This window comes from Roseburia sp. AF22-2LB (assembly GCF_003461125.1).
GTDB lineage: Bacteria > Bacillota > Clostridia > Lachnospirales > Lachnospiraceae > Roseburia_C > Roseburia_C amylophila.
Genome location: NZ_QTWM01000007.1, coordinates 1 through 57671 on the forward strand (window position 1 = coordinate 1; position 57671 = coordinate 57671).

The window sequence follows — 57671 nt, forward strand, 5'->3', positions numbered from 1 at the left end:
TAAATCTTTTACAGAATGGGATTAGCCATCAACACGTTTTGTCCTATAACCCTTTTTTTACGCGAGTAGCGAGAAAAATCGCATGCTTGCATGCGGATTTGGCGAGCACCGCGATAACTCGAGAAACTCGCAAAGCGTGTTTCTCGTAGTTACAGGAAATTGCTTTCCTGTAAAGTAAAAACGCTCCGTGAGAAACTCTTAAAGTATGTTTCTCATATCTGTCAGGCATTTGTAAGAAGCTGGCAGTGAGGCATCTTATTCGCCCGGATGAAAATTCTGGTAGAAATCAATAAATAATTCCAAGGATTTCGAAGGCTTTAGGGTGTTTTTATAAGCGAAGCCAATTTCACGCTTGTGAATTGGAAAACCAAGTGGAATCTCTAATAACTCTTTATTTGCAAGTTCGTTCTGGACAAATTGGCGGATGACGCAGGCAACACCCAGGTTGGTTTTTGCAAAGTCAATTAAGAGGTCCATCGTAGAGACTTCGATTAAATCTCTGGTCTCAATTTTATTTTCCTGTAAATAATCATCAATATACTGACGGGTCATGTTATGCTTATCGAGAAGCATCAGCGTAGAATTCTGTAAGATTTCATCGGAAGAAATGCCCCTTGCATTCAATACGTTTAAGTAAGCTTCCGTTGCAACAAAAATATCTTCAATTTCAGCCACATTGCTGAAATTTAAAGTTTTCTGGTTTTCCGGCCTTGCAATCAGACCGATATCAATTTTGTTTTCTTCTAACATCTGTAAGGATTCGTTGGTAGACTGGCATACGATAGAAATATTAATATGCGGATAGCGTTTTGTGAAATCCTTTAAATAAGGCAGAAGCATGTATTTGCAGAGTGTGGAACTGACACCGATTTTTAAGTGGCCAACACCAAGCTCTAAGGAGTTCTTTAATTTATCTTCCCCTAAAGTCAGGGTTTCGAAAGCGGAACTGACATGAGTAAAAAGAAGTTCGCCTTCTTCGGTCAGCAATACGCCGCGGGAACTTCGGCGGAATAGTTCGCAGCCCAGGCTTTCCTCTAGTTTCTGTATGGATTTACTGATGGCAGGCTGGCTGATATAAAGCTCTTTGGCTGCCTTTGATATATTCTGTGTTTTTGCTACGGTATAGAAAATACGGTAACTGGATAAACTCTGCAACATTTATAGATCCCTCCGTGTTTATAACTAAAAATCATAATAAATATGTTTAATATGTATTTCCATTATACCACTAGCTGTGCTATAATAGCAACAGTATAGAAAAAATGATTTAATTTCAGGAGGAATTTCAAATGGGAATGACAATGACACAGAAGATTCTTGCGGCACATGCGGGACTTGATTCTGTTCAGGCTGGCCAGTTGATTGAAGCAGATTTAGACTTGGTATTGGGAAATGACATTACTTCACCGGTGGCTATCCATGAGATAGAGAAAATGAAAGTAGACGGAGTGTTCCATAAGGATAAAATCGCACTGGTTATGGACCACTTTGTACCAAATAAAGACATCAAATCTGCACAGCATTGTAAATGTGTCAGAGAGTTTGCATGCAAAAACGAAATCACCAACTACTTTGATGTAGGAGAAATGGGTATCGAACATGCACTTCTTCCGGAAAAAGGACTGACTGTTGCAGGAGATGTTATTATCGGAGCAGATTCACATACCTGTACATATGGAGCATTGGGAGCATTTTCCACCGGTGTTGGAAGTACTGATATGGCGGCAGGAATGGCAACCGGAAAAGCATGGTTTAAAGTACCATCCGCGATTAAATTCATTATCACAGGAAAACCAGCACCATGGATTAGCGGTAAAGATGTTATTTTACATATCATCGGAATGATTGGTGTGGATGGAGCATTATATAAGTCTATGGAATTCGTAGGTGATGGTATCCGGTATCTTTCCATGGATGACCGTTTTACCATTGCAAATATGGCAATTGAAGCCGGCGGAAAGAACGGAATCTTCCCGGTAGACGAGAAAGCAGAAGCATATATGAAAGAGCATTCCAAGCGCCCTTATAAAGTATATGAAGCAGATGAGGATGCTGTATATGATGAGGAGTATACCATTGACCTTAGTACACTTCGCCCAACCGTAGCATTTCCACATCTTCCGGAAAATACAAAGACCATTGATGAAGTAGGCGACATTACTATTGATCAGGTAGTAATCGGTTCCTGTACGAATGGAAGATTAGATGACCTTAAGATTGCAGCTTCTATCCTGAAAGGAAAGAAAGTAAAGAAAGGTTTACGTGTCATCGTAATTCCTGCAACCCAGCAGATTTATCTGGATGCCATGGAAGCCGGATATATCAGAACCTTTATTGAAGCAGGTGCTATTGTCAGCACACCGACCTGCGGACCTTGCCTTGGTGGCTATATGGGAATCCTTGCTGAGAATGAAAGATGCGTATCTACAACCAACCGTAACTTTGTGGGACGTATGGGACATGTGGATTCGGAAATTTATCTGGCAAGCCCGGCAGTTGCAGCAGCAAGTGCAATTACAGGAAAGATTTCCAGCCCGGAAGAAGTATAGGAGGATTAGAACATGAAAGCAGCAGAAGGAAAAGTATTTAAATTCGGTGACAACGTAGACACAGATGTTATTATACCGGCAAGATATCTGAATTCTTCCGACCCTAAGGAACTTGCCTTACATTGTATGGAAGATATTGATAAGGAATTCGTAAATAAAGTATCTGCAGGAGATATTATTGTAGCGGAGAAGAACTTTGGATGCGGTTCATCCAGAGAGCATGCACCAATTGCAATTAAAGCCGCTGGTGTAAGCTGCGTCATAGCAGAAACTTTTGCACGTATTTTCTATCGTAATGCAATCAATATCGGACTTCCGATTATTGAATGTAAGGAAGCAGCTTTGGAAATCAAAGCAGGAGATGAGGTAGAGGTAAATTTTGATACTGGTGTCATTACCGACAAGACCACTGGAAAGAGTTTCCAGGGTCAGGCATTCCCGCCATTTATGCAGAAGATTATCGATTGCGAGGGACTGGTAAATTACATCAATCAGAAATAGCAGAAAGTTTAGAAAGATAATTGATATATTTTGGAGAGATTTTAAGATTAGTATAAATTTCTGCATATTCTCTAGCGGATAACTCTGTAATATAGTTTTCTTCAAAATTCTTATGAATACCGGCTGCCTTTGCCAGATCAACAGCTTTGTTGTAGGCAATGGCAGCTTTTTCTTCGGAAGAATAAGTGCCAATGGAATAATTGCCATTGATATGGATAAAAGCCTGATAACGGAGGAGTCCGTTGTGTTCTGTTTGGGCAACTCCACGGTAGCGGTTAATGACAATAATATTGGCGTAGCTGTAATCGAAGGGGTTACCATTGGCGAAAGTGTAATCTACATCCAGTACCGCATGATTACGGACTCCATAGCGGGAGAGAATCCCGGTCTGCATGCCGTATTCATTTACAAAAAGCCGGCCACCACGCTGCATAATCTTGTGGCTGGAATAAAAGAATAAATCATCAATATCAAATTTATATTCCGTCTGTGGTGCGAGAAAATAGAGAAAATAATTCTGCTTCAGATAAATCGGATTCCTGATATAGACGCCGTTGTCACGGAAATTTAAAAGTGTAATGGCTTTGGTAAAATCTAAAAGTTTAATATATGCGGTATAATTTTCCAGTGTGATTTCAGACTCAGAAAGTAGAGAAGTCCCCTCTTTATAGGCAAGATGGGCTTCTTCTTCCGTTGGAAAGCTTCCAAGACTAATATGTTTTCTTTTATAGGTAAGGCTGGAACGGTAGTAGATGGTTCCGTCTTTTGTTTTGGCTGAAAAAGCACCGGAAAGCATGGTAAATCCTCACATTCTAAAATCCTTAGTTATAAATCATCTGTAAGAAGCTGCCGGTGGCGAGTTCTTACGGTAAGCATCACTTTGAGTATAACATTTTTAGGAAAGCATGAAAACAGGAAAATATCTTAAGAAAATATCAAACTTTTGAAATGAAAAATATGCTATGATGCCAATATATATTGGAAATTGCAAGGATATAAAAAAGCGTGGAAATATCAGAAATATTTGGCGGCGTTATTGGAATAGTGATATGATTGCAGGTGGAAAGGAGCAATTCGTTGAAGCAGGAAAATACAAGAAAGAAATATCAATTAAAAAACTGGCTAAAAGCAGGGATGATTCTGTTACTGGTATGCCTTGGAGGGTTATATTTTTTCAAGACATCCGAACGGTTTCAAAAAAGTGATGAAGTAAAGATAACATTAAAGCATGATAATTTCTTTGATGACAGTGTGGCAGGGATATTGGAGGATCTGGATAATGAAATCGGGCTTCCTAAGAAAATTTATCTGGTGAACCATTTTAATGTGACTTTCTATGCTACCGGAGAGATTGCTGCAATAGATACGTTTTTCTATGGTGAGGATGAGAATGGAGAAACCAGAACCTATCTTGTGGACTATAACCGGAAGAAAAGCAGCAAAATGACAGTTTACATCAATAATTATGCCAAGACAGATTATGAAGAAGATATGTGCCTGACACCGCTTTTTGAACTATTGGGAAATATAAAGGTGAAAGAACGGGTAGATAGCTGGGCAGAAGAAACAAAGAGCCATACCTTTGGAATAAGTTATTCTGGGAAAAGAGCCTTTTCCAGTGCAGATAGCCTACAGGTGATAAATGCAGAAAATGCAGATATAGATGAAAATGAAGATATAGATGGAAATGCAGATACAAATGAAAATTCAATTTTAAGCCAGTTGGAATATGGCGGAGAAGTTACAGGTTTTGCAGTTACATTTTCTACTGGTGGCGAAGAAAATACAGGTGAAATTATAACTTATATCATAAATCCAAAATATACCAGTGCTGCAGTGTTAGCCCAGCAAAACCGGCAGGAGCAGATTGATGAAGCAAAAAACGGTGCTGGAAATGACACAACGGATAACAATGGGAATGCAGACACCAATGCCGTAGCCGGCAATGATGGCAATGATGAGGAAGAGAGCGGAGATGGCACTCCGTGGACAGAAAACAGGGAAGATGGAAGCGTGTACTTTTTTTTAGATGACAATACCGGTTATCGTCTGTTGGTGGCGGATGCAGCTGCCGGCAGCCGTTTTTATGAGCTTGAAATGACAAAGGATGGCGGGCAGAGCTGGAATCAGCAAAATGCAGATCCGTTTGATGGAAATATTGGTGTGGCAGAAGGAATAGAATTCTATAATGAAAATCTGGGCGTTATCGGATTGGCTGGAGCGTCAGGTGATTATTCCACACTTTATCTGACACAGGATGGCGGGAAAACATTTTCCATGATTGAACTTTCCATGGATGAAGTGACAGAACTTCCGGACACGGCAGCAGAGTATGGATTTTCCATATCAGACTATGATTATTGCAAGATGCCACAGCAGAAAGATGGAAAACTTATAATAAAAGTAATATCTGCTATGGGTGAAAACGATGGAATTCTTTTTGAATCCATAGATAGTGGGAATACATGGAATTATTCTGGGATAAGTTATTGACAGTAAACTGCAGGTTCTTATATAATGAAAGACAGAACAAATTTTATGCAGAGAGCAAAAGAGGGACAAAAAATGGATTTGATTTACACAAGTACAAGAAACTCAGATGAAAAGGCAACAGCTTCACAGGCAATTTTAAAGGGTCTTGCAGGAGACGGTGGTTTATTTGTGCCGGATTCATTACCAAAACTTGACGTTGATATGGATACCCTGGCAAAAATGAGCTATCAGGAGACTGCTTATGAGGTAATGAAACTTTTCTTAACAGACTTTACAGAAGAAGAGTTAAAGCATTGTATCAATAGTGCGTATGATTCTAAATTTGATACAGAAGAGATTGCTCCGTTAGTAGATGCAGACGGTGCATATTATCTGGAGCTTTTTCATGGAGCTACGATAGCATTTAAGGATATGGCATTATCCATTCTGCCTTACCTTATGACAACTGCTGCAAAGAAAAACCATGTAAAGAATGAAATTGTTATTTTAACAGCAACTTCCGGTGATACCGGAAAAGCTGCTTTAGCAGGCTTTGCAGACGTTCCTGGTACTAAGATTATTGTATTCTATCCAAAGAATGGTGTCAGCCCGATTCAAAAGAAGCAGATGGTTACCCAGAAAGGGGCAAATACACATGTAGTTGGTATTCATGGTAACTTTGACCAGGCACAGACCGGCGTTAAGAAAATGTTTTCTGATAAAGAACTGGCAGAATTAATGGACAAAGCCGGATATCAGTTTTCCTCTGCTAACTCCATTAATATCGGACGTCTTGTTCCTCAGATTGTTTATTATGTATATGCATATGCAAAATTATATGAAAATGGTGCAATTGCAAAAGATGAAAAGATTAATGTTGTAGTTCCAACCGGTAACTTCGGAAATATCTTAGCAGCTTTCTATGCAAAGAACTTAGGACTTCCGATTGCAAAATTAATCTGTGCTTCCAATGAGAACAAAGTATTATTTGACTTCTTCTCAACCGGAACCTATGACAGAAACCGTGAATTTGTACTAACTTCTTCTCCATCCATGGATATACTGATTTCCAGCAACTTAGAGCGTCTGATTTATCGTATTGCCGGAAATGATGCAGAGAAAAATGCTGAATTCATGCGTGCATTAACAGAAGAGGGCAGATATATGATTACCGATGAGATGCGTGCCCAGCTTGCTGACTTCTATGGCAATTACACCACAGAGGAAGAAACAGCAGAAGTAATCCGTGACCTCTATGAGAAGACCGGCTATGTGATTGATACACATACTGCTGTAGCAACCGGTGTATACCACAAATATGTAAAAGAGACCGGTGATAATACCAAGACTGTTATTGCATCAACAGCAAGCCCGTTCAAGTTTACCAGAAGCGTAATGGATGCCATTGATAAAGAAAAATATGATTCCATGACTGATTTTGAACTGGTAGATGAGTTAAGCAAGATTGCAAATGTAACAGTTCCACAGGCAATTGAAGACATCCGTAGTGCAGAAGTACTTCATAAGACAGAATGCGATGTAGAAGATATGCCTAAGACGGTAAAAGCATTTTTAAATATCTAAATGCTTATGTAAAACATAGAGAATCTGCTACCGGCAGTTTCTTATGGATACAAGGTAACAAAACCCTGTCAGAGAAATCTGACAGGGTTTCGTTTATGTAAATAAAATGTAAAGGTTTAAGATTAGATTTCCATCAGGAAGTGAATGGTTCCAAATGGGAAAATAATTGGAAATACATAAATCTTAGTGGCATTTGTAAGTGTTTCTTCCTCATGAACTTCCGGAGGACATAAGTTTAATTCCAGGGAAAATTCATTAGACATATTTACATTAAATAATCCGTTGTGAAGATTTAAGAAATCTTCGATAGAAGCTTTTACATACTCATCGAATTCATGGAATTCTTCTTTGGCATAACGGGATGCAAAAGCAATTGCAACAGATTTACTCATGTCTACACCAGAATTGAAAGAAAGTAAACCTTCATCTTTCTGGGTAACACAATAGTTGGTCATATACTCGGATTTCATCAGTGGATTTAATGGTGTAAAATCCTTTCCGATGAAACGAACGATATCATTAAAGAGAAGATTAAGGTATGCAACAATCTTTCCTGACATATCAGAATTATCAAAATGGAAGAATTTATGAATCAGCTTTTCAACCATATCATTCTGTTCGTTAGCAACATTTAAATCATCAATTTCATTACTTGCCTGATATTCTGCAAGTAATTCCTCAAACTGACTGTTGGTAAGCAGTCCGTCTTCAATCAAAATCTGACCTAAAAGCAGGTAGTCTGGTTTCTGCGAGGAGAGTAATTTGTCAACCTGTTCCTTTGTAAGATATCCGCCTTCGATTGCAATTTCACCAAATTTCTTGTCTTCATGGGTCTGACGGCATACAATAGCGTCAACCTGGGAAGCATTTAATAATCCGGCATGAATTGCCAGAGTACCTAATTTCAGATAGGAAGAGGACTGCCTCTCTAATGCATCTACCAGTTTATCCGCAGGAACAGCACTTTTGCTTAAAAGAAAATTACCAAAAAACTGTGTATACATAATTATCTCCCTTCAAAATAATTCTTCAGTACCCGCTCAATCTGTTCAACATTCAACGGTTTCTGGATAAAGTCCTTTGCACCGGCTTCAATTGCATTCTTTAACTGAGCCTGTGTACCAACAGAAGATACGATAATAATAACCGCTTTCGGGTCAGATTCTCTAATTTCTTTTACAGCGGCAATACCATCTTTTACAGGCATAACAATATCAAGAAAAACGATATCAGGTTTATCGGATTTGAATTTGTCAATTACTTCCTGACCGTTTGCTGCCTCAACAAAAGTTGTACCACCATACTGCGCAATAATGTCTTTCAACTGTTTTCTCGCCAGAATGGAGTCATCTCCAATCAGGATTTTGGCTTCGTCTAATTTCATATATAATCCCTCCAAATACAACTAGAATAATTAGAACATATTAATATACTACAATAGTTGACCAAAAGTTTCAATGGCTTTTTCGATAAAATTCGTGGTTTTGCATAAAAAACAAATAAAAATAGAAGGTTATATGATAAATATGTTCACATAGCAATGTAAAGTGTGGTAAGATAAATCAGAATCAGGAAAAAAGAGTAAAAGAGGTTACATATTATGAAAGTAAACTGGAATTTAGTAGTAGATGTTGTGGTAGCACTGGTAGGTGTCTATGTTCTTATGAATGGCATATGGATGAAAAGTACCGGAAAGACAAGCAGCCTTTTGGCAACGCCGGAGGAATTAAAAAAATGTAAACATCCGGAGAAGATAAGAGAAGAAGTAACACCGAAAATGCTTCTTTGCGGAGCACTGGCATTAGTATATGGCATTGTGACGGCATTGGGTGAGACCATCTTTAAACTGCCGATTATTATTAAATCAGGAATCCTGCTGCTGCTGGTGCTATCCTGTCTTTTTTTGGTCAGTACATTAAAGAATGCCAGAGAGAAGTATTTATAAAAAATATTTATTTAGAATAATTTATAAAAAACTGTAGTTTATATCTGGAAAAGATACCAGATAAGAACTACAGTTTTTTGTGTCTAAGCATTCCATAAGAAGCTGCAGGCGGCAGAATCATGCGGTTTAACGTTTGTCAATCGGAACATATTCTTTGCGTTTACCGATGTTACGATATGCAGGACGCATAATTTTTCCATTCTGGGAAAGCTCTTCTAAGCGGTGGGCACTCCAGCCGGCAATTCTTGCAATTGCAAAAATCGGTGTATAAAGCTCTAATGGAAGGTCAAGCATATGATAAACAAATCCGCTGAAGAAGTCTACGTTCGGACTTACGCCTTTATAGATTTTACGCTCTTTGGCGATGATTTCCGGTGCAAGACGTTCTACTAAAGAGTAGAGTGCAAACTCTTTCTCATAGCCCTTTTCCTGGGAAAGTTTTTCTACAAAACCGCGGAAGATGACTGCTCTTGGGTCGGAAAGAGAATATACTGCATGACCCATTCCATAGATAAGACCGGCATGGTCAAAAGCTTCTTTATGAAGAAGTGCGGTAAGATATTTACCTACTTCGTCTTCATCTGTCCAGTTTTTTACAGTGCGTTTCATATCTTCAAACATCTGAACCACTTTGATATTGGCACCACCATGTTTCGGACCCTTCAGGGAACCAAGGGATGCAGCAATAACAGAATAAGTATCGGTTCCGGAAGAAGATACCAGATGGGTAGTAAAGGTAGAGTTATTTCCACCACCATGCTCCATATGTAAGATTAATGCAATATCTAAAAGTTTTGCCTCTAATGGGGTATATTTACTGTCTGGCCGCAGAATATGAAGAATTGTTTCTGCAGTAGATAATTCCGGCTGTGGGGTATGAATATAAAGACTGGCACCATCATGATAATGGCGGTAAGCCTGATAACCATATACAGAAAGCAGTGGAAATAAGCTGATAAGCTGTAAACACTGTCTCAATACATTTGGAAGTGAAATATCATTGGCACGGTCATCATAGGAATAAAGTGTAAGCACACTTCTTGCCAGTGTATTCATCATATCTTTGCTTGGAGCTTTCATAATAATATCACGCACAAAGCTGGTTGGAAGTGTACGGTATTCGGAAAGCAGTCCACAGAAGTTTTTCAACTGTTCTTTGGTTGGAAGCTCACCAAACATCAGAAGATAAGCACATTCCTCAAATCCAAAATGGCTGTCCGGTGCAATTCCTTTTACTAAATCTTTTACATTATAGCCACGGTAATAAAGTTCACCCTCAGCTGGAATGTATTCTCCATTTACCAGCTTGGTAGAGCATACATCAGAAATGTGTGTAAGTCCTACCAGAACACCCTTTCCATTTAAATCACGAAGACCACGGTTAACATTATATTTCGTATATAATTCAGAAGGAATGATGGATGATGCGGAGCATTTATTCGCAAGTTCCATTATTTCCGGTGTGATTTCATAAAAACGTCCTGTCATATTGTTCCTCCTCTTTTAATTATTTTAATATGTTATCATATTTCGGTTGTAGAAAACAAGAAAAAAGCGTAAATTTTAAAGAAAGTTTAAAATTGTTTTCTAAAAAATTTAGAATTATAGGAAGATAGTACTAATGTAAAAATGTTCTCTGATAAAACGTTTTTTGCTGGATAAATTACAGAATATATATTACAATTAAAAAAAATACCGGAGGTACAAAATGGAAAAAGAAGAATTATATCGTTATGTGGATCATACTGCGTTAAAAGCCTTTACCACATGGAAGGACATAGAAAAATTATGTGAAGAAGCAATAAAATACCATACCGCATCGGTTTGTATCCCAAGTTGTTACATCAGCCGGGTAAAAGAAACTTACGGCGATAAAATCAAAATCTGTACCGTAGTAGGATTTCCGTTAGGATATGCGAACACTGAAGGAAAGCTGGCAGAGACAAAGAAAGCATTGGAAGACGGCGCAGACGAAATTGATATGGTAATTAATATCTGCGATGTAAAGAATGGGGCATATCATAAAGTAGAAGAGGAAATCCGTCTTTTAAAAGAGGCAACAGGAGGTAGGATCTTAAAGGTTATTATCGAAACCTGTTATCTTACAAAAGAAGAAAAGATTGCCATGTGCCATGCGGTAACCAATGCCGGAGCAGATTTTATCAAGACATCTACCGGATTTGGAACGGCAGGTGCTACCATGGAAGATGTATTATTAATGAAAGAACACATTGGAGCAGAGGTTAAGATTAAGGCGGCCGGAGGAATCCGTACCAAAGAAGATATGGAAAATTATATTAAGGCAGGCTGTTCACGGCTTGGCACAAGTTCTGCCGTTGATATTCTGGGATAGCAGATATTAAGAGCAATGAAGAATGATAAGATAATGAAAAAAAATTGTAAAACAGAAATAATTTAGAAAAGGTGAGTGTCATGGAGACGGACAAAAGACAATTATTAGAAGCGGCAAAAGAAGCCAAAAAATATTCCTATGCACCGTATTCCAATTTTCATGTAGGTGCAGCCCTTTATTGTAAGGATGGCAGTATCTATACCGGATGTAATATCGAAAATGCAGCCTTTACGCCGACAAACTGTGCGGAGCGGACAGCAGTTTTTAAAGCAGTATCGGAAGGGAAAAAAGATTTTCTGGCAATTGCTGTAGTGGGAGACAGGGAAGAACTTCTTACACCTTGTGGTGTCTGTCGGCAGGTATTGACAGAGTTTGTAGATGGAAGCACGTTTGAGGTAATTATGGAAGATGGAGCTGGCGGTATCAAAGTTATGAAATTAGAAGAGCTTTTTCCGGCATCCTTTTCACCGAAAGATCTGCAATCATAAATTGTTCCACAATTTGACAGGAATTTTACATTGAAAAACAACACATATTAGAGTATAATAACAATTACAAAAAGCAAATAGTTTTATGCCTGGGATGTTCGACACGCCTGTTATTTTGAACCTACATTTACTTTAAACGGGATTCCAATATTTCCAATAGGATGTCAGGCCTCCGTTTGCAGTGGAAGGCAGAGTATTGGTTGAGGTTACCCACCTAGCTTTGCTAGGAGTCAAAATACAGGAAACGGCATTTTGGGTATATTTGCTAAAGATAAGGTATGAATAGACGAAAGAATCTTTGTGTACAAAAGAATCATAAGGTACGGAAGATAAACATATAGTATACCAAAGAAGCATGTTTACAAAAGAACCGAAAATACAAAAGAGAAAAAAGAAGCTGCTGAAAAGCAGCTTCTTTTCTGCAACAGGCAATAAAGGAGTTATTATGCGAAAAGTGAAAAGTAAAAAAAGTAATTATCTGTTGCTGTTTTGTGGAGTACTTCTGGTTCTTATACTAGTGGTTCTGATAACGGATACAAAAGGGGAGAAAAATGGATATTCCGAACAATGTGTTTATCGGAATGAGATTCCCTCCTTGCTGCAGTTTACTTATTATTCCAAGGACGAATGGGCTGAGAAACTGCCGCAACAGGGAACACTTACCTATGATGATGTAAGTGGCATTCTGGAATTGCTTCATTTAAAAGAATATATACCTTTGGATGATTCGAAAAAAAACATTGACCGGGCAGCCTGGTTTGCTATATATGATGAAATTTTAAGTTATCTTGATACCGATACGTCTGTCTTAAAAAAGGACATTCTTGTATTGAAAAAAGAAAAAAAACAGCTTACCACACAGGATGGCACTTATGCCATTATATCCAATCCAAAGTGGTATCAAAAGCTTCACAGTTATGGTGTTTATCTGTTGGAGGATAAAGTAATCGGGGTCGCCGCAAAGGATAAAGAAGATGTGGCATTGAAAAATGCCTATCTCATTTCAAATATAGAAGGAAATCTTACATTTCTTTATCAGGGAACAGAATACCAGCTGCCGGTTGATACCGATGAAGAATTATCAAATGTCGTAGCAGACATTTTTTTCAGTGAAAAAGAGATACATAAAATCAGCCGGAAGGAAGATACCATTACCGGAAAGCTGATATCAAAAACAGATACTGCAATGGAGATTAAGGGATATGGACAAGTTGCGATAGATGAAGCCATGAAAATATATGCAACTTATGATGGAATCCGGGAAGTCTCCATGGATGCGCTGATGCTGGAAAACATGGAAATTACATTTGTAGTGGCAGAAAAACAGATCTGTGCCATTCTTTTGACAGAGCCTGCTAAAATAGAAAACATCCGTGTTTTGTTATTAGACAATGATAATATGTTCCGCTCTGACGTATCCTTAGTATCGGATGTGCCGGTGCATCTTTATTATGGAGAAACAGAAACTGTATTAGAAGCAGGCAGCGTGATTACGGCGTCCAATTATGCCAATATACTTGCAACATCGTCTGTTTCATTAGTCGCAGAGGATGGCACATCACCATTCTATTTTACTGACAATCAGGGCAATCGCATATCTCCGGCTTATGCAGGCAGCATGGAGCTTCGTATGTATCCGGAAGGATATACCGTGGTAAATGTAGTGGATTTAGAATCCTATGTAAAGGGCGTTATCCCAAGTGAGGTTCCATCTTCTTATGGAATGGAAGCCTTAAAAGCACAGGCTGTCTGTGCCAGAAGCTATGCTTATATCCAGATGATGCACAATAAATATGAAGCTTATGGAGCACATGTAGATGACAGTGTGAATTTTCAGGTGTATAATAAGCAGAATCAGACACCGGAAACGGTAGCTGCGGTAGATGAGACGAAAGGTCAGGTACTTTCTTATAAAGGTGATATTATAGAGACTTATTATTATTCCACATCCTATGGCCATACCGGAGATTACGAAGCCTGGAATCTTGATAAAGATGCTTATGGATATTTGCAGGGCGTCTGGGTGCGCAGTGAAGAAAATCCTATTGATTTATCGGATGAAAAAAGCTTCTTGGATTATATCAGTAACGTAGACAGTGCCTGCTATGAATCGGATTTGAAATATTTCCGTTGGAATACTGTGCTTGATTTCCAGGGAAAAGATGAGACATTGCTTCATACGATAGCAGATAGAAAAGAGCACCAGCCAGAGGCAATTTGTTATTATAAAGATGCATCTAAGACGGAAACAACAGACAGTTGCAGCAACTTTGGGCCATTGCAGGCAATAAATGTGGCAAAACGCAATCAGAGTGGTGTTATTTTAGAACTGGAACTTGATTTCCAGAATGGTGCAGTCAGCGTACAGTCTGAATATAATATGCGTGCAATTTTGGGCTGTGGTATTACGAATATTAACCTTTTGGATGGAAGCAGTGTGGAAATGAGTATTCTGCCCAGTGCTTATATCAGTATACAGGAAAAAGGGGATGGAACTTATGCAGTCTTTGGCGGTGGTTACGGTCATGGCATTGGCATGAGCCAGAATGGGGCACAAAAGCTTTGCGGGCAGGGCTTTGATTATAAAAGGATATTAAATTATTTTTATCAGGATACAGAATTGACTGAGTTATATCAGCCACAAAATACGACGAAGGAAGAAGGGGGTGCATAAGTTTGCTCTGGAAACTGATTGGAAATGTAAAATCATTTTTAGATAAATGTAAACGGGATAATATCAATGCATTTGCAGCACAGGCAGCATTTTTTATCCTCTTATCCAGTATCCCGTTTCTTATGGTGTTCAGTTCCCTTTTGCAGTACACGCCGGTAACGGAAGGGATGATTTTACAGATTGTAAATGAAACAATGCCTGAATATATTGCGCCGTTTCTGGTAAATATTATCAATGAAGTCTATACCAAATCCTTTGGAATCGTATCGATTGCAGCCATTGCAGCAGTGTGGTCGGCAGCCAAGGGTGTGCAGTATATGGCAAATGGGTTGAATGTGGTAAATGATATTGTGGAGACCAGAAACTGGTTTGTTCTCCGTTTCTGGGCGATTATTTATACCGTTGTATTTGTCATTGCTATTGTAATCTCGCTGGTATTACTGGTATTTGGCAAATCATTAGAACATCTTCTGGTGAAGCATATTCCGATAATGACACATATTGTAAGCCTCATATTTGAACGTGGAAGCCTTATTATGATACTGGTGTTAGTCATTCTCTTTGTAGTGATTTTTACATTGATACCAAACCGTAAGGCAACCTTTCGTTCCCAGCTTCCGGGTGCAGTACTTTGTGCCATTGCCTGGTGTGTGTTTTCTGCCGGATTATCTATCTATGTGAATTATTTTAATGGATTTTCCATGTATGGAAGCCTGACTACATTGGTATTAATTATGTTGTGGATGTATTTTTGCATGTATATCCTGATGTTATGTGCGGAATTCAATGTGGTATTCGACGAATATATTGCAGGATTCATACAGCAGAAGAAGGAGCGGAAACGGGATAAAAAATAACTTGAAGTTTTAGAAACCCTGTGGTATTATAACATTTAGTGAAAAAGTAAAAGGCAATGAAAGTGTTCAGTAGGTTATTGTACTTTTTAAAGAGAGAGGAAATCATCGGCTGAAAGTTTCCTTAAGGTAAGGCAGTAATTGAATTTCGCACGGAAGCTGCACAGGTGAATGTTAGTAGTCTGTGACGTGATACGCGTTAAGTATTTATAAGTGTCTAATGATTTAGAAATCAGGGTGGTACCGCGGAGTAATTTCGTCCCTATGGGAAGAAAATGCTTCGCGTTTTTTACGTGAAAAATTCGCAAAGCGTATTTCTCGTAGTTTATTTATGAATGAAATAAAATGATAGAAGGAGATATTATTATGAAAGAAAAGCTGCAGAAAATCAGGGAAGAGGCAATTCATCAGATTGAATCATCCGGCGAACTTGGCAAACTGAATGATGTCAGAGTTGCATTTCTCGGAAAGAAAGGTGAACTCACCGCAGTATTAAAAGGAATGAAGGATGTTGCACCGGAGGACAGACCTCTGGTAGGACAGCTGGTAAACGAGACCAGGGAAGCTATTGAAAAGAAATTAGATGAGACAAAGCAGAAATTAGAAGCTGCCCAGATGGAACTGAAATTAAAACATGAAGTAATTGATGTTACACTTCCGGCTAAAAAGAACCGTGTCGGCCATCGTCATCCGAATACCATTGCATTGGAAGAAGTAGAGCGTATCTTTACCGGTATGGGCTATGAAGTAGTGGAAGGACCGGAAGTAGAATATGATTATTATAACTTTGAAGCGTTAAATATTCCTGCAAATCATCCTGCAAAAGACGAGCAGGATACGTTCTATATTAATGATAAAATCGTGCTTCGTACCCAGACTTCACCGGTACAGGTCCGTGTCATGGAAAAAGGCAAGCTTCCAATCCGTATGATTGCACCGGGAAGAGTATTCCGTGCAGATGAAGTAGATGCAACCCATTCACCATCTTTCCACCAGATTGAGGGAATGGTAATCGATAAGAATATTACATTTGCAGATTTAAAGGGAACGCTGCAGGAGTTTGCAGCCCGTCTGTTCGGACCGGAAACCAAAGTAAAATTCCGTCCGCATCACTTCCCGTTTACAGAGCCAAGTGCAGAGATGGATGTCACCTGCTTTAAATGTGGCGGTAAAGGATGCCGTTTCTGTAAGGGCGAAGGCTGGATTGAAATCTTAGGCTGTGGAATGGTTCATCCGAAGGTGCTTCGTATGAGCGGTATTGATCCGGAAGAATATTCAGGATTTGCATTCGGAGTTGGTCTTGAGCGTATTGCTTTATTGAAATATGAAATTGATGATATGCGTCTCTTGTATGAGAACGATGACCGTTTCTTAAGACAGTTTTAATGAACAGGGAAGTTGAAGGGACATGTTTCCTGTAGTCGGAAAGAAAAGAACACAGTAGAGAGTTGATAGAAGGAGAAACAATATGAATACATCATTAAAATGGATAGAAGCTTTGGTTCCGGGACTTAATGTAGATGCACAGGAATATACCGATGCAATGATTCTGTCCGGTTCAAAAGTAGAATTTTACAAGAAAATGGATGCCGATTTAGAGAAAATCGTCGTTGGACAGATTAAGAAAATCGAGCCGCATCCGGATGCTGATAAATTAATTATCTGTCAGGTAGATGTGGGAACAGGTGAGGACGTACAGATTGTAACCGGTGCTCCGAATGTAAAAGAAGGAGATAAAGTTCCGGTTGTATTAGATGGCGGACGTGTTGCCGGTGGACATGATGGAAAGATGACAGAAGGCGGCATCAAAATAAAAAAAGGGAAATTAAGAGGAATTGAGTCCAATGGAATGATGTGCTCCATTGAAGAACTTGGTTCTACCCGTGATATGTATCCGGAAGCTCCGGAATATGGTATCTACATCTTCGCAGAGGATGAGGTAAAACCGGGTGATGATGCAATTAAAGCATTAGGCCTTGACGATACTATTGTGGAATATGAGATTACAAACAACCGTGTAGACTGTTTCTCAATCCTTGGAATTGCCAGAGAAGCAGCAGCAACCTTTAAGAAAGAATTTGTACCGCCGGTTGTAACTGAGACCGGAAATGATGAGGATGTCAATGACTATATTAAAGTAAATGTAGTAGACAAAGAATTATGTCCTCGTTATACCGCCCGTGTGGTAAAGAATATTAAGATTGCTCCATCACCAAAGTGGATGCAGCGCAGACTTGCAGCCCAGGGAATCCGTCCAATCAATAACATTGTGGACATTACCAACTATGTTATGGAAGAATACGGACAGCCGATGCATGCATATGACTGGGATACCATCGAGGGAAAAGAGATTGTTGTAAGACGTGCCGGAAAAGGCGAATTATTTACAACTTTGGATGGTCAGGAGCGTTCTTTGGATGAAAACGTTCTGATGATTTGTGATGGCAGGAAAGCAATCGGTATTGCAGGTATTATGGGTGGCGAGAATTCCATGATTACAGACAATGTAAAAACCATGCTTTTTGAAGCTGCATGCTTCGATGGAACCAATATCCGCCTTTCCGGTAAGAAAATCGGGCTTCGTACCGATGCGTCTTCCAAATTTGAAAAAGGTCTGGATCCGAACCTTGCTATGGAAGCTATGAACAGAGCCTGCCAGTTAATCGAAGAATTAGGCGCTGGTGAAGTAGTTGGCGGAGCCATTGATATTTACGAGAATAAGAAAGAGGGCAGACGGATTCCTTTTGAACCGGAGAAATATAATAAATTATTAGGAACCAATATTAAGCCGGAAGAAATGCTTTCCTATTTTAAACGTCTGGAATTAGGTTATGATAAAGAAACCAATGAAGTATTAGTTCCATCCTGGAGACAGGACTTAGAGTGTGATGCAGACCTTGCAGAAGAGGTAGCAAGATTCTTTGGTTATGCAAACATTCCAACAACCCTGCCAAGCGGAGAAGCTACTACCGGAATGTTATCCTATAAATTAAGAATCGAAGCAATTGCAAGAGAAATTGCAGAGTTCTGCGGTTTTTCACAGGGCATGAATTACTCCTTCGAAAGCCCGAAGGTATTTGATAAATTATTACTTCCGGAAGATTCACCATTACGCCAGACCGTAACAATTTCCAATCCTTTGGGAGAAGATTTCAGTATTATGCGTACCACATCCTTAAATGGAATGCTGACATCTTTATCAACCAACTACAACAGAAGAAATAAAGATGTGCGTCTCTATGAATTAGGCAACATTTATCTGCCAAAGAGTGTACCGGTAACGGAACTTCCAGACGAGAGAATGCAGTTTACCCTTGGTATGTATGGTGAAGGTGATTTCTTTACCATGAAGGGTGTGGTAGAAGAATTCTTCTATAAAGTTGGAATGACGATGAAAGCTGAATATGATCCGAAGTCCGGAAGACCTTATCTGCATCCGGGCCGTCAGGCAAACATTGTATATGATGGTAAAGTAGTTGGTTACTTAGGAGAGGTTCATCCGATTGTAGCTGCTAATTACAATATCAAAGACAGAGTATACGTTGCAGTGATTGATATGCCATCTATTATGGATGAAACAACCTTTGACCGTAAATATGAAGGTATTGCCAAATTCCCGGCAGCAACCCGTGATATCAGTATGGTTGTTCCAAAAGAGATTCTTGCAGGAGATATCGAAAAAGTATTCGACAGCAAGGGCGGCGCTTACTTAGAAAGCTACGCACTGTTCGATATTTATGAAGGAGCCCAGATTAAACCGGGTTATAAATCTATTGCTTATTCACTGACCTTCCGGGCAAAGGATAAGAACTTAGAGGAAGCAGATTTGAGCGGAGCAATGAACCGCATTGTAAAAGCATTAGAAGCAATGAAGATTGAACTGAGAGCTTAGAAATAGAGGAAAGAAACATGGATGTAAAAGCTTTTGATTACGATTTACCGGAGGAACTGATTGCGCAGGATCCTCTGGAGGATCGTTCCAGTTCCAGACTCATGGTCTTGGATAAGAAAACAGGAGATATTGAACATAAAATATTCCGTGATGTAGTAGATTATCTGCAGCCGGGAGACTGTCTTGTGTTAAATAATACCAAGGTAATTCCGGCAAGACTGTTTGGAGTCAAAGAGGGAACGGAAGCCAAAATAGAGATTCTTCTTTTAAAGAGAAAAGAAAATGATATCTGGGAAACACTGGTAAAACCGGGAAAGAAATGTAAGCCTGGTGTTAAGATTTCTTTTGGAGAGGGACTTTTGACTGGAGAAGTCTTAGAGGTCGTAGAAGATGGTAACCGGCTGATTCAGTTTCACTATGATGGAATCTTTGAAGAAATTTTAGACCAGCTTGGTCAGATGCCATTGCCGCCTTATATTACCCATCAGTTAAAGGATAAGAACCGTTATCAGACAGTATATGCCAAGTATGATGGTTCTGCCGCTGCCCCAACAGCGGGACTTCATTTTACACCGGAATTATTACAGCAGATTCGTGATATGGGCATAGATATAGCAGAAGTTACCCTTCATGTGGGACTTGGCACTTTCCGTCCGGTAAAAGTAGATACCATCGAAGAGCACCATATGCATTCGGAATTCTACCGGATCGAACAGTCGGAAGCCGATAAAATCAATCGTGCCAAAGCAAATGGCCACCGGGTAATTGCCGTGGGAACCACCAGTACAAGAACTTTAGAGTCTGCAGCAGAAGAAGATGGCACCTTACGGGAAAAGAGCGGATGGACGGATATCTTTATCTATCCGGGCTATAAGTTTAAAGTTATAGATGCTCTGATTACGAATTTCCACCTGCCACAGTCTACCCTTGTGATGTTGGTGTCTGCTCTTGCAGGCAGGGAACATATTCTGGCTGCCTATAAGAAAGCAGTAGAAGAAAAATACCGTTTCTTTAGTTTTGGGGATGCTATGCTGATAAAATAATTTCTTATTGTCAGAATTCGAAATATAGGATAAAATAATTTTATTAGCTTTAATCTTGATAGAAGGAGAGGACTATGGACGAGAGAAGAAAACATAAACGATTGGATTTAGATGTATCTGTTCAGCTGGAACGTCTGGATCAGGATGATATTACTACTTTAAAATTTATTCATGTGGTAGTTACTGATATTTCACGTTCCGGAATCGGATTTGTTTCTGACCAGAATTTGAAAGTTGGAACCTACTATGATACCAAGATTCAGATTTGGACGAAAGAGGTCATTGATGCGGTACTTGAGATTGTCAGATGTGACCCGAAGGGGGACGGAACCTATAAATATGGCTGTGTATTTGTTGGAATGTCAGATACCGATGCATTAAAAATTGATATTTATCAGATTTTCAATGATGTCTAAAAGATAAACTGAGTTATAGAATAAAATGTGTTGATGAAAACCGCTTTTAACCCTTGAAAATAAAGGGCTGAAAGCGGTTTGATGTTTTCAAAACTGCCTGTAGCAGATTTTGTGCTTTTTAAGTGGATTTATAATCTGACATATGATTTACATAGATAATTTCTCTAAATCTTTGTAGAAATCAGGGTAAGAAACCTCTGCAATTTCGGAATGCTCTAATTCGATACCACCATCAATATTTAACGCAGCAATGGCAAAGCTCATAGCAATCCGGTGGTCAAGTCCTGCATCTATGGCTGCGGTGTGTAAGGTCTTTCCGCCGTGAATAATCATGCCATCATCCGTTGGGGTAACATCACAGCCTAATAACTTTAAGTTATCTGTTACCGTAAGAATACGGTCGGTTTCCTTTACCTTAAGTTCTGCAGCATCCCGGATAATAGTGATTCCTTCTGCAAAGGCTGCCATAACAGCAATCACAGGGATTTCATCGATTAAAGTCGGGATGAGTTCCCCTTCCACCACGGTACCATGAAGTGAACTGCCTTTTACCAGAAGGTCGCAGACCGGCTCACCGGATGCGGTTCTTGGATTCAGCCGTTCGATGGAGCCGCCCATTGCTTTGGCAACTTTTAAGATGCCATCTCTTGTGGGATTGACTCCAACATTGCGGATTAAGACTTCGGAACCAGGAGTAAGTAACGCTGCCGCAATAAAATAGGCTGCCGAAGAAATATCTCCAGGAACTTCCACTTTCTGTCCGTTTAAAACAGGATCCGGTGCAATGAATGCAGTTGTTCCTTCGGAGGTGACTTTAGCACCGAAAGAGCGAAGCATTAGTTCTGTGTGGTTGCGGGAGAGTACCGGTTCCGTTACGCTGGTAATTCCGTCTGCATATAAGCCGGCTAAAAGGATACAGGATTTTACCTGGGCAGATGCAACCTTTGAAGTATAATCAATGGCATGTAATTCATGTCCGGTTATTTTTAAAGGAACACAGTTGTTATCCTTTAAACTTTCGATATCTGCCTGCATGAGACGAAGCGGTTCCATGATACGCTTCATGGGACGGGTGCGAAGGGAATTATCCCCATCTAACTGGCTGACAAATGGATTACCGGCTAAGATACCAGAAATCAGCCGGGTAGTAGTTCCACTGTTCCCCGCGTCTAAGATATGCTGTGGCTCCTTTAGACCGTGTAATCCTTTTCCATGGACAAGGACACGGCTTTTTTCCCGTTCAATTTCAATGCCCATTTCCTGAAAGCAGGAAATCGTAGAAAGACAGTCGGCACCCTCTAAAAAATTGGTGATTTCGGTTGTGCCGTTGGAAAGCGAACCAAACATAATTGCACGATGGGAAATGGATTTGTCTCCCGGAATATTTATTTCTCCATGTAAGGCATGGGCTTTTTTGATCTGCATAATAAAATCCTTTCTGGATGTATTCTGAAATATTGTCAATATTTTATCTAAATATTATCGTTCATAAACCGTATAGTGATATTTGCGAAGCAGTGCAATGGCACAGTTAAGTGCTTCTTCTTCATATAATTCAATACGAAGTACACCGTTTTCAAATTCACGGTTATGGATAATTCCAATATTTTTAATACTGATATTGTTGCTGGCAAGAATCGTAGCAATGGTTGCAATTCCACCGGCTTCATCAATCAGATCACAATAACATTCAAAGACTTTACGCAATGGACCGGAAGAAGTAATGGTGATAGAATCCCGGTAATCCTTGGCATGAGAGAAGAAATCATAGATTTCCTTTTCTTTTTTTTCAGCAATCAGACTACGCATGGTATTTAATTCTTCCGTATAGCAGTCAATGAGTGTTAAAATCTGCTCCCGGTTAGAGGCACAGATATGCTGCCACATTACAGGAGAAGAGGATGCAATTCTTGTAATATCTTTAAATCCGCCTGCTGCAATCGTCTTCATCGTCTCATTTTCATCATCGGTTTCACGAATCAGATTCACAAGACTTGCTGCAATAATATGCGGCAGATGACTGATAGAAGCGGTTGCATGGTCATGGGTTTTCGCATCCATAATCATAGGAACTGAGCCTAAGGATGCAATATAATCCCGGAACGCATGAAGCACTGTGGTATCAGTTTTGGCGGTCGGGGTTAAAATATAATAAGCATTTTCCAATAAATAGGCGGTTGCAGCCTGATAGCCGGTCTTTTCAGAACCTGCCATAGGATGTCCGCCAATAAAAAAGGATTCTAACTCAAGGGCGGTAATACTTTCATGAATATCCCCTTTGACACTTCCTACATCAGAAAGAATACAGCCCTTTTTCAAAAAGGGCTTTAATTCTTTTATGTATTCAATATTTTTCTGTACCGGACAGCAGAGAAAGATAATATCACAGTCGGAGAAATCTTTCATTGCAAGCAGCGTATCATTGGAAATAGTATGGTCCTCAAAAGCTGCAGTTATGGTAGAAAGATGACCGGATGTGGCAATCAGTTCTGTTTCCGGATAAATGCGTTTTATGGTCTTAGCCATCGAACCGCCGATAAGACCAAGACCAATAAAACCGATTTTCTTAAAGTCCATGTTACATTAAGCTCCTTCCGCTTAAGGAAATATATGGTTTGATATGTTCCATAACAGAATCGAACTGTTCGAAGTTCAGAGACTGCGGACCATCGGAAAGTGCATGTGCAGGGTCATTATGTACTTCAATCATCAGACCATCGGCACCGCAGGCAATACCGGCTTTAGCAAGCGGCTCAACGAAAGAGCGGACACCGGTTGCATGGCTTGGGTCAACGATGACCGGAAGATGGGTACGTTCCTTTAAGACACATACTGCACTTAAGTCTAAGGTATTTCTGGTGGAAGTCTCAAAAGTACGGATACCACGTTCACATAATGCAACGTTTGGACTTCCGGAAGAGATAATATATTCTGCTGCATTCAGCCATTCATCAATCGTAGCAGACAGACCTCTCTTTAATAAGACAGGAAGACCGGCACGGCCAACTTCTTTTAATAATTCGAAGTTCTGCATATTTCTGGCACCGACCTGAAGCATGCTGACATATTTTACAGCAGATTCTACGGCATGTGCACTGGTTACTTCACAAATGGTTGCAAGACCTGTTTCATCAGAAGCGGTCTTCATATATTTTAAACCTTCTTCCTCAAGACCCTGGAAAGAGTATGGGGAAGTACGAGGCTTGTAAGCACCACCACGAAGAATGGTTGCTCCTGCCTTCTTGACTGCACGGGCAATGCAAAGAAGCTGTTCTTCTGTTTCGACGGCACAGGGACCAGCCATAATTGTCATGGTATCAGGACCGATTACGGTATCCTTAACCTTGAAGCTGGTTGGCTGTGGGTGGAACTTCTTATTGGCAAGCTTGTAGCTTTCGGTAATTGGAACTACCTTTTCTACTTCAGGGCTGGCTTCAATGCGCTGAATATCTAATTTGGTTTTATCGCCGACAACTCCGATAATGGTAACTTCTTCACCATGTGAAAGATGTGTTTTTAATCCTTCTTTTTCCACTGCATCTACAATTTTATCTACATCCTGTGGAAGAGCGGATGGTTTCATAACAATAATCATAATTTATAATCCTCACTTAAAAAAATGTCACCTGACCGGACTATTATAATATGAGAAGAAACGGAATGCAACCGCATCTCTCCGGTGGTGCATGTATACTATAACGGAATCAGAATATAATGTCAATACTTTAAAGCGTTAAAGTTTAACGTACGAAAATATAAAATTTCACAATAAAATTATCAAAAATAGTGCAAAATGTTTACTACACATTTACAATTCATTCATAAATGTTGTGTATAATACATAATATAGTTGAAGAAAATAACTTGATTTAGTAAAATATATACATAAATCTATAGTACAGGAGGAATAACATATGGAAGTATTTACAACGGACAGAATCAGAAACGTCGTGCTTTTAGGACATGGTGGAGCGGGAAAGACCAGTCTGGTGGAAGCAATGGCATATTTATCCGGCATGACAACCCGTATGGGAAAGATTTCTGATGGAAATACTATCAGTGATTTTGATAAAGAAGAAATCAAAAGACAGTTTTCCATCCATACTTCGGTTGTTCCGGTTATCTGGGATAATACCAAGATTAATTTCTTAGATACTCCGGGATATTTCGACTTTGTCGGTGAAGTGGAAGAAGCAGTCAGTGCCGCAGATGCAGCAATTATCGTGGTATCCGGCAAGAACGGAATTGAAGTGGGTACGAAGAAAGCCTGGGACATCTGCGAGAAATACAATCTTCCGAGAATGATATTTGTTACGGAGATGGATATTGATAATGCAAGCTTCCGGCAGGTAGTAGAAGATTTACAGCAGTTATATGGCAAGCGGATTGCTCCATTCCATCTGCCGATTCGTGAAAACGAGAAATTTGTAGGCTATATCAATGTGGTTCGTAAGAGTGCCCAGAGATGGAATGATAAGGGTGAAGTAGTAGAATGTGAGATTCCGGAATACAGCCAGAATAACCTTGGAATCTGTACCGATGCCCTGATGGAAGCGGTAGCAGAAACCAGTGAAGAATTCATGGAGCGGTATTTTAATGGTGATGAATTCTCAGAAAACGAAATACGTCAGGCACTTCGCGTGAATGTGGCGGATGCCAGCATGGTTCCGGTTTCCATGGGTTCCAGTATTCTTGCACAGGGTATGTACACCTTGTTAGATGACATTATAAAATACTTCCCAAGCCCGGATAAGCGTTCCTGTACCGGAATCAATGCCAAGAGCAATGAAGTATATTCTGCAGATTATGATTTCTCAAAGCCAAAATCAGCATATATTTTTAAAACAATTGTAGACCCGTTTATTGGAAAATATTCTCTGATAAAAGTAAATTCCGGTGTGTTAAAAACCGATGATTTGCTTTTTAATCATCATCGGGATACAGAAGGCAGGATTGGAAAGCTCTATGTAATGTGCGGCAGCAAACCACAGGAAGTACCGGAGCTTCATGCCGGAGATATCGGAGCATTAGCAAAGCTTTCCGGAGCTATGACAACCGATTCCCTGTCTACAAAAGCCAATCCGATACTCTTTATCCGGACAAGTATTTCAGAGCCATATACCGGCATGAGGTATAAAGCAAAGAATAAAGGTGATGAAGATAAAATTTCCCAGGCACTGCAGAAAATCATGCAGGAAGACTTAACCATTAAGACGGTAAATGACAGTGCTAATCACCAGACACTGATTTATGGTATCGGGGAACAGCAGTTGGAGGTTCTGGTAGAAACCTTAAAAAATAAATATAAAGTAGAGATTGAACTGAGCCGTCCGAAGGTTGCATTCCGTGAAACCATCCGAGGAACCTCAGATGTGGAATATAAATATAAGAAACAGTCTGGTGGACATGGCCAGTATGGACATGTAAAGATGCGTTTTTCACCATCGGGAAATCTTGAGGAAGCTTATGAGTTCTCGCAGGAAGTGGTTGGCGGAGCGGTTCCGAAGAATTTCTTCCCTGCAGTAGAAAAAGGGCTTCAGGAGGGCGTGCAGAAAGGACCTTTGGCGGCATATCCGGTACTTGGTATTAAGGCAGTGCTTTATGACGGTTCCTATCATGCAGTAGATTCTTCGGAAATGGCATTTAAGGTTGCTGCAAGAGAAGCATTAAAGAAAGGAATCTTAGAAGCAAAGCCGGTGCTTTTAGAACCGATTGCCAGCCTTAAGATTACATTACCAGACGTTTATACCGGAGATGTAATGGGAGATTTAAATAAGAAGCGGGCAAGAGTTCTTGGCATGACACTGGATAACAAAGGAACCACCGAGATTTTAGCGGATATTCCTTATATTGAATTATATGGTTATGGCACAAGACTTCGTTCCATGACACAGGGAAGCGGAGATTTCTCCTACCAGTTTGCCAGATACGAACAGGCACCGGAGGAAGTCGCAAGGGTACAGATGGAAGAACGGGCATCCAAGCTTGCTTCAGAAGAAGATAAATAGTGTAGTGAGATAAGTGTAATGAGAAAAAATATCTGTTAAGACAAACGGATGACGAAAGAGAGGTGGTGGTGACATGGGAAAGAAAAGAACTTTTTTTGCAATTGTTTTGATTATTGCGCTGTTTTTCGATAATTCGCAGTTCTCAGAAGCAAAAGCACTTCGTTCTCTGCCAATCACTACCTCTCTTTATTACAGCATGGAGCCGGAAGATGCCAATGTATTAAAGGAAGATTATGATATCACCTATTACTTAAATGGTGGAATCCCTTCTTCTGATTTGACTTATAACTATATTATAGAAGAACTTCCTCTAACCCTTGATATACCGGAAAAACCGGGATATAATTTCGCTGGCTGGTATACCGAAAGCAGTTATCAGAATAAGATTACAGAGATAAACATTGATAATTTCGGAGACGTATCGTTATACGCAAAATGGACCAAGAAGATTGATTCTTCTTACAGCGTGGAAATGTATCCATATTCCACGGCATCACAGATGAGCGGAAATGACCGGATGTTAAAGGATTGTGGATTCAGCTTTGCCTATGATGTAAGTATTCCGGGAATGCCATCCACCAGGGAACAGGATTATGCACAGAATATGACATCCACGGACAACCAGTGTCCGCAGGGAATCTGCATTACCGAAGATTATTATATGATTACAGCATATAATACGGATGATTCGGAAAGCCTTGGAGCCCTTTATATCTTTGACAAAGAGACCGGAGAATATATGGTTACTCTTGGCATGAAAAAGAACAGCCATCTTGGAGGACTTACCTACGATGGAAGAAATGTCTGGATCTGCCATTCGGACACAAGGTCTTTGGAGCGGCTTAGTTACAGTTATATAAAAAAGATTGCAGAGTCCAAACCGAAGATTTTTGTGGATGCCACCGGAATGTTTGAAGAATACCGTGTAGCGAATATGCCATCCTGCATTACCTGGCATGATGGAATTCTCTGGGTAGCAACACACAATGCCTTATTCAAATCCATTATGATTTCTTATAAATATCAGGATGGAGAACTGATGGAACAGCAGCGCTACCAGATACCGGAAAAGGTGCAGGGAATTGCTTTTGATGAACAGGACAGAGTGTATTTAAGCACATCCTATGGAAGAAGCAATTCATCCTATTTAAAGATTTACCAGAATGTAGATGCAATGGATACAAAGCCGCGGACACCGGAACTTAAGGTGGAAATGCCACCATGTTCCGAAGAAATTAATTATGCAGACGGCAATATCTATGTGCTGTTTGAATCGGCAAGCTCGAAATATTTTGAAGGCACAGACGGAAAAGGGAAGAGCATTTGTCCGATAGACCGGATTCTTACAATTGATACAAATACCATTTTTCCTTGACAAATTGAGGGCATGTGATAGAATTTTATGAGTATAAGTCTCTAAAAAGGCATTCTATCAGCATGTCCTTATTTTATGGACGAAAGCTGTTTAAATTAGGAGGAATTGAAGATGTCACAAACAACAGTACCGTATAATCATAGAGCGGTAGAGCAGAAATGGCGTAAAGTCTGGGAAGATAAGCCAATTAACGTAAATGATGGCAAGAAGCCGAAATACTATTGTCTGGATATGTTTCCATACCCATCCGGAAACGGACTCCATGTAGGTCACTGGAGAGGCTATGTAATATCTGATGTATGGAGCCGCTATAAGCTTATGCATGGATATTATGTCATTCATCCGATGGGATGGGATGCATTTGGTCTTCCGGCAGAGAACTACGCAATTAAGATGGGTGTTCATCCGGAAAAATCTACCGCTGAAAATATCAGGAATATCAAGCGTCAGATTCAGGAAATTGCTGCAATCTATGACTGGGATATGGAAGTAAATACCACCGATCCTGAATTCTACAAATGGACACAGTGGATTTTTGTAAAAATGTTTAAAGCCGGACTTGCTTATGAGAAAGAGATGCCAATTAACTGGTGCCCATCCTGTAAGACTGGTCTTGCCAATGAAGAAGTTGTAAATGGTAAATGTGAGCGTTGTGGTGCTGATGTTACCAAGAAGAACTTAAAGCAGTGGATGCTTAAGATTACCAAATATGCTGACCGTCTTCTTGCAGACCTTGATAAGCTTGACTGGCCGGAAAAGGTTAAGAAAATGCAGACTGACTGGATTGGTAAGAGTAATGGAGCAGAAGTCAACTTTAAGGTGGATGGAAGCGATAAAGAGATTACTGTTTATACCACAAGACCGGATACTCTTCACGGAGCAACCTTCATGGTACTTGCACCGGAGCATGCTTTGGCAAAAGAGCTTGCAACTGATGAGACAAGAGCTGCAGTAGAGGATTATATCTATCAGTCATCCCTGAAATCTTCTGTAGATCGTTTGCAGGATAAAGAAAAGACTGGTGTATTTACCGGTTCTTATGCAATCAATCCGTTGAATGGTGCAAAGGTTCCAATCTGGCTTTCTGATTATGTATTAGCTGATTATGGTACCGGAGCAATTATGTGTGTTCCTGCACATGATGACCGTGACTTTGAATTTGCAAAGAAATTCAATATTCCAATCATCCAGGTTATTGCCAAAGATGGTAAGGAAATTGAAAATATGACCGAAGCTTATACCGAAGCAAAAGGTATTATGATTAATTCTGGTGACTGGAATGGAATGGAGTCGTCCGTTCTTAAGAAAGAAGCTCCGGAAATGATTGAAAAGATGGGCTTTGGTAAGAAGACAACCAACTATAAATTAAGAGACTGGGTATTCTCCCGCCAGCGTTACTGGGGCGAGCCAATTCCAATCGTACATTGTCCGGATTGTGGAGCAGTTCCGGTTCCGGAAGAAGAGCTTCCATTACTGTTACCGGAGGTTGAATCTTATCAGCCGACAGGTACCGGAGAATCACCGTTGGCAGATATTACGGAGTGGGTAAATACCACATGTCCTTGCTGTGGTAAGCCTGCAAAACGTGAGACCAATACCATGCCTCAGTGGGCAGGTTCATCCTGGTATTTCTTACGTTATGTAGATAACAAGAACAAAGATGAATTAGTAAGCCGCGAGAAAGCAGATAAATATCTTCCGGTTGATATGTATATCGGTGGAGTAGAGCATGCAGTACTGCATCTTCTGTATTCCCGTTTCTATACCAAATTCTTATATGATATCGGAGTAATTGACTTTGATGAGCCATTTACCAAACTGTTTAATCAGGGTATGATTACCGGTAAGAATGGTATCAAGATGAGTAAATCTAAAGGAAATGTCGTCTCACCGGATGATCTGGTTCGTGACTACGGCTGTGATTCCTTAAGATTATATGAGCTGTTTGTTGGACCACCGGAATTGGATTCTGAGTGGGATGATCGTGGAATCGATGGTGTATACCGTTTCATCACCAGATTCTGGAATCTTGTAATGAGCCAGAAGGATGCAGATGTTGCTGAAACCAAAGAACTGGTTAAGATTCGTCATAAACTGGTATATGATATCACCCAGAGACTGGAAAGCTTCAGCTTAAATACTGTAATTTCAGGGTTCATGGAATACAACAACAAACTGATCGACCTTTCCAAGAAGGGCGGCGTAGATAAGAAGACACTTGAAACTTATGTGCTTCTTCTTGCTCCGTTTGCACCACATATTGCAGAAGAACTGTGGAGCGAGCTTGGTCATGATACTTCCGTATTTGCAGAAAGATGGCCGGAGTATGATAAAGATGCAATGGAAGATGATGAAGTTGAAATTGCAGTACAGATTAACGGCAAGACAAAGGGTGTTGTCAGCATTGCAAAAGATGCTTCCAAAGAGGATGCACTTGCTGCAGGAAAAGCTGCAATTGCAGATAAGCTTACCGGCAATGTAATCAAAGAGATTTATGTACCGGGTAAAATCATTAATATTGTAATGAAATAAGCAATGATAAAATCATAATAAATATTTCGCAAACGAGGATGTGCATTTTGCATATCCTCGCTTGTGTTATAAGAGACTATTTTTTCTTTTTCTGTAACATCTGCATCATCTGCAGCATTTTATCCGCTTTTACACGTTCTGCTTCGGACATATTCTGCTTTAATAATTCAATTAATAAAGTTGTTTCAGTATTGGAAAAAGTCATACCGTTTTGTTTGGCATTGTTGGCAGCATTCATGATTGTGGAAGCCATGGATTTGGCATCCTTTGTATCAGTATTATTAGAAGCAAAATCCATAAGAAACTGCAGCTTTTCCGGTGAAATATCATTTAAGGCAGGATTGCCTTTCAAAAAGTCTAAATTCATAAAATCCTCCGTTCTTAACAAGTTGACAGGGAACCATAAAATAACAAATGATAAAGTGATGAAATCAGGAAAACAGGGTATCATAAGCAGACAGCATCTGATACATATTTAAAAAGTTTTCAATATTTTCTTTCTCGCCGGGTGTACACTGTTCGCTGATATCGGTAAGCATCTGAAACATCCGCTCCTGGGGAGAATGGCTGCTGACTTCCTGAATCGTAAGCGTGTCATTGGAAAAAAGCTGGGCTGTTTTTTGTAGTTCCATATATTTGATGAGAAGCGCAAAGGGACGCTGCTGACCGGCGGAAAGATATGGAATCATGGTTTTCATAATCTGTAACTGGTGGTTTTGTAACTGTGAGTCAAAGAAGGTTGGTTTATACTCAGAATCCATAAAAAAATCCTTTTTCTTTTAAATTATGATGGAACAGCGGAAAATATAACTTTGACGCATATAATAAAATGTAGAACCTTTTTATAGAAACAGGAAAGGATTTGGCATCAACATGGGAAAATTAATCATTGACGGAAATGAAGTATATGAAATAGATGAAGAATGTATGAAGAAAAAGGAAGCGGAAAAGAAGAAGCGGACCGCACCGGAAAAAGGCGGTCAAAGATATGACACAAGAAAGAATCCTGCTTGCAGGATTCTCCGCCTGCGGCGGGTCACTTCAGCGACATAATTCCTCTCCGTCGTAGTGCGACCCTGCCCGGAGGGCTTTTAATTCTATAGGAAACGTAACTTTAACACTTTAATGTAACACGGCGTTTCCTATAGAATAAAAAAGGGACCTCGTTGAGAGGTCCCCGCTTTGCAGATGAATTAGCATCCACAACCGTTGTTGTTAAATCCGAAGCTGTCACCACAGCCACCACAGAAGAGCAACAGTAAAATAATCCAGATACAGCTGTCGTTGCCGCATCCATTGCCACATCCTCCAAATCCATTGTTGCCGCAGCAGGAGAGTAACAGGATAATCCAGATTAAAGAACAGCAGTTATTTCCTTCGTTACATCCACATCCGCAGCCAGTAGCAGCTAAATCACTCATTTTCAAATCCTCCAAAATTTATCTTACACTTCATAATATGGAAGAAGTAAAAATGTGTGACTAAATTATTCTGAAATTTTTTCGATGCCGGAAATGTCCGGGTGAATTGTCAGGGAATAATTCGTATAGTAAATGACATAACCGGCAACAGCGCCGTTTGGTTTCTTTACATTTTTACGCTGTAAATAATCGATTTCAATTTTTTCGTTATCACGGCCGGAAGAATAGTAGCCTGCCAGTCTGCCGGCCTCTTCGAAAGTCAGATCCGGCAGCTCCCTGCCTTCAGTTTTTACAATAACATGGGAGCCGGGCATTCCTTTGGCGTGGAACCACCAGTCATTTCCGTTGGCAACCTTGAAAGTAAGTTCGTCATTCTGGAAATTGTTTTTTCCAACATAAATATCAAAGCCATCACTGGAACGATAATGGAATGGTTTACTTTTGGATTTTTGTTTTTTCTTACCGCTCATTTTCCTGCGGATATATCCATAGGTTTCCAGCTCGTCCCGGATCTGGGCAAGGTCATCTTCGGATTCTGCAATGGAAAGAGCCGCCTGAATGGTCTGTAAGTGTGCTATTTCTGCCTTGGTTTCTTCAGTCTGGGTATTTAACGCTTCGAAGGTACGTTTTAATTTGTTGTACCGGGCAAAATATTTTTTTGCGTTGTCCAGCGGAGAAAGTGTTTCGTCCAATGGAATTGTAAGCATTTCACCGGTATAATAATTTGGTACTTCTACAGATTTGGCTCCTTCGGTAACCTGATAGCCGTAGGTATTTAATAATTCACCGTATACTTTATACTTATCACGTTTTTCCGTATCTTTTAACTGCTTTAACTGTAAATCCAGTTTTTTGCTGCTTCGCTCTAAGTGAGTGGATACAATTTTACGCAAATCCACAGATTTCTGACGCATACGGGTGTAGAGGCTGCGGCTGGCATAAAATTGTTCTAATACGGCGGAAATAGAATTTACCGGTTCAATGTGATAGCCTTCCGTATGTTCATAGCGGGTTGGTAAGATGGCAGCATATTCTGCCGGTTCTTCTCCTTTATAAAGAATACATGGCTTGAAGTTGGCGTTTCCGACATCCTCCATCAGCCAGCTGAAATTATGATAAAGGTGCAGCAGTGCATCTTCTTCTAAGGTATTAATCGGTGTATCTGCATCTAAAGAAGCACGGTAACAGATTTCTGCTGCAACCTGTCCACTGATTCCGGTAAAAGCAGAAGTAAGTGCTTTGGCAAGTGGCAGTGGAAGAGAAGACGCCTTTTCACAGAACTGTTCATAGGAACAGTCAAGGGGATTCCGCTTGTTCTGGGTCTCCGGGATAAAATATTCTCTTCCCGGCAGAACTTCACGGACGGAACTCATCTGGGATGGAACCCGTTTGATGCTGTCAATGATGCGTTCGTTTTCATCACAGAAAATAATATTGCTGTATTTCCCCATTAATTCTATAATCAGGTTTTTCTTTTTCAGGTCGCCCATTTCATCCAAATGCTCGACCGTAATCCGGATGATTCGTTCTAATCCGGGCTGACTGATGGCAATAATCCGGCCGTTGGCAATATGTTTTCGTAATACCATGCAGAAATTCGGTGCAGTCATGGGACTGACTTTATTCTGAGCTGTAAGATAGATATAAGGCAGGGAAGCACTGGCACTTAAAGAAAGCCGGTACTGGCCGGATGGTGTCTTTATGGTAAGCAGCAGCTCGTCCGCCTCAGGCTGGGCTATTTTGCTGATTCGTCCATTTAAAATTGTCTGATTTAATTCTGCAGTAAGTGCAGCTACGGTAATTCCGTCTAGTGCCATATAATATGACCTCCTTTGGAAAGAATAGATTCTTTTACAGGATTTTATTATAAAGAAATCTTTCTAAAATTTCAATAAATACGGCATTTTGAATTTGACTAATAAAGAAAATTCTACTATAATACATATATCTATGCATTAGGAGGCAGCTATGATTAAAAGTATGACCGGCTTCGGCAGGTGTGAGATAGAGGAAGACAACCGTAAGATAACGGTAGAGATTAAATCAGTAAATCACCGCTATCTGGATGTAAATGTTAAGCTTCCTAAAAAATTAAGTTTCTTTGAAAGTGCCGTGCGTAACTTAATCAAAGAATACATACAGCGTGGAAAAGTAGATATCTTCATTACCTGTGAAGATTTCAACGAAGCCAACTTCTCACTGAAATACAACGAAGAACTTGCTGGCGAATATTTAAAATATTTACAGCAGATGGCAGAGCATTTCCAGCTGGAAAATGATATCCGTGTCAGCACATTGTCACGTTATCCGGATGTTTTTATAATGGAAGAACAGGATAATGACGAAGAAGAACTTTGGGCACTTCTTGAGAAGACATTGCGTAATGCATGTGAGGCATTTGTTGAAACCAGAGAAAAAGAAGGCGAGAATTTAAAAACTGACCTTCTGAATAAATTAGATGAAATGATTGGCTATGTGGACTTTATCGAAGAACGTTCGCCAATCGTTATGAAAGAATACCGTGAGCGATTAGAAACCAAGGTAAAAGAAATTTTAGAAGATAAGCAGATGGATGATGCAAGAATTGCAACGGAGGTTACAATATTTGCTGATAAAATATGTGTGGATGAAGAAACTGTCCGCTTAAAGAGCCATATTGAAGCGATGAAAGCTGCTTTAACAGGCGGTGGAACCGTTGGAAGGAAGCTTGACTTCATTGCCCAGGAGATGAACCGGGAAGCAAATACGATTCTTTCCAAGGCAAGTGATCTTGCAATTTCAGATACCGGTATTAATCTGAAAACGGATATTGAAAAAGTCCGCGAACAGATTCAGAATATTGAATAAATGATTTCCGTAAACCCTGTAGTAAGAATGGAATGGTGAAAAATGGCAGCACTTATGAATATTGGATTTGGAAATGTAGTAAATACAGATAAGATTGTTGCTGTGATTCAGCCGGATTCTGCACCTGCCAAGCGCATGATTCAGAAAGCCAAAGAAGAAGAGTGCGTGGTGGATGCAACCCAGGGAAGACGTACCCGTGCAGTGATTATTACAAATGCCGGATATATCGTTCTTTCTGCATTACAGCCGGATACACTGACTGGCAGATTTAACGAGATTAGTGGAAATAAACTGAGTGAGGAATAGTAAATGAAAAGAAAAGGTATATTAACCGTAGTATCCGGTTTCTCCGGTGCCGGAAAAGGCACTGTGATGAAAGCTCTGATGGCGGAGTACAAGGATACATATGCATTATCTGTTTCAGCTACCACGAGAAATCCGAGACCCGGAGAAGTGGATGGTGTTGATTATTTCTTTCGTACCAGAGAAGAATTTGAACAGATGATAGCAGACAATGCGTTAATTGAGCATGCCTGTTATGTGGGAAATTATTATGGTACACCAAAAGCCTATGTAGATGAACAGTTAGAGGCTGGAAAAGATGTAATTCTTGAGATAGAGATTCAGGGAGCACTTGACGTAAAGAAACGTTTTCCGGACACCATCTTAATCTTTGTAACACCACCGGATGCGGATGAATTAAAGAACCGCCTGGTGAACCGTGGAACTGAAGATATGGCAACCATCAATGCAAGATTAAACAGAGCATCCCAGGAAGCAGAGTTTATGAATCAGTATGATTACATTGTGGTGAACGATACCGTCCCTGCATGTGTGGAGAATATCCATAGCATCATTGAGAACGAGCATGATTGTGCATCACGTAATATAAATTTCATCAATAAAATCAGAGAAGAGCTGAAGTGCTTTTCGAAAGGAGAATAAATTATGATACATCCATCTTATGTTGAGTTAATGAAGGTCGTAAATAACGACGTTGAAATCGGAGAAGAACCGGTCGTAAACAGCAGATATTCTATTGTAATTGCTACTGCAAAGAGAGCAAGACAGATTATCGGTGGAGATGAACCATTGGTTGAAAATGCCAAAGGAAAGAAACCACTTTCTATCGCAGTAGAAGAGCTTTATACCGGAAAGGTAAAAATCATGGGAGAAGATGCTGTTTCAGAAGATAACGAGTAGCATAGCGGGGTTGCCAACATGGTTTGGTAACCCTTTCATCATGTAAGAGAAAAATATATACAGGACTTTTTCCTGTTACGGAGGAATGAATGAATATTTTCTTTGTATCACTGGGTTGTGATAAGAATCTGGTAGATTCAGAATATATGCTTGGTATGATCCGTGATGCCGGATATACCATTATTGATGATGAAACGCAGGCAGATGTGATAGTAATTAATACCTGTTGTTTTATCAATGATGCCAAAGAAGAGAGTATTAACACAATACTTGAAATGGCAGAATATAAGAAAACCGGACATGCAAAGGCATTGATTGTAACCGGGTGCCTTGCCCAGCGTTACCGGAATGAGATTGAGGAAGAAATACCGGAAGTAGATGCAATTCTTGGAACTAATTCCTATGATAATATTGTTTCTGCTGTGAAAGAGGTTATGGCAGGAAAACATTATACCAATTTAAATTCGCTGGAAGGGCTTCCAACCTTGCATACCAAACGATGTGTTACCACCGGCGGACATTATGCCCATTTAAAAATTGCAGAAGGCTGTAACAAGCGCTGTACTTACTGCATCATTCCATATATCAGAGGAAACTACCGCAGTATACCGATTGAAGAACTGATAGCAACAGCCAGAGAACTGGTAGCGGGCGGAGTAAAGGAACTGATTCTGGTAGCCCAGGAGACCACGCTTTACGGAATTGACCTCTATGGAAAAAAATCCCTGCACCGGCTTTTAGATGAATTAAATAAGATTCCGGGATTGTACTGGATTCGTATTCTTTACTGTTATCCGGAAGAAATTGATGATGAACTGATTGAAGCAATCAAACGAAATGATAAAGTCTGCCATTATCTGGATATTCCGATTCAGCATGCAAATTCAGACGTATTAAAGAGAATGGGAAGAAAGACCAATAAGGATGACCTTGTTCGTATTATTCATCATCTGCGGGAAGAAATTCCGGATATTACGCTCCGGACCACTTTGATCTGTGGCTTCCCGGGAGAGACAGAAGAGCAGCATAAAGAGCTGTTGGAATTCGTACAGGAAATGAAATTTGACCGTCTGGGTGCATTTACCTATTCTCCGGAAGAAGGAACGAAAGCAGCTGAGATGGAAAATCAGATTCCGGAAGAGACGAAGAAGCTGTGGCAACAGGAAGTCATGGAGCTTCAGGAAGAAATTATTTTTGAGAAAAATGAAGATATGGCTGACCGTGAACTTTACGCTTTTATCGAAGGAAAAGTTGCAGATGAGAATGCTTATGTAGGAAGAACCTACCGTGATGCACCATCTATTGACGGATATATTTTTGTAAATACAGAGGAAACCTTAATGACCGGAGACTTTGCCAAAGTAAAAGTAACCGGAGCTTATGAATATGATTTGATAGGAGAATTAGCATGAATTTACCAAACAAATTAACAATTTTCAGAGTAATTTTGATTCCGTTTTTTGTAGTGTTTATGTTGGCACCGATTTGTCCGGGTTATGCAAATTATATTGCTGTAGCAATCTTTATTGTAGCAAGTCTTACAGACCTTTTGGATGGGAAGATTGCAAGAAAGTATAATCTTGTGACAGATTTCGGCAAATTTATGGACCCGCTTGCGGATAAACTGCTGGTATGTGCCGCAATGATTTGCCTGATTGAAACCGGACAGCTTGCAGCCTGGATTGTAATCGTAATTATCAGCCGTGAGTTTATCATCAGTGGTTTCCGTCTGGTAGCAGCTGATAACGGCGTTGTAATTGCAGCCAGCTACTGGGGCAAATTTAAGACCACATTCCAGATGCTTATGGTCATTGTATTGATTCTTAATTTTGATAACTGTTACTTCCAGTTATTAGGAACCGTACTTACTTATATTGCACTGGTATTAACGGTTGTATCTCTAATTGATTATCTCTGGAAAAACAGAGCTGTTTTAAAAGAACAGAAATAAAGAGGATTCCCATGGAAAAAAGACAGGAAAATCTGGAAGATAAAATTGTAAAACGGCTGACGGAGAATCATTTATCCATTGCTACCGCAGAATCCTGTACCGGAGGACTTGTAGCCGCAACTTTGATTAATGTGCCGGGTGCTTCGGATGTGCTGGAAGAATCTTATATCACTTACTCGGATGCGGTAAAGCATAAAGTACTAGGTGTATCGGAAGAGACCTTGCAGAAACACACCGCAGTAAGTAAAGAAGTAGCAGAAGAAATGGTTCGTGGCGTAACAAAAGTTGCAGGTACGAATGTCGGAATCTCAGTAACCGGTATTGCAGGTCCCGGCGGTGGAAGTGAAAAGTTTCCGGTAGGACTGGTATACATTGGTTATAAAATTAATGATTTTGTGAAAGTTATACGTTATGTATTTCCCGGAGACCGTAGTGAAGTGCGTATGCATGCGGTGGAGACGGCATTGCAGGAACTGGATGATTTACTGATAAAAGAGGGATTTTAATGAGAATAATAGCCGGAAAAGGAAGAAGCCTTCCATTGAAAACAATTGAAGGAATAGACACAAGACCGACAACAGACCGTATTAAAGAAACACTTTTTAATATACTGCAATACGAGATTGCGGACTGCCGGTTCTTAGATTTGTTTGCAGGAAGCGGACAGATTGGATTGGAAGCTGTAAGCCGTGGAGCGAAAGAAGCTGTTTTTGTGGAAAGTGGAAAAAAAGCAGCAGCATGTATACAGGATAATATTAACTTTACCAAATTTAATGACCAGTGCCGTTTACTGCAGATGGATGTCATGGCAGCTATCCGGAGTCTGGAAGGAAAAGGGGCATTCCAGATTATTTTCATGGATCCGCCTTACAATCAGGAACTGGAAAAGGATGTGCTGATGCTGCTTTCGAAATCGACCCTGGTAGATGAAGATACGGTAATTATTGTAGAAGCGTCCCTAAAGACTGGTTTTGAGTATCTTGAGGAGCTTGGTTTTACACTTGATAAATGCAAAAAATATAAGACAAATTTACATGCCTTTATATCCAGAAAGGAATAACCTATGATGAAAAAAGCAATCTATCCGGGCAGCTTTGACCCGGTCACAAATGGTCATGTTGACATGATTGAACGTGCTTCGAAAATAGTGGACGAGCTGGTTGTGGGAGTTTTAAATAACAGTGCAAAAAACTCGTTGTTTTCTTTAGATGAACGTGTTAGTATGTTAAAAGAGATAACAAAAGATATGCCGAATGTAACAGTTGCTTCTTTTGATGGTCTTTTAGTTGACTTTATGGAAAAAATTGATGCAACCATTATCGTCAGAGGATTGCGTGCGGTAACGGACTTTGAATATGAACTTCAGATTGCACAGTCGAACCATCGTGTAAATCCAAAGATAGATACGGTATTTCTTACAACGAATGTAAAATATTCCTATCTCAGCTCTACAATTGTAAAGGAATATGCTTCTTATGGTGGCGATATTTCGCATTTTGTCCCACCACAGTTTATAGAGCGGATTTATGATAAATATAATATCAAAAAATAAGGAGTGTGGACGATGAGTAGCAGAATGGAACAAATCATAGAAGAAATCGAAGAATATATTGATAATTGCAAATATCAGCCATTATCCAGTACGAAAATTGTTGTTAATAAGGATGAGTTAGAAGAACTTCTGACGGAATTAAAAATGAAAACGCCGGAAGAAATCAAGCGTTATCAGAAGATTATCAGCAACAAAGAAGCTATTCTGGCAGATGCCCAGGCAAAAGCAGATGCCATCATTGCTCAGGCACAGGTACAGACCAGCGAGCTTGTCAGTGAACACCAGATTATGCAACAGGCTTATGCCCAGGCAAATGAGGTTGTTATGATTGCTACCAAGCAGGCACAGGAGATTCTTGATAAAGCAACCAATGATGCCAATAATATCCGTATGGGTGCAATTCAGTATACGGACAGCAGTCTTAAGAATATTGAAGAAATTTTAAGTCATGCCATTGAAGGTTCACAGGCAAGATATGATAATCTGATTCACACCCTTCAGGGCTGTCTGGATGTTGTGACGGCAAACCGGAATGAACTGCTTCCAGAGGAAGAAGATGCTTCTTCCGGACAGGCAAAACAGGAAACAACAGCAGAGCCTGCCACACAGGAAGCTCCGGCAAATGAGACTCCGGAAGAGTAATATATATTTATCCTGCCGGATATATCATGTACCCCAGAAGGAAAGCACAGAATGCAAGACTGATTCGGACCAGCAGATAATATTTCATGGAGAGCTTCTGGCATGCAACCATGGAATAGGTCTGGGCGAAGCCACATAATCCGCCAAAAGCGGTAAGACTTAAAATCAACGCATAATCAAGCTGCGGCGAGAAAGCTTCTTCAGAAATCTGCCGGATTCCATTAGTAACTTCCAATGGAATACAAAGTGGTAATTGTAAGAGCTTTTGTGGCACATAAAAGGTAATCTGTTCTAACAGAATAGAAAAGAGCATGATATATCCACCGAGTTTACAAAGAATTTCAAAACCGTTCATGATACCGGCATCTATGATTGAAAAGTTTAATTTTAATCGTGGTGCCGTTTCTTTTTGCGTTAGACTTTTTCGTTGAAGGGCATAAAGAATGCGGCAGAGAATCAGGGGCGGCAGATAGAGAATCCCAAATGTTGGCAATAAAAGACTGTCCTGCCGAAGCGTGTCATGAACAATATAGCTTGCAATAAACATAGGACTGATATTGTTACAGATTGCAAAGAGAATGGTTGCTTCTTCCTTTGATAATTGATTTTCCTCTAACATTTGGGCACAGATACGGCTTCCCATAGGAAAACCAAATAGAAATCCTGACAGAAGTGGAAAACAGGCATTTCTGCTGCAGGGAATCAGGAGATGGATGAATGGATAGAGGATTCCTGAAATATGATAAAAAACTCCGGATGAAATCAGAATATTGGATAGAATGGCAAAAGGAAGCAATGCAGGCAGAATATTCTGGTACCAGAGCATTAGGCCATTTGCTGCGGCAGATACCGTAAGCATGGGATGCAAAAATAATAATATTAAGCACAAAAAAAGAATCAGAAGAGAAATAGTTTTTTTCATAGTTCAATATATTGTATAAAATAACTTTTATGCGAATTATTATGAAGAAGAAAATTTGTGTCATTATTCTCTTTTTTTTGCTGGTTGTCATAGACTGCAGCCTGTTACAGCAGATTCAAAAGCGGGCAGCCTTTTATATAGCATTTGAACAACAGGAGTTCTTTCAGAAACTTCGGAATCAGGAAGTCTCTCCGGAAACGGTGTTAAAATTCAGGAAATATGAGTCTGAAGAAGGTGAGGCTCAGGAAGATATGACATTTACCCGGTATCTTCTGGCATATTATGCTTCAGATTTAACAGAAAAAAACGAGCTGAAAGATGTATACAAAAGATTGCTGCATTTTCATAAAGAAGAAATTGAAAAGCAGGAAGCCTATTTAGACAGTATCTGGTCTGACATTGTCTATTTCCCGGTTCCGGATACCATCTGGGACGAAGAGAAAAAAGTAACTTTTGGAGACACCTGGATGCAGAGCCGCACTTATGGTGGAGACAGAGGACATGAAGGCTGTGATATTATGGCAGATATCAATGAGCGGGGAAATTACCCGGTAATCAGTGTCTGCGATGGAACCATAGAGCAGATGGGCTGGCTGGAACTTGGGGGTTACCGTATCGGAATCCGGAGTCCTCATGGAGCATATTTCTACTATGCACATCTGTCGGATTATGCAGAGGGACTTTCCATCGGAGACGAGGTTCATGCCGGAGAGCTGATTGCATTTATGGGAGATACCGGATATTCTAAGACAGAAGGAACCGCAGGTAATTTTGATGTGCATCTTCATTTTGGAATTTATTTAAATGATGAAAATAAACGTGAGTTTAGTGTAAATTCCTATTCCATCCTGCAATATCTCTATCAGGAGAAGAAAATATTACATTATCAATATTAAGATTTAAATTAGAATTTGAACGATGAGAAACACGCTTGGCGAGCTTCTCGAGTTATCGCGGTGTCTGCCAAATCAGAGTAGTAAAGGAACGTATCAGAATGAAAGATTTGAGATTAGATAAATTTTTAACAGAAATGGGTAAAGGAAGCAGAAGCCAGGTGAAAACCTATATTTCCAAGGGACGTGTTACCGTAAATGGAGAAATCATCAAACGTCCGGAATATAAGATTTCACCGGAAAAGGATATTGTTAACCTCGAAGGCGAAAAGGTTAATTATTCCCAGTGGGAATATTATATGCTAAATAAGCCTGCCGGCTGTGTCAGTGCCACGGAAGATAAGCATTTTCCAACTGTAGTTTCTTTCATAGAAGATGCTGTAAGAAAAGATTTGTTTCCGGTAGGCAGACTGGATAAGGATACGGAAGGGCTGCTCCTTATCACCAATGACGGTGCGTTGGCTCATGAGCTTTTATCTCCGAAGAAACATGTGGCAAAAACTTATTATGCCAGAATAGAAGGAAAAGTGACTGCTGAAGATGTTGCGGCTTTTCGGAAGGGTCTTGATATCGGAGAGAAAAACCTCACAAAGCCTGCTGAACTTGTGATTTTAAAAAGTGATTCAGAATCAGAAATTGAAGTTACTATTACCGAGGGAAAATATCATCAGATTAAGCGGATGTTTGAAAAAACAGGAAAAAAGGTCATTTATTTAAAGCGGCTTTCCATGGGAAACTTAAAGCTGGACGAAACCCTGGCAACAGGAGCGTATCGTCCGTTGACAGAGTCAGAATTACAGGCATTAAAGGAAGGATAAGAGAATGCAGAACGGTTTTTTACCAATTTCAAGAAAAGATATGGAAGAAGCAGGGATAAAGCAGCTGGATTTCGTCTATATATGCGGAGATGCATATGTAGACCATCCTTCCTTTGGACATGCTATTATCAGTAGAATATTGCAGGCACATGGTTATACCGTGGGTATCATTGCACAGCCGGATTATCGTGACAAGGAAAGCGTAACCATATTGGGCGAGCCACGGCTTGGCTTTTTAGTTTCCGGTGGGAATATGGATTCCATGGTAAACCATTATTCTGTATCGAAAAAGAGACGTGCCCATGATGCATTTTCACCGGGTGGCGTTATGGGAAAACGCCCGGATTATGCAGTGGTAAGTTACTGCAATCTGATCCGTCAGACCTATAAACATAATCCAATCATTATCGGCGGTATTGAAGCAAGTCTTAGAAGACTTGGGCATTATGATTACTGGTCTAATAAGGTAAAACGTTCCATTCTTCTGGACTCCGGTGCTGATTTGATTTCTTATGGAATGGGCGAGCACAGCATTGTTGAAATTGCAGATGCGTTAGCTTCCGGTCTTGCGGTAAAGGATATTACTTATATCGATGGAACTGTTTTTAAGACCCGAAATAAAGAAGATATTTATGATGCCTTGGAATTGCCGTCTTTTAATAAAATCAAAGAGGACAAGACAGCGTATGCCAAGAGCTTTTACCTTCAGTATCAGAATACAGACCCTTTTACGGCAAGAAGAATTTATGAAACCTATGATGAGAAAATGTTTGTCGTACAGAATCCACCGGCAAAGCCATTGACCCAGATGGAAATGGATGATATCTACGCACTGCCATATATGAGAACCTATCATCCAATCTATGAAAAGGATGGTGGTGTACCGGCTATCGAAGAAGTAAAATTTTCCCTGGTCAGTAACCGTGGCTGCTTTGGTGGCTGCAGCTTCTGTGCCTTAACTTTTCATCAGGGCAGAATTATTCAGACCAGAAGTCATGAATCCATTCTTGCAGAAGCAAAGAAGATGACACAGGATAAGGATTTTAAAGGATATATCCATGATGTAGGTGGTCCGACTGCTAATTTCAGGGCACCGGCATGTACGAAGCAGCTCACAAAGGGAGTTTGCAAGAACCGGCAATGTCTGTTCCCGACACCATGTAAAAATCTTGTTGCTGACCATAGTGATTATATCAGTCTTCTTCGTAAATTACGGAATATCAAAGGCGTGAAAAAAGTATTTGTCCGTTCCGGTATCCGATTTGACTATCTTTTATGTGATACGAAAAATAATTTTCTGGAAGAACTTTGTAAATATCATGTCAGCGGACAGCTAAAGGTGGCACCGGAGCATATTTCAGACCCGGTATTACAGAAAATGGGAAAACCTCCCGTTTCCGTTTATAATGAATTTGTCCGCAAATATCATGATATGAATGAACGGTTAGGATTAAAACAGTATCTGGTGCCATATCTGATGTCCTCCCATCCTGGTTCGACCCTGCAGGAGGCAGTAGATTTGGCTGAGTATTTAAGAGATTTAGGTTATATGCCTCAGCAGGTACAGGATTTCTATCCGACCCCATCCACCATATCGACCTGTATGTACTATACCGGTTTAGATCCGCGGACCATGGAGCCGGTATATGTAGCAACCAATCCGCATGAGAAAGCCATGCAGCGTGCACTGATACAGTATCGTAATCCGGAAAATTATGATTTGGTGCATGAAGCGTTAGTTAAGACGAACCGGACGGATTTAATCGGCTTTGATGCCCATTGCCTCATCCGTCCAAGAAAGCTTGCCAAAGAAGAAGCATTTTCGGATAAGAAAAAGACGAAGCGGACACTGAATCAAAATCAGACAAAGTATAAAACTGGAAATTCCAGAAATACAGAAAAATATTCGGGAAAGACTTCCAGTCAGAATACGAAGAAGAAGCATACGATTCGAACTGTTCATAAAAAGAAATAGTAAGGATATGTTATGAAAACATTTATCATTAAAGAAAATGAAGCAGGACAACGTTTTGATAAATATTTAAAAAAGCTTTTAAAAGAAGCACCATCAAGCTTTGTCTATAAAATGCTTCGGAAAAAGAATATTGTATTAAATGGAAAAAAGGCAGATGGATCCGAAAAACTGAATGCCAGAGATGAGGTAAAGCTGTTTTTAGCAGATGAAACTTATGATAAGTTTGCAGGAGCAGAGGTAAAAGAAAGTTTTCCAACCACAGCACTGGATATCGTTTATGAAGATGAAGATATTTTAATCATCAATAAACCTGCAGGAATGCTGTCACAGAAGGCACAGCCATCCGATATTTCTGCCAACGAATATATTATCGGATATCTTCTTCAAAGCAAAGCCCTTAAGGAAACGGATTTGCGAACCTTCCGGCCGTCCGTCTGCAACCGTCTTGACCGCAATACTTCAGGACTTCTTACAGCCGGAAAGACGTTAAAGGGATTGCAGGATTTATCCGAGGCTTTGAAAAAAAGAACCGTAAAGAAATATTATCTCTGCCTGGTAGCCGGATGTATTACAGCACCGCAGCATTTAAAGGGGTATCTTATGAAGGATGAAAGGCAGAATCGTGTATTTATTTCAAAGGAAAAAACAGAGGATGCACTCTGTATCGAAACCGAGTATGAGCCACTGGAAGTATATCAGGATGTCACACTGCTGCAGGTGCATCTGATTACCGGACGCAGCCATCAGATCCGTGCCCATTTAGCATCCATTGGTCATCCGATTATCGGAGACAGTAAATATGGTAATGAGAAAATCAATTGCTTTTACCGGGAACATACTGGCGTAAAACATCAGCTTTTACATGCTTACCGGATGATATTTGCAGATGGCAGATGTGTAGAAGCAGCTCCACCGGATGATTTTAATAAGGCTATTTGTTATGCAGATCAGAATGCCACAGAGCAGTAATTGTTTTTAACGAAAGACTACTGATGTTACAGGAAGGATGAATAAGTAAGATGAAAGTATATCTGATGCGGCATGGAGAAACCGATTACAATAAAAAAGGACTGATACAGGGAACACTTGACATTCCATTAAATGAATTCGGACTGGAATTAGCCGAAAAGACCAAAGAGGGATTCAAAAAAGAAGGATTGACTTTTGACTACTGTTATTGCAGTCCGTTAATTCGTGCCAGACAGACGGCAGAGATTATTCTGAGAGGAACGGACACCCCGATTTCCTATGATGAACGTATCCGTGAAATGAACTTCGGAGAAGGGGAAGGACAGAAGCTTGCTGATCTCAGCTGGAATCCGGCCCTTAAAAATATTGATGCTTTATTTCATGCGCCGGAACAGTATCGTGCCACGGAACAGGGCGAAAGCTACGAAGTATTACTTGGCAGGGTGGAAGATTTTTTAAAGCATGAAATCCTTCCACTGGAAGAAAAAATGAAGCGTGTGCTCATCTGCTGTCATGGTGGAATCATCCGGGCATTTCTTGCATACATAAAAGGACTTGAAATCAAGGATTTCTGGAACAGCCACCAGCCAAACTGCAGTGTAAATATATTAGAAGTAAAGAATCAGAAAATAAGGATTCTCGAAGAACATAAAATTTATTACACACTGCCGGAAGAAAAGAAAGGAAGTATACTCTGATGCCAACTTGGAATTCCAGAGGATTAAGAGGTTCTACGTTAGAGGAATTTATCAACCGGACCAATGAAAAATATGCAGAGCATAATTTAGCAATGATACAGAAAATTCCGACACCGATTACACCAATTAATATTGATAAAGAAACAAGACATATTACCCTTGCCTATTTTGACCAGAAAAGTACCGTAGATTATATCGGGGCAGTACAGGGCATTCCGGTCTGCTTTGATGCCAAGGAATGTCACACCGATACGTTTCCTCTTGCCAATGTGCATGCTCACCAGATTCAGTTTATGCAGGATTTTGAAAATCAGCAGGGTATTTCCTTTATTCTGATATTTTATACCCAACGGGATGAATTTTACTATATGCCATTCCGACAGCTTTATGAATTCTGGGAGAGAGCCCAGAATGGCGGACGGAAGAGCTTCCGGTTAGAAGAATTAAATCCGGAATTTTTCCTGCCAAAGAAGTCAGGAATCCTGGTTCCTTATCTGGAAGGCTTGAAAAAAGATTTGGAGCTAAGGGATTGACAATTATTTCCAGGTAATATATACTAGGAAAAGCAATTCACCGTGGTAGCATGGTAGCACGCTAAAGTGCTTTGAGAAAAACTGGAGGTTTATATGAAAAATCAATTGTTACATACACCAGAGGGTGTCCGGGATATTTATAATGAAGAGTGTGAAAAAAAATTAGAGCTGCAGGATCGGCTGCATAAGGCTTTAAAACGACACGGATACCACAGTATTCAGACACCAACCTTTGAATTTTTCGATATATTTGGAAAAGAAGTTGGAACAATTCCATCCAGCGAATTATATAAATTTTTTGACCGGGAAGGAAATACCCTTGTATTAAGACCGGATATTACACCATCTATTGCACGGTCTGCCGCAAAATATTTTATGGATGAGGATATGCCAATCCGGCTTTCCTATATGGGAAATACCTTTATCAATAACCATAGTTATCAGGGAAGATTAAAGGAATCCACCCAGCTTGGAGCAGAGTTAATCGGCGATGATACCGTAGATGGCGATGCAGAGATGATTGCTATGGCAATTGATGCATTAAAGAGCAGTGGTTTAAAGGATTTCCAGATTAGTGTGGGACATGTGGAATTCTTCCGTGGCTTAATGGAAGCGGCAGGGCTTTCCGAAGAACAGGAAGAAGTTATCCGGGAACTGATTGCTAATAAGAATTTCTTTGGCGTGGAAGAAGAGATTTCCGACTGTTCCATGAATCAGAATTTAAAAGAATTATTCGGTATGCTTGGAACCATTTATGATAATGCAGCTTCCTTTGAAGAAGCAAAGACCTATGCGGCTGATTATCCAAAGGTTTATAAAGCAATACGCAGATTGGAAGACTTAGATGCGGTGCTTAAAGTATATGACGTAGACAAATATGTGACCTATGAATTTGGTATGTTAAGCAGCTATCATTATTATACCGGAGTAATTTTTGCCGGTTATACTTATGGAAGCGGTGAACCGATTGTAAAGGGGGGCCGTTATGACAAGCTTCTTACTTATTTTGGAAAAGATGCAGCTTCCATTGGATTTGCGATAGTAGTAGACCAGTTAATGGCAGCAATTTCAAGACAGAAAATTGAGATTACCGTAAAACATGACAATCAGTTGATTGTATACAAACCGGAATATCGCAGGGAAGCAGTAAAGAAAGCTATTGCACTGAGGGCAAAGGACTGCAATGTGGAACTGATTGCCTGGGCAATGGATAAATCAAAAGCAGATTATGAAGCATATGCATTGCGAAATCAGATTGCAGAACTGACATTTATGGATGGAGAATAGAAATGGAAGATATGAGATATTTAACCTTTGCATTAGGTAAGGGAAGACTGGCAAATAAAACCTTAGAGACTTTTGAAAAAATCGGCATTACCTGTGAAGAAATGAAAGACAAGAATACCAGAAAACTTATTTTTGTCAATGAAGAATTAAAGCTTCGTTTCTTCCTTGCCAAGGGACCGGATGTACCAACTTATGTAGAATATGGTGCGGCAGATATCGGTATTGTGGGAAAGGATACAATTTTAGAGGAAGCAAGAAATATTTATGAAGTATTGGATTTGGGCTTTGGAAAATGCAGAATGTGTATCTGCGGTCCAAAAGAATCCAAAGAATTATTACAGCATCACGAACTGATCCGTGTGGCAACCAAATATCCGCGCATTGCAAAAGACTATTTTTATAATAAGAAACATCAGACTGTAGAAATTATCAAATTAAACGGTTCCATCGAACTTGCCCCGATTGTTGGACTTGCTGAGGTAATATGTGATATTGTAGAGACAGGCTCAACCTTACGTGAAAACGGACTTGAAGTATTAGAAGAAGTTTGTCCGCTTTCTGCCCGGATGGTCGTAAATCAGGTTAGTATGAAAATGGAACATGAGCGGATTACGAAATTAATTACAGATTTAAAATCGGTATTAAAGGAGGCATAAACATGCGTATTTTAGAGTTGACAGAAGAGACAAAGGGTAATATATTAGAGAATCTTTTAAAGAGAAGCCCCAACAGCTACGGCAAATTTGAAGCCAGCGTACAGGAAATCATTGAAACGGTACGTGCCAACAGAGATGCTGCATTATTTGACTATACAGCGAGATTTGATGGTGCAACGATTAATAAAGATAATATTTTAGTAACAGAAGAAGAAATTAAGGAGGCTTATGATGCAGTAGATCCGAAGCTCCTTGAAGTCATCCGGAAATCTCTTGTAAATATCCGTACCTATCATGAAAAACAGCGTCAGAACAGCTGGTTTGACAGCCAGGATAAAGGTATTATCTTAGGTCAGAAGGTAACCGCATTAGCCCGTGTTGGTGTTTATGTACCGGGTGGAAAAGCCGTTTATCCTTCTTCCGTACTGATGAATATTGTTCCGGCCAAGGTTGCCGGAGTTGATGAAATTATTATGACAACACCGCCTGGAAAAGATGGTAAGGTAAATCCTTCTACCCTAGTTGCAGCAAGAGAAGCCGGTGCAGACCGCATCTATAAAGTAGGAGGCGCACAGGCAATTGCAGCTCTCGCCTTTGGTACCGAAAGCATTCCAAAAGTAGATAAAATTGTTGGCCCTGGAAATATTTATGTAGCTTTAGCGAAAAAAGCCGTATTCGGTTATGTCAGCATAGACTCCATCGCCGGACCAAGTGAGATTTTAGTATTAGCAGATGAAACAGCCAATCCAAGATATGTTGCAGCCGACCTTTTATCCCAGGCAGAGCATGATGAAATGGCTTCCGCAATTTTGATTACCACAAGCCGTGAACTGGCAGAGCGTGTTTCTGAGGAAGCAGCAAAATTTACTGCACAGCTTTCCAGAAAAGAAATCATCCAGAAATCCTTAGATAACTATGGCTATATTTTAATTGCAGATAATATGGAGGAAGCCATTGCTGCAGTAAATGAAATTGCATCCGAACATATGGAAATTGTAACAAAGAATCCGTTTGAAGTTATGACCAAGGTAAGAAATGCCGGAGCAATTTTCATCGGTGAATACAGCAGTGAACCGCTTGGAGATTATTTTGCAGGACCAAACCACGTTCTTCCAACCAATGGAACCGCAAAATTCTTCTCTGCATTATCTGTAGATGATTTCATTAAGAAATCCAGCATTATTTCCTATTCCAGGGAAGCATTAGAGGAAGTATATAAAGATATTGCCCAGTTTGCAGAGTGCGAACAGTTGACGGCACATGCAAATTCCGTTAAAGTAAGATTTGAAGACGAAAACTAAACGGAGGTTTGTTTCATGGAACAAAGACGTATTGCAGAATATACAAGAAAAACAAAAGAAACAGATATTTACCTTTCCTTTGATTTGGACGGCAGAGGGGATGCAAAGGCAGATACCGGAATTGGATTTTTCGACCATATGTTAGATGGCTTTGCAAGACATGGATTATTTGATTTAAATGTCAAAGTAACCGGAGATCTGGTGGTGGACTGTCATCATACCATTGAAGATACCGGAATCGTCCTTGGCAATGCCATTAAAAAAGCAGTCGGTGACAAAAAGGGTATCAAACGTTTTGGAAGCTGTATGCTGCCAATGGATGAGACACTGGTGCTTTGTGCGGTAGATTTATCCGGAAGACCGTATCTATCCTTTGATGCAGAATTTACCACAGACCGCGTAGGCTATATGGATACCGAAATGGTAAAAGAATTCTTTTATGCCATTTCCTATAGCGCCGGAATGAATTTACATCTTAAGGTCATTACAGGCGGAAATAACCATCATATGATTGAAGCCATGTTTAAGGCATTTGCAAAGGCATTGGATGAGGCAACCATCATTGACCCGCGTATTACCGACATATTATCAACGAAAGGCAGTTTATAGGTGAGCATATGAAACACAAGAATATAGTAGCAACCATTTATCTGAAAAACGGAGAGGCAGTAAAGAGCCCGAGTGACCTTAGTTCTGCAGGAGATTTAAAAGAACTTACCAAGCTTTATAATGACAGTGGAATTGATAAGATTTTAATCTATGACTTATCAACCGGCGATGAAGAGCATGAGAAAAATATTCATACGGTAAAAGATATTTTCCGTACTGTAGAGATTCCGATTTATGCAGGTGGAAATATCAACCGTCTGGAAGACATTAAGAAATTTATCTATGCCGGATGTAAACAGGTAGTTTTAAACGGTGCAAAATCCGTCAGCATGTCTTTGGCTGAGGAAGGTGCAAAACGATTCGGAAAAGACCGTATGATTGTTTCTGTAAAGAATATTGATTTCTTATTCAAGCACAAAGATGAACTGGATGAATATTTCCATGAAATGATTGTTCTTGATCCATCCATGATGGACGGAGTAGAAAATATTACAAATCTGCCATATGTCGTTCAGTATGATAATTATGACAAGGATGCACTGGTGGATGTATTAAACCGTGAAAATGTCAGAGGAATCTGTGGCGCTTTTATTAATGATACCAGGACAGATATCATGAAATTAAAGACAGAATTTGCAGCCAGCGGAATCCGTATGGACAATTTTGCTCCGGCATTAAAATGGAGTGATTTCAAATTGAATTCGGATGGAATGGTACCTGTTGTAGTACAGGATTACCGTACCGATGAAGTACTTATGGTAGCTTATATGAATGAAGAAGCGTTCAATACCACCATTTCCAGCGGAAAGATGACTTATTACAGCCGCAGCCGTAAGGCGTTGTGGATGAAGGGTGAGACCAGTGGTCATATCCAGTATGTGAAATCTTTAACGGCAGACTGTGACTTTGATACCATTCTTGCAAAGGTATCCCAGATTGGCGTGGCATGTCATACCGGAGCACCAAGCTGCTTTTTTAATGAAATTGTCAAGAAAGAATATGCTGAGAAAAATCCACTGCAGGTATTTGAGGATGTCTACTCCATTATTGCGGATCGTAAGATTCATCCAAAGGAAGGCTCTTATACCAACTACCTTTTCGATAAGGGAATTGATAAGATTTTAAAGAAGGTCGGCGAAGAAGCAACCGAGATTGTCATTGCCGCAAAGAATCCGGAACCGGAAGAGATTATTTATGAAATTTCAGATTTCCTTTATCATGCAATGGTATTGATGGTAGAAAAAGGCGTAACATGGGAGGATGTTACCCAGGAACTTGCCCAGAGATAATATACATAGTTCCTGCACTTTCTGCATAGATTACAGCAGAATAACAATCAGGCAATGATATGCAGAAAGGTGCGATTTATTTGGAACAGGATTATATTGCAAACAGACGGGAATATATTCTTCGTGCCAGAAATTCTTTTTCGGAATCACGGAAAGACACGGACGAGGAGTTAATAAACACAGGAAAAGCAGCCATTTGGAAAGTAAAATGGCTGCTTTGTATTTGCCTTTTTGTGGTGTTTGTTTTATGTGATAAAGGAAAGCTTCCTTTTCCGGGAACTGCCGGTGAAAAAGATACCAAATGGATGTACCGGCAATTAGAAGAAAACTATGATTATACAAAACTGCAAAAGTATGTTATGATGATTTCGGATTTTGCAAAAAATAAATAAGCGTTATTTTTTTACAAATCGGATTATGATATTTAAGAATGATTGAGGTACCAGATGAACACTTTAGCATTAAGTGATGAAATACTTTTAACAATTGATAAACCGGCCCGTTATATCGGAAACGAGCTGAATATGGTAAAGAAGAATCCGAAGGACGTTGACATCCGTTTTGCAATGTGCTTTCCGGATGTCTATGAAATCGGAATGTCTCACCTTGGCATTCAGATTTTATATGATATGTTTAATAAACGGGATGATGTATACTGCGAACGGGTTTATTCTCCGTGGCCGGATTTACACAAGATTATGAAAGAAAAAAATATTCCTTTATTTGCACTGGAAAGTCAGGAGCCGGTTAAGAATTTTGATTTCCTTGGTATTACCATCCAGTATGAGATGTGCTATACCAACATTTTACAGATTCTTGATTTATCCCAGATTGCCATGCTGTCTTCTGAGCGAAAAGAAGATGACCCGATTGTAATCGGTGGCGGTCCTTGCAGCTATAATCCGGAGCCGATTGCAGATTTCTTTGATTTGTTCTATATCGGAGAAGGCGAAATTTCTTATACGGAATTATTTACGCTGTATAAGCAGTGTAGGAAAGAAAAGGTCAGCAGAAAGGAATTCTTACGCCGCGCAGCGTCTATTCCTGGAATCTATGTGCCTTCCATGTATGAGGTGGCTTATAAAGAAGATGGAACGATTGCATCCTTTACACCAAAATATGAGGAGGTGCCGGCAACGGTAAAGAAACAGATTCAGATGGATATGTCCCATTCTGTTTACCCGGAGAAACCGGTTGTTCCTTTTATTAAAGCAACCCAGGATCGTGTGGTATTAGAGATTCAGCGTGGCTGTATCCGCGGCTGCCGTTTCTGTCAGGCAGGAATGATTTACCGTCCGGTCCGTGAAAAAGATGTAGAAGTCTTAAAACATTATGCTTATGAAATGTTAAAGAATACCGGACATGAAGAGATTTCTTTAAGTTCTTTAAGTTCCAGTGATTATTCGCAACTGGAAGAACTGGTTAATTTCCTGATTGATAACTTTAAGGATAAAGGCGTAAATATTTCTCTGCCATCTCTTCGTATCGATGCATTTTCCTTAGACGTTATGGGAAAAGTGCAGGATATCAGAAAGAGCAGCCTTACCTTTGCTCCGGAAGCCGGTTCTCAGCGTCTTCGTAATGTTATTAATAAAGGACTGACGGAAGAGGTGATTTTAAATGGTGCCGGAATGGCGTTTGAAGGCGGCTGGAATAAAGTAAAGCTTTATTTCATGCTAGGACTTCCGACCGAGACGGAAGATGATATGCGTGCCATAGCAGAACTTGCCAATAAAATTGCAGTCCGTTATTATGAGATTCCAAAGGAAGAGCGGAATGGAAAATGTCAGATTACTATCAGTACCTCTTTCTTTGTACCAAAGCCATTTACTCCATTCCAGTGGGCGAGAATGTATGATAAGGACAGCTATCTTGGCAGAGCCAAGGTGGTAAATGATGCTGTAAAAGAACAGTTAAACCGCAAGAGCATCAAGTATAACTGGCATGAAGCAGATGTTACGGTATTAGAGGGTATTCTTGCAAGAGGAGACCGCCGGATTGCCCCTGCCTTGCTTAAGGTTTATGAAAAAGGTGGTATCTTTGATGCCTGGACGGAATTTTTTGATAATAACCGCTGGGTAGAGGCTTTTGCGGAATGTGGCATCGATACCGATTTCTATACCATGCGGGAACGTCCTCTGGATGAAATTTTCCCATGGGATTTTATTGATGATGGCGTTTCGAAAAAGTTCTTAATCCGCGAATGGGAACGTGCCAGAAAAGAAGAAGTAACTCCAAACTGCCGGATGCAGTGTCAGGGTTGTGGAGCTGCTCAGTTTAAGGGAGGTGTCTGCTTTGAAAATAAGAATTAAATTTCGAAAATATGGTGTAATGAAATTTATCGGACACCTTGATATGATGCGTTATTTCCAGAAAGCAATGCGTCGTGCTGAGATTGATATTGCATATTCCGAGGGATTTTCCCCGCATCAGATTATGTCTTTTGCGGCACCGCTGGGAGTTGGAATCACCAGTGATGGAGAATATCTTGATATTGAAGTACATTCTACCAGAAGTTCAATTGAATCCGTTAAGGCTTTAAATGATACCATGGTGGAAGGTGTTGAAATCGTATCTTACCGGATGCTGCCAGAGCATGCAAAAACAGCGATGTCCATTGTTGCAGCAGCAGACTATAACGTATTTTATAAGGATAAAGGAAATTGTCCATTCACTTTGGATGAATTGAAAGGTAAAGTAAAAGCATTTTATGAAGATGCTCCGGAGATTCTGGTTACGAAAAAGACGAAAAAAAGCGAAAAAGTCATGGACTTAAAGCAGCTGGTATATGATTTTCAGGTTGAGGAAGCAGATGGCTGTCCATTCTTTTATCTTAAAGTATCTACAGGAAGCGTAGATAATGTAAAACCAGAGCTTTTGTTAGAAGCCTTTTACCGGTATCTGGAACTTCCTTATAACGAAATGCAGTTTCAGATTCATCGTGTGGACGTATATGCCCGAAAAGAAGACGGCACTCTGATTGCATTGGATGAAATGGGAGATGACATTCTTGAATAAATTTATCATTACAAGGCAGCATTATGTAGGCGACTCCTATTTTACGGCACTGTTAGATGAAAAGGACAAGTTTAGGGAAATTGCATTTCATCCGTTATCCGAAGAAAATCAAGTTGTACCGGGAATAATTTGTATTGCCAGGGTAAAAAAGATTGCCGCGAACTTAGATGCCGCTTTTGTGGACATTGCAAAGGGAGTAACCTGTTATCTGGAAACAGCACATATAAAAGATGCCTGGTTTTCGAAGCAGTGTAGAAGCGGAAAGCTGACCGAAGGGGATGAACTTGTGGTGCAGATTACCAAAGAGGCGATCAAGACCAAGTATCCCATTGCAGATACCAAGATTTCCCTTACCGGAAAATATTTTGTCCTGACAAATGAAAAACGTCCCCTTGCCATTTCTTCTAAATTAAGTGCGGATGAAAAAGAAAGGTTAAGCAGTCAGGTACAGCTTTTCGAACAGATGCGGCTTTTTGAAAAAGAAGCAGTTACCGATACAAAGCAGAATGCCGGACAGGAAGAAAAAAGAAAGCCGCATAGTCTTATCGTAAGAACCAATGCGGCAGGAGCTTCTCCTGAAGAATTGGAAACAGAATACCGGAAACTTTTATCTGACTATCAGAAGTTAGCTGCAACTTTTCATTTCCGTACCTGTTACAGCATTCTGATGCTGCCAAAGAAATTTTATGAAAATGCCATCAATCACCTTTACCAGGAAGAGCTTGGTGAAATTATTACGGATGATAAGAATATCTATGAAGAGCTTCAACAGCTTTATGCCGGAAATCCTGATATTTTATCTAAGATACGGTTCTATGAAAATGATGCCATTTCATTAGGAACCCTTTATTCCTTTGAGACGCAGATACAGCGTGCAATATCGGAACGGGTCTGGATGAAGTCTGGTGCTTATCTTATCATTCAGCCAACGGAAGCTCTGACAGTTATCGATGTAAACAGTGGAAAGAATACTTCCGGAAAAAATGCAGAAGAATATTATTATAAGATTAATTTAGAAGCTGCTGCAGAGATTTCAAGACAGCTCCGGCTTCGTAATATTTCAGGAATTGTCATTGTGGATTTCATCAATATGGCAAAAGAAGAGCAAAGAAAAGAGCTGATGCACCAGTTCCGATTATCCTTAAAAGAAGACCCGGTTCCGGTACGGCTTGTGGATATTACAAAGCTTGGCTTAGTGGAGCTGACCCGGAAGAAGGAGCGTAAGACCCTTTTGGAGCAGGTGGCTCAGCTAAGATGATAGCAGCAGCAAAAGCCACATCAAGGTATCTATCAAGATGTGCAAAGAAATATCTGAATACAATACCCGGAAAGTACCTGAAAAATAATTAAAATTATAGCGTGAAATAGTTGACGAATCGTAATTCGTGTGCTATGATACAACAGTATGCCGCACAGTGAGGTATAAGTCTATCGTAAGGATAGCACCACAACTGGCGAGTAATGATAATAGGAGGTGCCATATGTACGCAATTATAGCAACAGGTGGTAAACAGTACAAAGTATCTGAAGGCGATATCATTACCATTGAAAAGCTTGGTGTTGAGGCTGGTGAGAAAGTAACTTTCGATCAGGTTTTAGCAGTATCTGACAACGGATTAAAAGTTGGTGCAGACGCAGCTAACGCAACTGTAGAAGCTTCTGTAGTAAAAGAAGGCAGAGCTAAGAAAGTTATCGTTTACAAGTATAAGAGAAAAACCGGCTATCACAAGAAGAACGGTCATAGACAGGCGTTCACACAGGTGAAAATCGAAAAAATTAATGCGTAATCGATAGGAAATTGTTATGACAAAGATAACGATTTTTCGAAACCAGAAACAAGAGTATCTTGCTTTTTCCTGTGTCGGACATGCTGAATATGCAGATGCCGGAGAGGATATTGTATGTGCAGGAATTTCGGTTCTTGTGATTAATACAATCAATGCCCTTGGAATGTTCACAAAAGAACAGTTCAAGACCAATCAGGACGAAGAGACCGGATTGATTTCCGTATCTTTTGAGCAGCCGGCAGGACATGATGCAAAGTTACTTTTGGACACAATGGTTTTAGGCTTACAGGGAATACAAAACAATTATGGAAATGATTACATCATTTTAAACTTCAAGGAGGTGTAGAACATGTTGAATATGAACCTTCAGTTTTTTGCTCATAAAAAGGGAGTTGGTTCTACTAAGAACGGTAGAGATTCTGAATCCAAGAGATTAGGTGCAAAAAGAGCAGACGGACAGTTCGTTAAGGCTGGTAACATTTTATACAGACAGCGTGGAACAAAGATTCATCCAGGCGTTAACGTTGGTATCGGCGGAGATGATACTTTATTCGCATTAACAGACGGTGTTCTTAGATTTGAAAGAAAAGGCAGAGATAAGAAACAGGCTTCTG

Annotated in this window: 59 protein-coding genes, 1 other RNA gene and 1 other annotated feature (1 of these 61 running past the window's edge); of the genes, 47 read left to right on the top strand and 13 right to left on the bottom strand. The window is 40.0% G+C overall.

Annotated features, from left to right (window positions below; all coding sequences use genetic code 11):
* Positions 1–255: 255 nt before the first annotated feature.
* Complete coding sequence (locus DWX96_RS10285; RefSeq protein WP_118057494.1) at positions 256–1158, bottom strand: LysR family transcriptional regulator; 903 nt, start codon at positions 1156–1158, stop codon at positions 256–258.
* Positions 1159–1289: 131 nt separating this feature from the next.
* On the opposite strand from DWX96_RS10285, the gene leuC reads away from it, so the two are divergent.
* Positions 1290–2549: a 3-isopropylmalate dehydratase large subunit gene (leuC, locus tag DWX96_RS10290; RefSeq protein WP_118057493.1), complete on the top strand. Its 1260-nt coding sequence runs from the start codon at positions 1290–1292 to the stop codon at positions 2547–2549.
* A gap of 12 nt (positions 2550–2561) precedes the next feature.
* A complete protein-coding gene (leuD, locus tag DWX96_RS10295; RefSeq protein WP_022243891.1) occupies positions 2562–3050 on the top strand; it encodes a 3-isopropylmalate dehydratase small subunit in 489 nt (162 codons plus the stop codon).
* Here leuD and DWX96_RS10300 read toward each other — a convergent pair.
* Positions 3037–3846, bottom strand: coding sequence for a hypothetical protein (locus tag DWX96_RS10300; RefSeq protein WP_118057492.1), 810 nt, complete (start codon positions 3844–3846; stop codon positions 3037–3039). The two genes, leuD and DWX96_RS10300, sit on opposite strands and share 14 nt — an antisense overlap.
* A 281-nt stretch (positions 3847–4127) precedes the next feature.
* Here DWX96_RS10300 and DWX96_RS10305 point away from each other — a divergent pair, with 281 nt between their 5' ends.
* Positions 4128–5543 carry a WD40/YVTN/BNR-like repeat-containing protein gene (locus tag DWX96_RS10305; protein WP_117698985.1) on the top strand — a complete coding sequence of 472 codons (1416 nt, stop codon included), beginning with the start codon at positions 4128–4130 and terminating at the stop codon, positions 5541–5543.
* Positions 5544–5615: 72 nt separating this feature from the next.
* Positions 5616–7106 carry a threonine synthase gene (gene thrC / locus DWX96_RS10310; RefSeq protein ID WP_118057499.1) on the top strand — a complete coding sequence of 497 codons (1491 nt, stop codon included), beginning with the start codon at positions 5616–5618 and terminating at the stop codon, positions 7104–7106.
* 122 nt (positions 7107–7228) lie between these two features.
* On the opposite strand, the gene DWX96_RS10315 is transcribed toward thrC, so the two are convergent.
* Together DWX96_RS10315 and DWX96_RS10320 are read right to left on the bottom strand one after the other, a co-directional pair.
* On the bottom strand, positions 7229–8110 hold the full coding sequence (locus tag DWX96_RS10315) for a chemotaxis protein CheX (RefSeq protein WP_117698986.1): 882 nt from the start codon (positions 8108–8110) through the stop codon (positions 7229–7231).
* A gap of 2 nt (positions 8111–8112) precedes the next feature.
* A complete protein-coding gene (locus DWX96_RS10320; protein WP_117841094.1) occupies positions 8113–8490 on the bottom strand; it encodes a response regulator in 378 nt (125 codons plus the stop codon).
* 216 nt (positions 8491–8706) lie between these two features.
* On the opposite strand from DWX96_RS10320, the gene DWX96_RS10325 reads away from it, so the two are divergent.
* Positions 8707–9051, top strand: a complete 345-nt coding sequence (locus tag DWX96_RS10325; protein ID WP_022243885.1) for a hypothetical protein — start codon at positions 8707–8709, stop codon at positions 9049–9051.
* A gap of 126 nt (positions 9052–9177) precedes the next feature.
* On the opposite strand, the gene DWX96_RS10330 is transcribed toward DWX96_RS10325, so the two are convergent.
* Positions 9178–10539 (bottom strand): citrate/2-methylcitrate synthase, encoded by a 1362-nt coding sequence (locus tag DWX96_RS10330; RefSeq protein ID WP_118057491.1) that lies wholly within the window; start codon positions 10537–10539, stop codon positions 9178–9180.
* 220 nt (positions 10540–10759) lie between these two features.
* On the opposite strand from DWX96_RS10330, the gene deoC reads away from it, so the two are divergent.
* The 9 genes from deoC to DWX96_RS10375 all read left to right on the top strand — a co-directional run bounded on the left by deoC (position 10760) and on the right by DWX96_RS10375 (position 20771).
* Positions 10760–11404: a deoxyribose-phosphate aldolase gene (gene deoC, locus DWX96_RS10335; RefSeq protein ID WP_117699001.1), complete on the top strand. Its 645-nt coding sequence runs from the start codon at positions 10760–10762 to the stop codon at positions 11402–11404.
* An 80-nt stretch (positions 11405–11484) separates the two neighbouring features.
* Positions 11485–11892 (top strand): cytidine deaminase, encoded by a 408-nt coding sequence (locus DWX96_RS10340; RefSeq protein WP_118057490.1) that lies wholly within the window; start codon positions 11485–11487, stop codon positions 11890–11892.
* Between the two features lie 83 nt (positions 11893–11975).
* A non-coding RNA gene (gene ssrS / locus DWX96_RS10345) (6S RNA) lies at positions 11976–12155 on the top strand.
* A 182-nt stretch (positions 12156–12337) separates the two neighbouring features.
* The gene (locus DWX96_RS10350; RefSeq protein ID WP_158561849.1) at positions 12338–14566 is read left to right on the top strand and encodes a SpoIID/LytB domain-containing protein; all 2229 of its coding nucleotides are present in this window, start codon (positions 12338–12340) and stop codon (positions 14564–14566) included.
* Positions 14567–14568: 2 nt separating this feature from the next.
* Positions 14569–15423, top strand: coding sequence for a YihY/virulence factor BrkB family protein (locus DWX96_RS10355; protein WP_117698998.1), 855 nt, complete (start codon positions 14569–14571; stop codon positions 15421–15423).
* A gap of 47 nt (positions 15424–15470) precedes the next feature.
* Positions 15471–15687: a binding site (T-box leader), on the top strand.
* Positions 15688–15786: 99 nt separating this feature from the next.
* Entirely contained in the window at positions 15787–16806 is a 1020-nt protein-coding gene (gene pheS / locus DWX96_RS10360; protein ID WP_117698997.1) for a phenylalanine--tRNA ligase subunit alpha, read from the top strand.
* An 82-nt stretch (positions 16807–16888) separates the two neighbouring features.
* On the top strand, positions 16889–19312 hold the full coding sequence (gene pheT, locus DWX96_RS10365; protein WP_118057488.1) for a phenylalanine--tRNA ligase subunit beta: 2424 nt from the start codon (positions 16889–16891) through the stop codon (positions 19310–19312).
* 17 nt (positions 19313–19329) lie between these two features.
* Positions 19330–20355, top strand: a complete 1026-nt coding sequence (gene queA / locus DWX96_RS10370) for a tRNA preQ1(34) S-adenosylmethionine ribosyltransferase-isomerase QueA (RefSeq protein WP_117841091.1) — start codon at positions 19330–19332, stop codon at positions 20353–20355.
* A gap of 74 nt (positions 20356–20429) precedes the next feature.
* Complete coding sequence (locus tag DWX96_RS10375; protein WP_022243876.1) at positions 20430–20771, top strand: PilZ domain-containing protein; 342 nt, start codon at positions 20430–20432, stop codon at positions 20769–20771.
* 147 nt (positions 20772–20918) lie between these two features.
* Here the strand turns inward: DWX96_RS10375 and aroA are convergent, their stop codons facing one another.
* The 3 genes from aroA to aroF are packed head-to-tail and all read right to left on the bottom strand — an operon-like array spanning position 20919 to position 24366.
* On the bottom strand, positions 20919–22196 hold the full coding sequence (gene aroA / locus DWX96_RS10380; protein WP_118057487.1) for a 3-phosphoshikimate 1-carboxyvinyltransferase: 1278 nt from the start codon (positions 22194–22196) through the stop codon (positions 20919–20921).
* Between the two features lie 54 nt (positions 22197–22250).
* Positions 22251–23348, bottom strand: a complete 1098-nt coding sequence (locus DWX96_RS10385) for a prephenate dehydrogenase (protein WP_118057486.1) — start codon at positions 23346–23348, stop codon at positions 22251–22253.
* Position 23349: 1 nt separating this feature from the next.
* On the bottom strand, positions 23350–24366 hold the full coding sequence (gene aroF, locus DWX96_RS10390) for a 3-deoxy-7-phosphoheptulonate synthase (protein ID WP_022243873.1): 1017 nt from the start codon (positions 24364–24366) through the stop codon (positions 23350–23352).
* A 319-nt stretch (positions 24367–24685) separates the two neighbouring features.
* Here aroF and DWX96_RS10395 point away from each other — a divergent pair, with 319 nt between their 5' ends.
* The 3 genes from DWX96_RS10395 to leuS all read left to right on the top strand — a co-directional run bounded on the left by DWX96_RS10395 (position 24686) and on the right by leuS (position 30686).
* Positions 24686–26779: an elongation factor G gene (locus tag DWX96_RS10395; protein WP_118057485.1), complete on the top strand. Its 2094-nt coding sequence runs from the start codon at positions 24686–24688 to the stop codon at positions 26777–26779.
* 73 nt (positions 26780–26852) lie between these two features.
* Entirely contained in the window at positions 26853–28154 is a 1302-nt protein-coding gene (locus DWX96_RS10400; RefSeq protein WP_118057484.1) for an InlB B-repeat-containing protein, read from the top strand.
* Positions 28155–28265: 111 nt separating this feature from the next.
* Positions 28266–30686 carry a leucine--tRNA ligase gene (gene leuS, locus DWX96_RS10405; RefSeq protein WP_117698990.1) on the top strand — a complete coding sequence of 807 codons (2421 nt, stop codon included), beginning with the start codon at positions 28266–28268 and terminating at the stop codon, positions 30684–30686.
* A gap of 76 nt (positions 30687–30762) precedes the next feature.
* Here leuS and DWX96_RS10410 read toward each other — a convergent pair whose 3' ends face one another.
* Together DWX96_RS10410 and DWX96_RS10415 are read right to left on the bottom strand one after the other, a co-directional pair.
* Positions 30763–31053 (bottom strand): hypothetical protein, encoded by a 291-nt coding sequence (locus DWX96_RS10410; protein ID WP_118057483.1) that lies wholly within the window; start codon positions 31051–31053, stop codon positions 30763–30765.
* Positions 31054–31117: 64 nt separating this feature from the next.
* Positions 31118–31447, bottom strand: a complete 330-nt coding sequence (locus DWX96_RS10415; protein WP_117841084.1) for a hypothetical protein — start codon at positions 31445–31447, stop codon at positions 31118–31120.
* Between the two features lie 112 nt (positions 31448–31559).
* Between DWX96_RS10415 and DWX96_RS10420 the strand changes: the two genes are divergently transcribed.
* The gene (locus DWX96_RS10420; RefSeq protein WP_117946978.1) at positions 31560–31739 is read left to right on the top strand and encodes a hypothetical protein; all 180 of its coding nucleotides are present in this window, start codon (positions 31560–31562) and stop codon (positions 31737–31739) included.
* A 140-nt stretch (positions 31740–31879) separates the two neighbouring features.
* On the opposite strand, the gene DWX96_RS10425 is transcribed toward DWX96_RS10420, so the two are convergent.
* Positions 31880–32107 carry a hypothetical protein gene (locus tag DWX96_RS10425; RefSeq protein ID WP_022243866.1) on the bottom strand — a complete coding sequence of 76 codons (228 nt, stop codon included), beginning with the start codon at positions 32105–32107 and terminating at the stop codon, positions 31880–31882.
* A gap of 65 nt (positions 32108–32172) precedes the next feature.
* Complete coding sequence (locus DWX96_RS10430) at positions 32173–33924, bottom strand: Rqc2 family fibronectin-binding protein (RefSeq protein WP_118057482.1); 1752 nt, start codon at positions 33922–33924, stop codon at positions 32173–32175.
* 151 nt (positions 33925–34075) lie between these two features.
* Here DWX96_RS10430 and DWX96_RS10435 point away from each other — a divergent pair, with 151 nt between their 5' ends.
* The 10 genes from DWX96_RS10435 to DWX96_RS10480 all read left to right on the top strand — a co-directional run bounded on the left by DWX96_RS10435 (position 34076) and on the right by DWX96_RS10480 (position 40302).
* A complete protein-coding gene (locus DWX96_RS10435; protein ID WP_117698640.1) occupies positions 34076–34954 on the top strand; it encodes a YicC/YloC family endoribonuclease in 879 nt (292 codons plus the stop codon).
* Positions 34955–34996: 42 nt separating this feature from the next.
* Positions 34997–35260: a DUF370 domain-containing protein gene (locus DWX96_RS10440; RefSeq protein ID WP_117698639.1), complete on the top strand. Its 264-nt coding sequence runs from the start codon at positions 34997–34999 to the stop codon at positions 35258–35260.
* A 3-nt stretch (positions 35261–35263) separates the two neighbouring features.
* Entirely contained in the window at positions 35264–35899 is a 636-nt protein-coding gene (gene gmk / locus DWX96_RS10445) for a guanylate kinase (protein WP_117946976.1), read from the top strand.
* 3 nt (positions 35900–35902) lie between these two features.
* Positions 35903–36157 carry a DNA-directed RNA polymerase subunit omega gene (gene rpoZ / locus DWX96_RS10450; protein WP_022243861.1) on the top strand — a complete coding sequence of 85 codons (255 nt, stop codon included), beginning with the start codon at positions 35903–35905 and terminating at the stop codon, positions 36155–36157.
* A gap of 89 nt (positions 36158–36246) precedes the next feature.
* Positions 36247–37569 carry a 30S ribosomal protein S12 methylthiotransferase RimO gene (gene rimO / locus DWX96_RS10455; protein ID WP_118057481.1) on the top strand — a complete coding sequence of 441 codons (1323 nt, stop codon included), beginning with the start codon at positions 36247–36249 and terminating at the stop codon, positions 37567–37569.
* Positions 37566–38108, top strand: a complete 543-nt coding sequence (gene pgsA, locus DWX96_RS10460; RefSeq protein ID WP_022243859.1) for a CDP-diacylglycerol--glycerol-3-phosphate 3-phosphatidyltransferase — start codon at positions 37566–37568, stop codon at positions 38106–38108. The genes rimO and pgsA overlap by 4 nt, the downstream gene beginning before the upstream one ends.
* 11 nt (positions 38109–38119) lie before the next feature.
* The gene (locus DWX96_RS10465; RefSeq protein WP_118057480.1) at positions 38120–38614 is read left to right on the top strand and encodes a CinA family protein; all 495 of its coding nucleotides are present in this window, start codon (positions 38120–38122) and stop codon (positions 38612–38614) included.
* Positions 38614–39168 (top strand): 16S rRNA (guanine(966)-N(2))-methyltransferase RsmD, encoded by a 555-nt coding sequence (gene rsmD, locus DWX96_RS10470; RefSeq protein ID WP_118057479.1) that lies wholly within the window; start codon positions 38614–38616, stop codon positions 39166–39168. Before DWX96_RS10465 ends, rsmD begins: the two co-directional genes overlap by 1 nt.
* A 6-nt stretch (positions 39169–39174) precedes the next feature.
* Positions 39175–39660: a pantetheine-phosphate adenylyltransferase gene (coaD, locus tag DWX96_RS10475; protein WP_022243856.1), complete on the top strand. Its 486-nt coding sequence runs from the start codon at positions 39175–39177 to the stop codon at positions 39658–39660.
* 12 nt (positions 39661–39672) lie between these two features.
* Entirely contained in the window at positions 39673–40302 is a 630-nt protein-coding gene (locus DWX96_RS10480) for an ATPase (protein ID WP_117946972.1), read from the top strand.
* A gap of 7 nt (positions 40303–40309) precedes the next feature.
* On the opposite strand, the gene DWX96_RS10485 is transcribed toward DWX96_RS10480, so the two are convergent.
* Positions 40310–41083: a hypothetical protein gene (locus DWX96_RS10485; protein WP_330416232.1), complete on the bottom strand. Its 774-nt coding sequence runs from the start codon at positions 41081–41083 to the stop codon at positions 40310–40312.
* On the opposite strand from DWX96_RS10485, the gene DWX96_RS14285 reads away from it, so the two are divergent.
* From DWX96_RS14285 to rpmA, 19 genes are all read left to right on the top strand, one after another.
* Positions 41020–41157 (top strand): hypothetical protein, encoded by a 138-nt coding sequence (locus tag DWX96_RS14285; protein ID WP_156454668.1) that lies wholly within the window; start codon positions 41020–41022, stop codon positions 41155–41157. The genes DWX96_RS10485 and DWX96_RS14285 overlap by 64 nt on opposite strands.
* Before the next feature lie 108 nt (positions 41158–41265).
* Positions 41266–42120 carry a M23 family metallopeptidase gene (locus DWX96_RS10490; protein WP_242988780.1) on the top strand — a complete coding sequence of 285 codons (855 nt, stop codon included), beginning with the start codon at positions 41266–41268 and terminating at the stop codon, positions 42118–42120.
* Positions 42121–42218: 98 nt separating this feature from the next.
* Positions 42219–42935, top strand: a complete 717-nt coding sequence (locus DWX96_RS10495; protein WP_118057477.1) for a pseudouridine synthase — start codon at positions 42219–42221, stop codon at positions 42933–42935.
* A gap of 4 nt (positions 42936–42939) precedes the next feature.
* The gene (locus tag DWX96_RS10500) at positions 42940–44910 is read left to right on the top strand and encodes a YgiQ family radical SAM protein (protein ID WP_117698631.1); all 1971 of its coding nucleotides are present in this window, start codon (positions 42940–42942) and stop codon (positions 44908–44910) included.
* Between the two features lie 12 nt (positions 44911–44922).
* On the top strand, positions 44923–45879 hold the full coding sequence (locus tag DWX96_RS10505; RefSeq protein ID WP_118057476.1) for an RluA family pseudouridine synthase: 957 nt from the start codon (positions 44923–44925) through the stop codon (positions 45877–45879).
* Between the two features lie 50 nt (positions 45880–45929).
* The gene (locus DWX96_RS10510; RefSeq protein WP_118057475.1) at positions 45930–46577 is read left to right on the top strand and encodes a histidine phosphatase family protein; all 648 of its coding nucleotides are present in this window, start codon (positions 45930–45932) and stop codon (positions 46575–46577) included.
* Positions 46577–47110 (top strand): Holliday junction resolvase RecU, encoded by a 534-nt coding sequence (locus DWX96_RS10515; protein WP_117698628.1) that lies wholly within the window; start codon positions 46577–46579, stop codon positions 47108–47110. The genes DWX96_RS10510 and DWX96_RS10515 overlap by 1 nt, the downstream gene beginning before the upstream one ends.
* Positions 47111–47203: 93 nt before the next feature.
* Complete coding sequence (gene hisZ / locus DWX96_RS10520) at positions 47204–48397, top strand: ATP phosphoribosyltransferase regulatory subunit (RefSeq protein WP_118057474.1); 1194 nt, start codon at positions 47204–47206, stop codon at positions 48395–48397.
* 2 nt (positions 48398–48399) lie between these two features.
* Positions 48400–49053 carry an ATP phosphoribosyltransferase gene (hisG, locus tag DWX96_RS10525; RefSeq protein ID WP_022243846.1) on the top strand — a complete coding sequence of 218 codons (654 nt, stop codon included), beginning with the start codon at positions 48400–48402 and terminating at the stop codon, positions 49051–49053.
* A gap of 2 nt (positions 49054–49055) precedes the next feature.
* On the top strand, positions 49056–50354 hold the full coding sequence (gene hisD / locus DWX96_RS10530; protein WP_022243845.1) for a histidinol dehydrogenase: 1299 nt from the start codon (positions 49056–49058) through the stop codon (positions 50352–50354).
* A 15-nt stretch (positions 50355–50369) separates the two neighbouring features.
* A complete protein-coding gene (hisB, locus tag DWX96_RS10535; RefSeq protein WP_117946965.1) occupies positions 50370–50963 on the top strand; it encodes an imidazoleglycerol-phosphate dehydratase HisB in 594 nt (197 codons plus the stop codon).
* Between the two features lie 8 nt (positions 50964–50971).
* Complete coding sequence (gene hisIE / locus DWX96_RS10540; RefSeq protein WP_117841069.1) at positions 50972–52252, top strand: bifunctional phosphoribosyl-AMP cyclohydrolase/phosphoribosyl-ATP diphosphatase HisIE; 1281 nt, start codon at positions 50972–50974, stop codon at positions 52250–52252.
* Positions 52253–52311: 59 nt separating this feature from the next.
* Complete coding sequence (locus tag DWX96_RS10545) at positions 52312–52644, top strand: hypothetical protein (RefSeq protein WP_022243842.1); 333 nt, start codon at positions 52312–52314, stop codon at positions 52642–52644.
* A gap of 54 nt (positions 52645–52698) precedes the next feature.
* Positions 52699–54564: a TIGR03960 family B12-binding radical SAM protein gene (locus DWX96_RS10550; RefSeq protein WP_118057473.1), complete on the top strand. Its 1866-nt coding sequence runs from the start codon at positions 52699–52701 to the stop codon at positions 54562–54564.
* Positions 54548–55270 carry a TIGR03936 family radical SAM-associated protein gene (locus tag DWX96_RS10555; RefSeq protein WP_117698623.1) on the top strand — a complete coding sequence of 241 codons (723 nt, stop codon included), beginning with the start codon at positions 54548–54550 and terminating at the stop codon, positions 55268–55270. Before DWX96_RS10550 ends, DWX96_RS10555 begins: the two co-directional genes overlap by 17 nt.
* Positions 55263–56528 carry a ribonuclease E/G gene (locus DWX96_RS10560; RefSeq protein ID WP_158561848.1) on the top strand — a complete coding sequence of 422 codons (1266 nt, stop codon included), beginning with the start codon at positions 55263–55265 and terminating at the stop codon, positions 56526–56528. Before DWX96_RS10555 ends, DWX96_RS10560 begins: the two co-directional genes overlap by 8 nt.
* A gap of 223 nt (positions 56529–56751) precedes the next feature.
* Entirely contained in the window at positions 56752–57057 is a 306-nt protein-coding gene (rplU, locus tag DWX96_RS10565) for a 50S ribosomal protein L21 (protein ID WP_022243838.1), read from the top strand.
* A gap of 16 nt (positions 57058–57073) precedes the next feature.
* Entirely contained in the window at positions 57074–57403 is a 330-nt protein-coding gene (locus DWX96_RS10570; protein ID WP_022243837.1) for a ribosomal-processing cysteine protease Prp, read from the top strand.
* A 3-nt stretch (positions 57404–57406) separates the two neighbouring features.
* Positions 57407–57671, top strand: the 5' portion of a protein-coding gene (gene rpmA, locus DWX96_RS10575) for a 50S ribosomal protein L27 (protein ID WP_022243836.1). The gene runs 26 nt beyond the window's last position; the window shows 265 of its 291 coding nt (coding positions 1–265); its start codon is at positions 57407–57409; its stop codon lies beyond the right edge, outside the window.

What these genes read in the sequence shown, in the direction of transcription:
- DWX96_RS10285 (WP_118057494.1), bottom strand. Translation starts at nt 1,158, where the DNA reads ATGTTGCAGAGTTTATCCAGTTACCGTATTTTCTATACCGTAGCAAAA.
- leuC (WP_118057493.1), top strand. Translation starts at nt 1,290, where the DNA reads ATGGGAATGACAATGACACAGAAGATTCTTGCGGCACATGCGGGACTT.
- leuD (WP_022243891.1), top strand. Translation starts at nt 2,562, where the DNA reads ATGAAAGCAGCAGAAGGAAAAGTATTTAAATTCGGTGACAACGTAGAC.
- DWX96_RS10300 (WP_118057492.1), bottom strand. Translation starts at nt 3,846, where the DNA reads ATGCTTTCCGGTGCTTTTTCAGCCAAAACAAAAGACGGAACCATCTAC.
- thrC (WP_118057499.1), top strand. Translation starts at nt 5,616, where the DNA reads ATGGATTTGATTTACACAAGTACAAGAAACTCAGATGAAAAGGCAACA.
- DWX96_RS10315 (WP_117698986.1), bottom strand. Translation starts at nt 8,110, where the DNA reads ATGTATACACAGTTTTTTGGTAATTTTCTTTTAAGCAAAAGTGCTGTT.
- DWX96_RS10320 (WP_117841094.1), bottom strand. Translation starts at nt 8,490, where the DNA reads ATGAAATTAGACGAAGCCAAAATCCTGATTGGAGATGACTCCATTCTG.
- DWX96_RS10325 (WP_022243885.1), top strand. Translation starts at nt 8,707, where the DNA reads ATGAAAGTAAACTGGAATTTAGTAGTAGATGTTGTGGTAGCACTGGTA.
- DWX96_RS10330 (WP_118057491.1), bottom strand. Translation starts at nt 10,539, where the DNA reads ATGACAGGACGTTTTTATGAAATCACACCGGAAATAATGGAACTTGCG.
- deoC (WP_117699001.1), top strand. Translation starts at nt 10,760, where the DNA reads ATGGAAAAAGAAGAATTATATCGTTATGTGGATCATACTGCGTTAAAA.
- DWX96_RS10340 (WP_118057490.1), top strand. Translation starts at nt 11,485, where the DNA reads ATGGAGACGGACAAAAGACAATTATTAGAAGCGGCAAAAGAAGCCAAA.
- DWX96_RS10350 (WP_158561849.1), top strand. Translation starts at nt 12,338, where the DNA reads ATGCGAAAAGTGAAAAGTAAAAAAAGTAATTATCTGTTGCTGTTTTGT.
- pheS (WP_117698997.1), top strand. Translation starts at nt 15,787, where the DNA reads ATGAAAGAAAAGCTGCAGAAAATCAGGGAAGAGGCAATTCATCAGATT.
- pheT (WP_118057488.1), top strand. Translation starts at nt 16,889, where the DNA reads ATGAATACATCATTAAAATGGATAGAAGCTTTGGTTCCGGGACTTAAT.
- queA (WP_117841091.1), top strand. Translation starts at nt 19,330, where the DNA reads ATGGATGTAAAAGCTTTTGATTACGATTTACCGGAGGAACTGATTGCG.
- DWX96_RS10375 (WP_022243876.1), top strand. Translation starts at nt 20,430, where the DNA reads ATGGACGAGAGAAGAAAACATAAACGATTGGATTTAGATGTATCTGTT.
- aroA (WP_118057487.1), bottom strand. Translation starts at nt 22,196, where the DNA reads ATGCAGATCAAAAAAGCCCATGCCTTACATGGAGAAATAAATATTCCG.
- DWX96_RS10385 (WP_118057486.1), bottom strand. Translation starts at nt 23,348, where the DNA reads ATGGACTTTAAGAAAATCGGTTTTATTGGTCTTGGTCTTATCGGCGGT.
- aroF (WP_022243873.1), bottom strand. Translation starts at nt 24,366, where the DNA reads ATGATTATTGTTATGAAACCATCCGCTCTTCCACAGGATGTAGATAAA.
- DWX96_RS10395 (WP_118057485.1), top strand. Translation starts at nt 24,686, where the DNA reads ATGGAAGTATTTACAACGGACAGAATCAGAAACGTCGTGCTTTTAGGA.
- DWX96_RS10400 (WP_118057484.1), top strand. Translation starts at nt 26,853, where the DNA reads ATGGGAAAGAAAAGAACTTTTTTTGCAATTGTTTTGATTATTGCGCTG.
- leuS (WP_117698990.1), top strand. Translation starts at nt 28,266, where the DNA reads ATGTCACAAACAACAGTACCGTATAATCATAGAGCGGTAGAGCAGAAA.
- DWX96_RS10410 (WP_118057483.1), bottom strand. Translation starts at nt 31,053, where the DNA reads ATGAATTTAGACTTTTTGAAAGGCAATCCTGCCTTAAATGATATTTCA.
- DWX96_RS10415 (WP_117841084.1), bottom strand. Translation starts at nt 31,447, where the DNA reads ATGGATTCTGAGTATAAACCAACCTTCTTTGACTCACAGTTACAAAAC.
- DWX96_RS10420 (WP_117946978.1), top strand. Translation starts at nt 31,560, where the DNA reads ATGGGAAAATTAATCATTGACGGAAATGAAGTATATGAAATAGATGAA.
- DWX96_RS10425 (WP_022243866.1), bottom strand. Translation starts at nt 32,107, where the DNA reads ATGAGTGATTTAGCTGCTACTGGCTGCGGATGTGGATGTAACGAAGGA.
- DWX96_RS10430 (WP_118057482.1), bottom strand. Translation starts at nt 33,924, where the DNA reads ATGGCACTAGACGGAATTACCGTAGCTGCACTTACTGCAGAATTAAAT.
- DWX96_RS10435 (WP_117698640.1), top strand. Translation starts at nt 34,076, where the DNA reads ATGATTAAAAGTATGACCGGCTTCGGCAGGTGTGAGATAGAGGAAGAC.
- DWX96_RS10440 (WP_117698639.1), top strand. Translation starts at nt 34,997, where the DNA reads ATGGCAGCACTTATGAATATTGGATTTGGAAATGTAGTAAATACAGAT.
- gmk (WP_117946976.1), top strand. Translation starts at nt 35,264, where the DNA reads ATGAAAAGAAAAGGTATATTAACCGTAGTATCCGGTTTCTCCGGTGCC.
- rpoZ (WP_022243861.1), top strand. Translation starts at nt 35,903, where the DNA reads ATGATACATCCATCTTATGTTGAGTTAATGAAGGTCGTAAATAACGAC.
- rimO (WP_118057481.1), top strand. Translation starts at nt 36,247, where the DNA reads ATGAATATTTTCTTTGTATCACTGGGTTGTGATAAGAATCTGGTAGAT.
- pgsA (WP_022243859.1), top strand. Translation starts at nt 37,566, where the DNA reads ATGAATTTACCAAACAAATTAACAATTTTCAGAGTAATTTTGATTCCG.
- DWX96_RS10465 (WP_118057480.1), top strand. Translation starts at nt 38,120, where the DNA reads ATGGAAAAAAGACAGGAAAATCTGGAAGATAAAATTGTAAAACGGCTG.
- rsmD (WP_118057479.1), top strand. Translation starts at nt 38,614, where the DNA reads ATGAGAATAATAGCCGGAAAAGGAAGAAGCCTTCCATTGAAAACAATT.
- coaD (WP_022243856.1), top strand. Translation starts at nt 39,175, where the DNA reads ATGAAAAAAGCAATCTATCCGGGCAGCTTTGACCCGGTCACAAATGGT.
- DWX96_RS10480 (WP_117946972.1), top strand. Translation starts at nt 39,673, where the DNA reads ATGAGTAGCAGAATGGAACAAATCATAGAAGAAATCGAAGAATATATT.
- DWX96_RS14285 (WP_156454668.1), top strand. Translation starts at nt 41,020, where the DNA reads ATGGATAGAGGATTCCTGAAATATGATAAAAAACTCCGGATGAAATCA.
- DWX96_RS10490 (WP_242988780.1), top strand. Translation starts at nt 41,266, where the DNA reads ATGAAGAAGAAAATTTGTGTCATTATTCTCTTTTTTTTGCTGGTTGTC.
- DWX96_RS10495 (WP_118057477.1), top strand. Translation starts at nt 42,219, where the DNA reads ATGAAAGATTTGAGATTAGATAAATTTTTAACAGAAATGGGTAAAGGA.
- DWX96_RS10500 (WP_117698631.1), top strand. Translation starts at nt 42,940, where the DNA reads ATGCAGAACGGTTTTTTACCAATTTCAAGAAAAGATATGGAAGAAGCA.
- DWX96_RS10505 (WP_118057476.1), top strand. Translation starts at nt 44,923, where the DNA reads ATGAAAACATTTATCATTAAAGAAAATGAAGCAGGACAACGTTTTGAT.
- DWX96_RS10510 (WP_118057475.1), top strand. Translation starts at nt 45,930, where the DNA reads ATGAAAGTATATCTGATGCGGCATGGAGAAACCGATTACAATAAAAAA.
- DWX96_RS10515 (WP_117698628.1), top strand. Translation starts at nt 46,577, where the DNA reads ATGCCAACTTGGAATTCCAGAGGATTAAGAGGTTCTACGTTAGAGGAA.
- hisZ (WP_118057474.1), top strand. Translation starts at nt 47,204, where the DNA reads ATGAAAAATCAATTGTTACATACACCAGAGGGTGTCCGGGATATTTAT.
- hisG (WP_022243846.1), top strand. Translation starts at nt 48,400, where the DNA reads ATGGAAGATATGAGATATTTAACCTTTGCATTAGGTAAGGGAAGACTG.
- hisD (WP_022243845.1), top strand. Translation starts at nt 49,056, where the DNA reads ATGCGTATTTTAGAGTTGACAGAAGAGACAAAGGGTAATATATTAGAG.
- hisB (WP_117946965.1), top strand. Translation starts at nt 50,370, where the DNA reads ATGGAACAAAGACGTATTGCAGAATATACAAGAAAAACAAAAGAAACA.
- hisIE (WP_117841069.1), top strand. Translation starts at nt 50,972, where the DNA reads ATGAAACACAAGAATATAGTAGCAACCATTTATCTGAAAAACGGAGAG.
- DWX96_RS10545 (WP_022243842.1), top strand. Translation starts at nt 52,312, where the DNA reads ATGCAGAAAGGTGCGATTTATTTGGAACAGGATTATATTGCAAACAGA.
- DWX96_RS10550 (WP_118057473.1), top strand. Translation starts at nt 52,699, where the DNA reads ATGAACACTTTAGCATTAAGTGATGAAATACTTTTAACAATTGATAAA.
- rplU (WP_022243838.1), top strand. Translation starts at nt 56,752, where the DNA reads ATGTACGCAATTATAGCAACAGGTGGTAAACAGTACAAAGTATCTGAA.
- DWX96_RS10570 (WP_022243837.1), top strand. Translation starts at nt 57,074, where the DNA reads ATGACAAAGATAACGATTTTTCGAAACCAGAAACAAGAGTATCTTGCT.